Annotated in this window: 50 protein-coding genes (2 of these 50 running past the window's edge); 19 read left to right on the top strand and 31 right to left on the bottom strand. The window is 71.7% G+C overall.

Annotation, left to right across the window (positions count from 1 at the left end; genetic code table 11):
- The 8 genes from ABD999_RS21650 to ABD999_RS21615 form a co-directional block, all read left to right on the top strand.
- Window positions 1-246 carry the 3' portion of a sugar-binding transcriptional regulator gene (locus tag ABD999_RS21650; RefSeq protein WP_271275405.1) on the top strand. It extends 705 nt beyond the left edge of the window, so 246 of the gene's 951 nt are visible here — the last part of the coding sequence; the start codon falls outside the window, past its left edge; its stop codon occupies window positions 244-246.
- A 193-nt stretch (window positions 247-439) separates the two neighbouring features.
- Window positions 440-1,528, top strand: coding sequence for an ABC transporter substrate-binding protein (locus ABD999_RS21645; protein WP_271275406.1), 1,089 nt, complete (start codon window positions 440-442; stop codon window positions 1,526-1,528).
- A 9-nt stretch (window positions 1,529-1,537) separates the two neighbouring features.
- Window positions 1,538-2,329 (top strand): ATP-binding cassette domain-containing protein, encoded by a 792-nt coding sequence (locus ABD999_RS21640; protein ID WP_271275407.1) that lies wholly within the window; start codon window positions 1,538-1,540, stop codon window positions 2,327-2,329.
- Between the two features lie 8 nt (window positions 2,330-2,337).
- A complete protein-coding gene (locus tag ABD999_RS21635) occupies window positions 2,338-3,597 on the top strand; it encodes a sugar ABC transporter permease (RefSeq protein ID WP_345482852.1) in 1,260 nt (419 codons plus the stop codon).
- A complete protein-coding gene (locus ABD999_RS21630) occupies window positions 3,594-5,069 on the top strand; it encodes an FGGY-family carbohydrate kinase (RefSeq protein WP_271275409.1) in 1,476 nt (491 codons plus the stop codon). Before ABD999_RS21635 ends, ABD999_RS21630 begins: the two co-directional genes overlap by 4 nt.
- Entirely contained in the window at window positions 5,066-6,802 is a 1,737-nt protein-coding gene (locus ABD999_RS21625) for an FGGY-family carbohydrate kinase (protein WP_271275410.1), read from the top strand. The genes ABD999_RS21630 and ABD999_RS21625 overlap by 4 nt, the downstream gene beginning before the upstream one ends.
- Window positions 6,803-7,202: 400 nt before the next feature.
- Entirely contained in the window at window positions 7,203-7,838 is a 636-nt protein-coding gene (locus tag ABD999_RS21620) for a histidine phosphatase family protein (protein ID WP_219543739.1), read from the top strand.
- Complete coding sequence (locus ABD999_RS21615; RefSeq protein WP_148029549.1) at window positions 7,835-8,878, top strand: 2-hydroxyacid dehydrogenase; 1,044 nt, start codon at window positions 7,835-7,837, stop codon at window positions 8,876-8,878. The genes ABD999_RS21620 and ABD999_RS21615 overlap by 4 nt, the downstream gene beginning before the upstream one ends.
- On the opposite strand, the gene ABD999_RS21610 is transcribed toward ABD999_RS21615, so the two are convergent.
- The 3 genes from ABD999_RS21610 to ABD999_RS21600 are packed head-to-tail and all read right to left on the bottom strand — an operon-like array spanning window position 8,841 to window position 11,935.
- A complete protein-coding gene (locus ABD999_RS21610) occupies window positions 8,841-9,707 on the bottom strand; it encodes a carbohydrate ABC transporter permease (RefSeq protein WP_219543737.1) in 867 nt (288 codons plus the stop codon). The two genes, ABD999_RS21615 and ABD999_RS21610, sit on opposite strands and share 38 nt — an antisense overlap.
- Window positions 9,704-10,585 carry a carbohydrate ABC transporter permease gene (locus ABD999_RS21605; protein WP_148029547.1) on the bottom strand — a complete coding sequence of 294 codons (882 nt, stop codon included), beginning with the start codon at window positions 10,583-10,585 and terminating at the stop codon, window positions 9,704-9,706. The genes ABD999_RS21610 and ABD999_RS21605 overlap by 4 nt, the downstream gene beginning before the upstream one ends.
- A 60-nt stretch (window positions 10,586-10,645) precedes the next feature.
- Window positions 10,646-11,935, bottom strand: coding sequence for an ABC transporter substrate-binding protein (locus tag ABD999_RS21600; protein ID WP_271275411.1), 1,290 nt, complete (start codon window positions 11,933-11,935; stop codon window positions 10,646-10,648).
- Between the two features lie 185 nt (window positions 11,936-12,120).
- On the opposite strand from ABD999_RS21600, the gene ABD999_RS21595 reads away from it, so the two are divergent.
- A complete protein-coding gene (locus ABD999_RS21595) occupies window positions 12,121-13,983 on the top strand; it encodes an ABC transporter ATP-binding protein (protein WP_271275412.1) in 1,863 nt (620 codons plus the stop codon).
- A gap of 9 nt (window positions 13,984-13,992) precedes the next feature.
- On the opposite strand, the gene ABD999_RS21590 is transcribed toward ABD999_RS21595, so the two are convergent.
- Both ABD999_RS21590 and ABD999_RS21585 read right to left on the bottom strand, forming a co-directional pair.
- Window positions 13,993-14,154 carry a hypothetical protein gene (locus tag ABD999_RS21590; protein WP_271275413.1) on the bottom strand — a complete coding sequence of 54 codons (162 nt, stop codon included), beginning with the start codon at window positions 14,152-14,154 and terminating at the stop codon, window positions 13,993-13,995.
- A 115-nt stretch (window positions 14,155-14,269) separates the two neighbouring features.
- On the bottom strand, window positions 14,270-14,629 hold the full coding sequence (locus tag ABD999_RS21585) for a MerR family transcriptional regulator (RefSeq protein WP_261808334.1): 360 nt from the start codon (window positions 14,627-14,629) through the stop codon (window positions 14,270-14,272).
- Between the two features lie 129 nt (window positions 14,630-14,758).
- On the opposite strand from ABD999_RS21585, the gene ABD999_RS21580 reads away from it, so the two are divergent.
- A complete protein-coding gene (locus tag ABD999_RS21580; RefSeq protein WP_271275414.1) occupies window positions 14,759-15,679 on the top strand; it encodes an aldo/keto reductase in 921 nt (306 codons plus the stop codon).
- Between the two features lie 37 nt (window positions 15,680-15,716).
- On the top strand, window positions 15,717-16,478 hold the full coding sequence (locus ABD999_RS21575) for an alpha/beta hydrolase (RefSeq protein WP_271275415.1): 762 nt from the start codon (window positions 15,717-15,719) through the stop codon (window positions 16,476-16,478).
- Window positions 16,479-16,699: 221 nt separating this feature from the next.
- Here ABD999_RS21575 and ABD999_RS21570 read toward each other — a convergent pair whose 3' ends face one another.
- Together ABD999_RS21570 and ABD999_RS21565 are read right to left on the bottom strand one after the other, a co-directional pair.
- The gene (locus ABD999_RS21570) at window positions 16,700-18,133 is read right to left on the bottom strand and encodes an aldehyde dehydrogenase (protein WP_271275416.1); all 1,434 of its coding nucleotides are present in this window, start codon (window positions 18,131-18,133) and stop codon (window positions 16,700-16,702) included.
- A gap of 113 nt (window positions 18,134-18,246) precedes the next feature.
- Window positions 18,247-21,231 (bottom strand): M14 family metallopeptidase, encoded by a 2,985-nt coding sequence (locus ABD999_RS21565; protein WP_271275417.1) that lies wholly within the window; start codon window positions 21,229-21,231, stop codon window positions 18,247-18,249.
- Window positions 21,232-21,462: 231 nt separating this feature from the next.
- Between ABD999_RS21565 and ABD999_RS21560 the strand changes: the two genes are divergently transcribed.
- Window positions 21,463-22,353: a VldE C-terminal domain-containing protein gene (locus ABD999_RS21560; RefSeq protein ID WP_219543733.1), complete on the top strand. Its 891-nt coding sequence runs from the start codon at window positions 21,463-21,465 to the stop codon at window positions 22,351-22,353.
- Here the strand turns inward: ABD999_RS21560 and ABD999_RS21555 are convergent.
- Entirely contained in the window at window positions 22,342-23,649 is a 1,308-nt protein-coding gene (locus tag ABD999_RS21555; RefSeq protein ID WP_271275418.1) for a GH1 family beta-glucosidase, read from the bottom strand. The genes ABD999_RS21560 and ABD999_RS21555 overlap by 12 nt on opposite strands.
- A gap of 79 nt (window positions 23,650-23,728) precedes the next feature.
- Between ABD999_RS21555 and ABD999_RS21550 the strand changes: the two genes are divergently transcribed.
- Window positions 23,729-24,379 carry a TetR/AcrR family transcriptional regulator gene (locus tag ABD999_RS21550; RefSeq protein WP_148029539.1) on the top strand — a complete coding sequence of 217 codons (651 nt, stop codon included), beginning with the start codon at window positions 23,729-23,731 and terminating at the stop codon, window positions 24,377-24,379.
- 231 nt (window positions 24,380-24,610) lie between these two features.
- Here ABD999_RS21550 and ABD999_RS21545 read toward each other — a convergent pair whose 3' ends face one another.
- On the bottom strand, window positions 24,611-25,816 hold the full coding sequence (locus ABD999_RS21545) for a hypothetical protein (protein WP_271275419.1): 1,206 nt from the start codon (window positions 25,814-25,816) through the stop codon (window positions 24,611-24,613).
- Between the two features lie 178 nt (window positions 25,817-25,994).
- Between ABD999_RS21545 and typA the strand changes: the two genes are divergently transcribed.
- Window positions 25,995-27,845, top strand: coding sequence for a translational GTPase TypA (gene typA / locus ABD999_RS21540; protein WP_219543729.1), 1,851 nt, complete (start codon window positions 25,995-25,997; stop codon window positions 27,843-27,845).
- A gap of 320 nt (window positions 27,846-28,165) precedes the next feature.
- The gene (locus tag ABD999_RS21535) at window positions 28,166-30,691 is read left to right on the top strand and encodes a hypothetical protein (protein WP_271275420.1); all 2,526 of its coding nucleotides are present in this window, start codon (window positions 28,166-28,168) and stop codon (window positions 30,689-30,691) included.
- On the opposite strand, the gene ABD999_RS21530 is transcribed toward ABD999_RS21535, so the two are convergent.
- The 4 genes from ABD999_RS21530 to ABD999_RS21515 all read right to left on the bottom strand — a co-directional run bounded on the left by ABD999_RS21530 (window position 30,692) and on the right by ABD999_RS21515 (window position 33,172).
- On the bottom strand, window positions 30,692-31,345 hold the full coding sequence (locus tag ABD999_RS21530; RefSeq protein ID WP_271275421.1) for a DUF2461 domain-containing protein: 654 nt from the start codon (window positions 31,343-31,345) through the stop codon (window positions 30,692-30,694).
- 30 nt (window positions 31,346-31,375) lie between these two features.
- On the bottom strand, window positions 31,376-32,167 hold the full coding sequence (locus ABD999_RS21525) for a polysaccharide deacetylase family protein (protein WP_271275422.1): 792 nt from the start codon (window positions 32,165-32,167) through the stop codon (window positions 31,376-31,378).
- Window positions 32,168-32,197: 30 nt separating this feature from the next.
- A complete protein-coding gene (locus tag ABD999_RS21520; protein WP_148029533.1) occupies window positions 32,198-32,503 on the bottom strand; it encodes a hypothetical protein in 306 nt (101 codons plus the stop codon).
- Window positions 32,504-32,596: 93 nt separating this feature from the next.
- On the bottom strand, window positions 32,597-33,172 hold the full coding sequence (locus ABD999_RS21515; protein ID WP_219543725.1) for a helix-turn-helix domain-containing protein: 576 nt from the start codon (window positions 33,170-33,172) through the stop codon (window positions 32,597-32,599).
- Between the two features lie 92 nt (window positions 33,173-33,264).
- On the opposite strand from ABD999_RS21515, the gene ABD999_RS21510 reads away from it, so the two are divergent.
- Window positions 33,265-34,098: a DMT family transporter gene (locus ABD999_RS21510; protein ID WP_219543724.1), complete on the top strand. Its 834-nt coding sequence runs from the start codon at window positions 33,265-33,267 to the stop codon at window positions 34,096-34,098.
- A 21-nt stretch (window positions 34,099-34,119) separates the two neighbouring features.
- Here ABD999_RS21510 and ABD999_RS21505 read toward each other — a convergent pair whose 3' ends face one another.
- Complete coding sequence (locus ABD999_RS21505; RefSeq protein WP_187280970.1) at window positions 34,120-34,704, bottom strand: sigma-70 family RNA polymerase sigma factor; 585 nt, start codon at window positions 34,702-34,704, stop codon at window positions 34,120-34,122.
- 245 nt (window positions 34,705-34,949) lie between these two features.
- Here ABD999_RS21505 and ABD999_RS21500 point away from each other — a divergent pair, with 245 nt between their 5' ends.
- Window positions 34,950-36,023 carry a PLP-dependent cysteine synthase family protein gene (locus ABD999_RS21500; protein ID WP_271275423.1) on the top strand — a complete coding sequence of 358 codons (1,074 nt, stop codon included), beginning with the start codon at window positions 34,950-34,952 and terminating at the stop codon, window positions 36,021-36,023.
- Here the strand turns inward: ABD999_RS21500 and ABD999_RS21495 are convergent.
- The 6 genes from ABD999_RS21495 to ABD999_RS21470 all read right to left on the bottom strand — a co-directional run bounded on the left by ABD999_RS21495 (window position 36,020) and on the right by ABD999_RS21470 (window position 44,828).
- The gene (locus ABD999_RS21495) at window positions 36,020-37,612 is read right to left on the bottom strand and encodes a tetratricopeptide repeat protein (protein WP_271275424.1); all 1,593 of its coding nucleotides are present in this window, start codon (window positions 37,610-37,612) and stop codon (window positions 36,020-36,022) included. The genes ABD999_RS21500 and ABD999_RS21495 overlap by 4 nt on opposite strands.
- A gap of 368 nt (window positions 37,613-37,980) precedes the next feature.
- On the bottom strand, window positions 37,981-39,150 hold the full coding sequence (gene ftsY / locus ABD999_RS21490; RefSeq protein WP_271275425.1) for a signal recognition particle-docking protein FtsY: 1,170 nt from the start codon (window positions 39,148-39,150) through the stop codon (window positions 37,981-37,983).
- Window positions 39,151-39,203: 53 nt separating this feature from the next.
- Window positions 39,204-42,995 carry an AAA family ATPase gene (locus ABD999_RS21485; RefSeq protein WP_271275426.1) on the bottom strand — a complete coding sequence of 1,264 codons (3,792 nt, stop codon included), beginning with the start codon at window positions 42,993-42,995 and terminating at the stop codon, window positions 39,204-39,206.
- A 201-nt stretch (window positions 42,996-43,196) separates the two neighbouring features.
- Complete coding sequence (locus ABD999_RS21480; RefSeq protein ID WP_055505123.1) at window positions 43,197-43,391, bottom strand: hypothetical protein; 195 nt, start codon at window positions 43,389-43,391, stop codon at window positions 43,197-43,199.
- A 192-nt stretch (window positions 43,392-43,583) separates the two neighbouring features.
- Window positions 43,584-43,859 carry an acylphosphatase gene (locus ABD999_RS21475; RefSeq protein WP_148029525.1) on the bottom strand — a complete coding sequence of 92 codons (276 nt, stop codon included), beginning with the start codon at window positions 43,857-43,859 and terminating at the stop codon, window positions 43,584-43,586.
- 66 nt (window positions 43,860-43,925) lie between these two features.
- On the bottom strand, window positions 43,926-44,828 hold the full coding sequence (locus ABD999_RS21470; RefSeq protein ID WP_271275427.1) for a LysR family transcriptional regulator: 903 nt from the start codon (window positions 44,826-44,828) through the stop codon (window positions 43,926-43,928).
- Window positions 44,829-44,919: 91 nt separating this feature from the next.
- Between ABD999_RS21470 and ABD999_RS21465 the strand changes: the two genes are divergently transcribed.
- The gene (locus tag ABD999_RS21465) at window positions 44,920-46,110 is read left to right on the top strand and encodes an MFS transporter (RefSeq protein ID WP_271275428.1); all 1,191 of its coding nucleotides are present in this window, start codon (window positions 44,920-44,922) and stop codon (window positions 46,108-46,110) included.
- Here the strand turns inward: ABD999_RS21465 and mutM are convergent.
- From mutM to ABD999_RS21425, 8 genes are all read right to left on the bottom strand, one after another.
- Window positions 46,058-46,903 (bottom strand): bifunctional DNA-formamidopyrimidine glycosylase/DNA-(apurinic or apyrimidinic site) lyase, encoded by an 846-nt coding sequence (gene mutM / locus ABD999_RS21460; RefSeq protein WP_271275429.1) that lies wholly within the window; start codon window positions 46,901-46,903, stop codon window positions 46,058-46,060. The genes ABD999_RS21465 and mutM overlap by 53 nt on opposite strands.
- A gap of 1 nt (window position 46,904) precedes the next feature.
- The gene (gene rnc, locus ABD999_RS21455) at window positions 46,905-47,624 is read right to left on the bottom strand and encodes a ribonuclease III (protein ID WP_148034313.1); all 720 of its coding nucleotides are present in this window, start codon (window positions 47,622-47,624) and stop codon (window positions 46,905-46,907) included.
- 213 nt (window positions 47,625-47,837) lie between these two features.
- Window positions 47,838-48,017: a 50S ribosomal protein L32 gene (gene rpmF, locus ABD999_RS21450; protein ID WP_082535183.1), complete on the bottom strand. Its 180-nt coding sequence runs from the start codon at window positions 48,015-48,017 to the stop codon at window positions 47,838-47,840.
- 1 nt (window position 48,018) lies between these two features.
- Entirely contained in the window at window positions 48,019-48,570 is a 552-nt protein-coding gene (locus tag ABD999_RS21445; RefSeq protein ID WP_271275430.1) for a YceD family protein, read from the bottom strand.
- Between the two features lie 68 nt (window positions 48,571-48,638).
- On the bottom strand, window positions 48,639-49,115 hold the full coding sequence (gene coaD / locus ABD999_RS21440) for a pantetheine-phosphate adenylyltransferase (RefSeq protein WP_148029520.1): 477 nt from the start codon (window positions 49,113-49,115) through the stop codon (window positions 48,639-48,641).
- 28 nt (window positions 49,116-49,143) lie between these two features.
- Entirely contained in the window at window positions 49,144-49,707 is a 564-nt protein-coding gene (gene rsmD / locus ABD999_RS21435; protein ID WP_271275431.1) for a 16S rRNA (guanine(966)-N(2))-methyltransferase RsmD, read from the bottom strand.
- Window positions 49,708-50,004: 297 nt separating this feature from the next.
- Window positions 50,005-52,191: an ATP-dependent DNA helicase RecG gene (gene recG / locus ABD999_RS21430; protein WP_271275432.1), complete on the bottom strand. Its 2,187-nt coding sequence runs from the start codon at window positions 52,189-52,191 to the stop codon at window positions 50,005-50,007.
- 34 nt (window positions 52,192-52,225) lie between these two features.
- Window positions 52,226-53,773, bottom strand: a complete 1,548-nt coding sequence (locus ABD999_RS21425; RefSeq protein WP_345482851.1) for a DAK2 domain-containing protein — start codon at window positions 53,771-53,773, stop codon at window positions 52,226-52,228.
- Window positions 53,774-53,972: 199 nt separating this feature from the next.
- Here ABD999_RS21425 and rpmB point away from each other — a divergent pair, with 199 nt between their 5' ends.
- Complete coding sequence (rpmB, locus tag ABD999_RS21420) at window positions 53,973-54,158, top strand: 50S ribosomal protein L28 (protein ID WP_043618345.1); 186 nt, start codon at window positions 53,973-53,975, stop codon at window positions 54,156-54,158.
- 110 nt (window positions 54,159-54,268) lie between these two features.
- Here the strand turns inward: rpmB and thiD are convergent, their stop codons facing one another.
- From thiD to ABD999_RS21405, 3 genes are all read right to left on the bottom strand, one after another.
- Window positions 54,269-55,054 (bottom strand): bifunctional hydroxymethylpyrimidine kinase/phosphomethylpyrimidine kinase, encoded by a 786-nt coding sequence (gene thiD, locus ABD999_RS21415; RefSeq protein WP_148029516.1) that lies wholly within the window; start codon window positions 55,052-55,054, stop codon window positions 54,269-54,271.
- Between the two features lie 68 nt (window positions 55,055-55,122).
- Window positions 55,123-56,823 (bottom strand): hypothetical protein, encoded by a 1,701-nt coding sequence (locus tag ABD999_RS21410; RefSeq protein WP_271280231.1) that lies wholly within the window; start codon window positions 56,821-56,823, stop codon window positions 55,123-55,125.
- Between the two features lie 300 nt (window positions 56,824-57,123).
- Window positions 57,124-57,671, bottom strand: partial view of a thiamine-monophosphate kinase gene (locus tag ABD999_RS21405; RefSeq protein WP_271280230.1) — the 3' end only. 571 nt of this gene lie beyond the right edge of the window; only the last 548 of its 1,119 coding nucleotides appear in the window; the start codon falls outside the window, past its right edge; it ends in the stop codon at window positions 57,124-57,126.

Raw genomic sequence — 57,671 nt, 5'->3', positions numbered from 1 at the left:
CGCAGGGCCGTGGGCGACGTCTGCTCGCGCTTCTACGACCGCGACGGCGAGCCGGTCGGCTATCCGGGCAGCGAACGCCTGGTCGCGGCCGGCCTGGAGGAGCTGCGGCGCATCCCGCACTCGATCGCCGTCGCCGTGGGCGGGGAGAAGGTGGCCTCGATCATCGCGGGTGCCAGGGGCGGCTACTTCAACCGGCTCGTGACCGACGCGCTGACCGCCGAGAGCATCCTCGCCGCCACGCGTTGAGCACCACGCCGGGGTGAACCCGGCGTCGTCCGCATGCCTAGAGTGTGAACACTCGTGCTGGACAAATGTTCTGGCCCCGGCTAGCGTGATGCCCACCACAGGACGTGGCCCGACAGGCGCGTCATTGGTCGCATTCGGGGGACGCGACGCATACGAGATCGTCCGCTGGACGTAGCGAGTGAGGAAAGAACCCGTGAAGAGAATCAAGATGCGGACGTCCGCCTTCGCCGCCGTGGCGGTCCTCGCGACTTCGGCGCTGGCCGCGTGCGGCTCGACCGGCGGCGACGGTGCGGCGACCAGCGGCGCCGAGGGCGGCGCGGAGAACGCCAAGGTGGCGTTCCTCATGCCCGACCTCGCCTCCACCCGGTACGAGCAGCAGGACAAGCCGCTGTTCGAGGCCAAGATGAAGGAGCTCTGCCCCAGCTGCTCCGTCATCTACCAGAACGCCGACTCCGACGCCGCCAAGCAGCAGCAGCAGGCGAACTCCGCGCTGGCCCAGGGCGTCAAGGCGATCGTGATCGACCCCGTCGACTCCACCGCGGCGGCCACCATCGTGCGCGCCGCGCAGGCGCAGCAGGTGCCGATCATCGCCTACGACCGGCCGATCCCGTCCACTCCGGCCGACTACTACATCTCGTTCGACAACGAGAAGATCGGCTCGCTGATCGCCCAGTCGCTGGTCGACCACCTCAAGGCGGAGAACGCCGAGGGCGGCATCCTCCAGGTGAACGGCTCCCCGACGGACGCCGCGGCCGGCCTGATCAAGAAGGGCATCCACAGCGCCGTCGACCCCAGCGGCTTCAAGCTGCTGGCCGAGTACGACACGCCCGAGTGGAGCCCGGAGAAGGCGCAGACCTGGGTCAGCGGCCAGATCACCCAGTTCGGCGACGACATCGTCGGCGTGGTCGCGGCCAACGACGGCACCGCCAGCGGCACCATCGCCGCCTTCAAGGCTGCGGGCAAGGACGTGCCGCCGGTCACCGGCAACGACGCGGAGATCGCCGCCGCCCAGCGCATCATCAAGGGCGACCAGTACAACACGATCTCGAAGCCGATCAAGATCGTCGCCGAGGCCGCCGCGGACGTCGCGTACAAGTTCATGCAGGGCCAGAAGCCCGAGGGCAAGGACTCCCTGTACGACACGCCCTCCGAGCTCTTCGTCCCGACGGTCGTGACGAAGGAGAACGTCAAGGAGGTGCTGTTCGACAGCGGCATCATGAAGGCCTCCGAGGTGTGCACCGGCGAGTACGCCGAGGGCTGCGCCGCGCTCGACATCAAGTAAGGGGTCCCCGTGTCGCCCACTCAGCAGCCGGACGCAGTCCTGTCCCTGCGCGGCATCAGCAAGACCTTCGGGGCCGTCGCCGCGCTCACCGACATCGAGCTCGACGTGGCCCCGCACCAGGTCGTCGCGGTGGTCGGCGACAACGGCGCCGGGAAGTCCACGCTGGTCAAGATCCTCTCAGGGGTGCATCCGCCGGACTCGGGGACGATCACGTTCGCCGGCCGTGAGGTCGACATCCCCAACCCGGCGGCGGCGCACAAGCTCGGCATCGCCACCGTCTTCCAGGACCTGGCGCTCTGCGAGAACCTCAACGTGATCCAGAACCTGTTCCTGGGCCAGGAGATCCGCCCGCTGCGCCTGAACGACGTGGCGATGGAGACGCGTTCGTGGGAGCTGCTCCGGCAGCTCTCCGCGAAGATCCCGAGCGTGCGGGTCCCGGTGGCGGCGCTGTCCGGGGGCCAGCGCCAGACGGTGGCGATCGCCAGGTCGCTGCTCGGCGACCCGGAGATCATCATCCTGGACGAGCCGACGGCCGCGCTGGGCGTCGCCCAGACGGCCGAGGTGCTCAACCTGGTCGAGCGGCTGCGCGAGAACGGCCTGGGCGTGATCATGATCAGCCACAACATGGCCGACGTGAAGGCCGTGGCCGACAAGGTCGCGGTGCTCAGGCTCGGCCGCAACAACGGCGTCTTCGACGTCGGCGACGTCTCCGCCGAAGACATCATCGCCGCGATCACCGGGGCCACCGACAACGCGGTGGCCCGGCGGGCGTCCCGGCGTCAGGAAGGGCTCCCGTCATGAAGGACACGGTGAACAGCACGACGGACGGCACGACGGGCGGCACGGTCGCCACCGACCACCAGGACGAGCGGCTGCAGCGGCGCGAGGGCCTGCGCGGCGCGTTCACCGACGTGGTCGAGCGGGCGCGCGGCGGCGACCTCGGCGTGATCCCGGTCGTGGTCGGGCTGATCGTCATCTGGAGCGTGCTGCAGATCCTCAACCCGATCTTCCTGTCCAGCCAGAACCTGGTGAACCTGACGATGGAGTCGGCCGCGGTCGGCGTCATCGCGCTGGGCATCGTCTGCGTCCTGCTGGTCGGCCAGATCGACCTGTCCGTCGGCTCGGTCAGCGGCCTGTCGGGCGCGGTGCTGGCGGTGCTCTTCGTGGACCAGGGGCTGCCGGCCTGGGTGGCGATCTCGGCCGCGGTCATCATCGGCGCCGCCGTCGGCTGGGTGTACGCGCAGCTGTTCAACAGGTTCGGCGTGCCCAGCTTCGTCATCACGCTCGCGGGCCTGCTCGGCTTCCTCGGCCTGCAGCTGTACGTGCTCGGCACCAAGGGCGCGATCAACCTGCCGTTCGACTCGGGGCTGGTGAACTTCGCCCAGCTCGCCTTCGTGCCCGCCTGGCTTTCGTACACGCTCGCGGTGGTCGCGGCCGGGTGGCTGTTCGCGAGCGGCTACCTGCACGCCAGGGAGCGCCGCAAGGCCGGGCTGTCGTCGAAGAGCACCTCGGCGCTGGTCGTGCGGAGCGCCGCGCTGCTGGTGGCGCTGCTGTTCATGGTCTGGTACCTGGGACAGACGCGCGGCGTCGGCTGGATGTTCGTGTTCTTCGTCGCGCTGGTGCTGGTCATGCACTACCTGCTCTCGCGTACGCGGTGGGGCAGGTCGGTGTACGCGGTCGGCGGCAACGTCGAGGCCGCCAGGCGCGCCGGCATCAACGTCAGGACCATCTACACCTCGGTGTTCGTGCTCTGTTCCTCCTTCGCGGCGGTCGGCGGCATCCTCGCCGCGGCCCGGCTCGCGGCGGCCAACCAGAGCAGCGGCGGCGGCGACGTGAACCTCAACGCCATCGCCGCGGCGGTCATCGGCGGCACGAGCCTGTTCGGCGGGCGCGGCACCGCGTTCGGCGCGCTGCTCGGCATCATCGTCATCCAGTCGATCTCCAGTGGCCTGACGCTGCTTAACCTCGACTCCTCCATCCGCTTCATGGTCACCGGGGCCGTCCTGCTCCTGGCGGTGGTCGTCGACTCCGTCTCGCGCCGGTCGAGGACCTCGCACGGCAGGGCATGATGGCGGCCATCTGCGTCGACGCGGGCACCACGGTGATCAAAGCCGTCGGCTACGACGCCCGGGGCGCCGAGTCCGCGGTGTCCAGGCGGCCCACGACCGTCTCCAGACCCGTCCCCGGACACGCCGAGCAGGACATGGCCGCGGTCTGGGACGCCGTCGAGGCGACCGTGCGCGAGGTGGCCGCCGCGCTCGGCGAGCCGGTGGACTTCGTGGCCGTGACCGCGCAGGGCGACGGCTGCTGGCTGGTCGACTCCGCCGGCGAGCCCACCGGCCCGGCCATCCTGTGGAACGACGGCCGCGCGGCCGGGATCGTCGACGGCTGGACCCGGTCCGGGCTGGCCGCGCGGGCCTTCCGGGTCAACGGCTCGTCGGCGGCCTCCGGGCTGCCGCACGCGGTCCTCGCCTGGCTGAAGGAGCACGACCCCGCACGACTGGCCCGCTCCGCCGCCGCACTCACCTGCGGCGGCTGGATCTTCGCGCGGCTGACCGGCGAGCTCGCCGCCGACGAGTCCGACGCCTCCGCCCCGTTCATGGACCTGCGCGCCCGCCGCTACGCGCCCGAGTTGCTTGAGCTGTTCGGGCTGGAATGGGCGGAGCGGCTGCTGCCCGGGATCCGCGACGACGACCGGCGCACGGCCGGGCTGTCGAAGCGGGCGGCGGAGCGGCTCGGGCTGGCCGAGGGCACGCCCGTGGTGCTGGCCCCGTACGACATCGTCACGACCGCGCTCGGCGCGGGCGCGGTCAGCCCGGGACAGGCGTGCGGCATCCTCGGCACCACGCTCTGCGTGGAGACCCTGGTCGAACGGCCGGACCTGGACGGCGACCCGGTCGGCATCACGATCGCGGCGCCGGGCGGCTACCTGCGCGCCTTCCCCACGTTCGCCGGCACCGAGGTGATCCAGTGGGCCTGCCGGATGCTCGGCCTGGACCGGCCCGCCGAGCTGAGCGAGCTGGCCGCGCGGAGCGAACCGGGGGCGCGCGGGCTGGCGTTCCTGCCCTACTTCTCCCCCGCCGGTGAGCGGGCGCCGTTCTCCGACCCGTACGCCAGGGGCGCGTTCCTCGGCATGTCCGTCGAGCACGGCCGCGAGCACCTCGCCCGCGCCGTGCTGGAAGGGCTCACGCTCGTCGTCCAGGACTGCCTGGCCGCCACCGGCGCCGCCCCGCGCGAGCTGCGGGTCTGCGGCGGCGGCTCGGCGAGCGGGCTGTGGCTGCGGCTCATCGCCGCCGTCACCGGGCTGCCGGTGCTGCGCCCGGCCGACGCCGAGGTCGGCGCGAGGGGCGCCTTCCTCGTCGGGCTCGCCGCCACCGGCGCCGCGACGATCCAGGACGCCGCCGCCCGGCACGTGCGGCTCGGTGACGTCGTGGAGCCCGAGCCCGGCCCGTACGCGAGCGCGTACCGGGACTTCCTGACCCTGCGCGAGCACGCGGCCCGGTCCTGGCCGCTGCTCGCCGAGATGCGGAGCAGGTCATGAGCGCGTGGATCGGGATCGACCTCGGCACCCAGAGCGTGCGCGCGATGGTCGTGGACGCCGGCGGGCGGGTGCTCGGCGCGGCCGTCCGCCCGCTGACCAGCCGCCGCGACGGCGTCCGGCACGAGCAGGACCCCGAGGAGTGGTGGCAGGCGCTGGCCGCGGCCACCCGCGAGGCGCTGCGCGACGTGCCCGCCGGGCGGATCGAGGGGGTCGCGGTCGACGCCACGTCCGGCACGATCCTGCTCACCGCGCCGGACGGGACGCCGCTGACGCCCGCGCTCATGTACGACGACAGGCGCGCCGCCGGGTTCGTGGACCGGGTGAACGAGGTGGGCGCGCCGGTCTGGGAGCGGCTGGGTTACCGGCGCATGCAGGCCAACTGGGCGCTGCCCAAGCTGCTGTGGCTGCTCGGCGACGCCCCGGCGGGGGCCCGCCTGGCCCACCAGAGCGACTTCGTCAACCGCCGGCTAGCCGGGCGCGAGGTGGCGACCGATCTGGGCAACGCGCTCAAGACCGGGGTGGACCTGATCGACGAACGCTGGCCGTCCGACGTCCTGTCCGCGCTCGGGGTGCCCGCCGGCGTGCTGCCCGCCGTGGTACGTCCCGGCACCCGCGTCGGCGAGGTCTGCGCGGAGGCGGCCAGGGCCACCGGCATCCCCCGGGGCACCCCGGTGATCGCGGGGACCACCGACGGGTGCGCCGCCCAGCTCGGCGCGGGCGCGCTGACCCCCGGGAGCTGGAACTCCGTCCTGGGCACCACCCTCGTGCTCAAGGGCGTCACCCGCGAGCCGGTGCGCGACCCGCTCGGCGTCGTCTACTCACACCGCGCCCCGGACGGGTCCTGGCTCCCGGGCGGCGCGTCGAGCACCGGCGCCGGCGTCCTCTCCCGCGACCTCCCGGGCCGCGACCTCGACGCCCTGTCCCTGGAAGCCGCCACCCGCTACGCCCCCGCAACCTCCACAGGTCTCACGCACGGCCGCTCGGGCTCCTCAGGTGCCACGTACGGTCGCGTGGACTCCCCGGGTGGCACGTACGGTCGCCGGGACTCCGCAGCCGTGGACGGCGCGTACGGTCGCCGGGACTCCGCAGCCGTGGATGGCGCGTACGGCCGCAGGAGCTCCTCGGACGTGGACAGTCCTTACGGTCGCGGGACCACCGTGGGCGCGTACCCTGCGGGCCGGGGTGGAGGCGGCGGCCCGCTGGATCCGGCGGGGCTGCCGATCACGTATCCGCTGGTCTCGCGGGGTGAGCGGTTCCCGTTCGCGGCGCCGGACGCCGAGGGTTTCACGCTCGGGGACCCCGCCGACGACGTGGAGCGGTATGTCGCGATCCTGCTCGGCGCGGCGTTCGTCGAGCGGCTCTGCTTCGACTACCTCGACCTGCTCGGCGCCCCCGTGGACGGCGAGATCATCCTCACCGGCGGCGCCACCCGCAGCGCGTACTGGACCCAGCTCCGCGCCGACGTCCTCGGCCGTCCGGTGACCCTCCGGGAGAACGCCGAACCGGCACTCGGCATGGCCGTCCTGGCAGCCGGGGCCACAGGCACGTCCGGAACCGCGGGCACGACCGGCGCCGCAGACGCCGCCGCCCGCATGATCCGCACCCGCGAGGTCGTCCAACCCTCCGGCGCCGACCTGCGCGACCCGTACCTGCGCTTCGTCACCGCCCTGGAAGAGCGCGGCTGGCTCCCCACCCCCGCCGCCGCCCACGCCCGCCAAAGGAGCGAGCGATGATTCCGCCCGCACACACAACGCGGCCCACCCAGGGCGCGCGGCCAACGCATGCGGCGCAGCCCGCAAGGGTGCGGCCCGTGGCCGAGCCTCAGCCGTCGCAGGCGGCACAACCCCCGCGAGCGGCGCGGCCCGCGGCCGAGCCTCAGCCCTCACAGGCGGCACAACCCCCGCGAGCGGCGCGCCCCGTGGACAAGCCGCAGCCCACACATGGCGCGCAGCCAACCGCAGGGGCGCAGCCCGCCAGGGTGCGGCCCGTAAGGGTGCGGCCCGTGGCCGAGCCTCAGCCGTCGCAGGCGGCACGACCCTCGCGAGCGGAACCGCCGCGAGTGGAGCCGGACGAGGGCGGGGCGCGGTTTGCGGGGCTGGTGGGGATCGTTGGAAACGGGATGAGGGGGACGTGGTGACCGACGCAAGGGCCGCGACGCTGGTGCTGGTGCGGCATGGTGAGACCGTCTGGCACGCCGAGAACCGCTACGCGGGGATCAGCGACGTGGAGCTGACCCCGCGCGGTCACGAGCAGGCGCGGCAGCTGGCCGGATGGGCCGCCGGGGCGGGACTGAGCGCGGTGTGGGCGTCCACGCTGAGCCGGGCCCAGATCACCGCCGGTGCCAGCGCCGAGGCGGCCGGGGTGCGGCTGCGGGTGGACGAGCGGCTGCGGGAGCTGGACTTCGGCCAGGCCGAAGGGCTGACCGCGCGGGAGATGCGCGAGCGTTTCCCCGAGGCCCGCGCCGCCTTCGAGGCCGACCCCGGCGCGAACCCGCTGCCCGGCGGCGAGGACCCGGCCGCCGCCGCGGACCGGTTCACGGCCGCGCTGCGCGACATCGCCGCCGCCGACCCGGACGGGCGGGTGCTCGTCGTCGCGCACACCACCGCCATCAGGATCGCCCTGTGCCGCCTCGTCGGCGTGCCGCTCGGCGAGTACCGGCGGCTGTTCCCGCGCCTGGACAACTGCGCCCTCACCGAGCTGCGCCTGCGCGACGACGCGCCCCGGGCCGCGATCCTGCAGTACAACACCCCGATTGGAGCCGTTCGTTGACCATCCGAGTGCTTGCCGCCGGCGACCACTTCGTCCGGAACGACCTGCTGGCCGGCGCGCTGCGCCGCGAGGTCGCCGGTGGCCTGGCGATCAGCGAGCTCACCCTGCCGTGGCCGGTCGTCCCGTTCGGCCCCGTGGGCGAGGTCGACGAGGCGTCGGACGTGGAGGACGAGCTGATCGCCGCGCTGCGGGGCGTGGAGGTGTGCGTGACCCAGATGGCCCCGCTCACCAGGCGCGTCCTCGACGCCTGCCCCGACCTGCGGCTGTTCTGCGTCAGCCGGGGCGGCCCGGTGAACGCCAACCTGGAGGCCGCCACCGAGGCCGGCGTGGCGGTCACCTTCGCCCCCGGGCGCAACGCGGTGGCCACCGCGGAGCACACGATGGCGCTGCTGCTCGCCGCCACCCGCCGGATCCCGCAGACGCACGGCGACCTGGCCGGGGGCGTCTGGCGCGGCGACTACTACACCTACGACAGGGTGGGCCCGGAGCTGGAGGGCAGCACGGTCGGCCTGGTCGGCTACGGCGCGATCGGCCGCCGGGTGGCCCGCATGGTGGAGGGCTTCGGGGCCGAGGTGCTCGTGTACGACCCGTACGTGGACGTGCCGGGACAGGTGGAGCTGGACGAGCTGCTGCGCCGCTCCCGGTTCGTGTCGCTGCACGCGCGGGCCACGCCCGAGACCACCGGCATGATCGGCGCCGAGCAGCTCGCGCTGATGCCGCGCGGCTCGGTGCTGGTCAACTGCGCGCGCGGCGCGCTGCTCGACTACGACGCGCTCTGCGACGCGCTGGAGTCGGGCCACCTGTTCGGCGCCGGCGTGGACGTCTTCCCCGAGGAGCCGATCCCGGCCGGCTCGCGGCTGCTCGCCGCGCCGAACCTGGTGATGACCCCGCACCTGGCCGGCGCCAGCAAGGAGACGGCCATGAAGGCCGCCTCCATCGTGGCCGCCGACGTGGCCAGGTACGCCCGCGGTGAGCCGCCGGCGCACTGCGCCAACCCCGCCGTCACCCTTTCAGCGCGCCGGCCATCAGGCCGCGCATGAAGAACCGGCCGAGCAGCACATAGATGAGCATGGTCGGGATCGACGCCAGGATGGCCGCGGCCATCTGCTGGCTGTAGGGGGTGGCCTGGGCGCCGGCGATGTTGTTCAGCATCACCGTGGCCGGCCAGCTCTGCGGGCCGGTGAGGAAGACGGCGAACAGGAAGTCGTTCCACAGCGAGGTGAACTGCCAGATGATCACCACCGCGATGGCCGGCCCCGACACCGGCAGGACGACCGACCAGTACGTGCGCAGCATCCCCGCCCCGTCCACCCGCGACGCCTCGATCAGCTCGTCCGGGATCGTCACGTAGTAGTTGCGGAAGATCAGCGTGGAGATCGGGATCCCGTACACCACGTGGGCCAGCACCAGCCCGGGGATGCCGCCGTACCAGACGCCCTGCATCCCGGTCAGCTCGTTCAGCCCGACGAGCAGCTGCACCAGCGGGATCATCACGCCCTGGTACGGGATGAACATGCCGAACAGGAACAGCGTGAACAGCACGTCCGCGCCGGGGAAGCGCCACTTGGAGAGCACGTACCCGTTCATCGAGCCGAGCGCGCACGACAGGATCGAGCCGGGCACGGCCAGCAGCACGCTGTTCCACAGGCCGGGCGCGAGCTTCTCCCACGCCACCCGCCACGCCTCGAACGTCCACGTCTGCGGCAGGTTCCACGCCTGGCCGGGGTCCGCTTCGGTGAGCGGCTTGAAGCTGGTGACCAGCAGCACGTAGATGGGGATCAGGAAGATCACCACGAACGCGATCAGGACCGCCAGCTTCGCGAGCGAGAAGGCCCGGCGCCTGCGCCCCGCCACCGCGACCGCCGTCATGGCCGCCTCTCCTTACGTACGGACCAGATCAGGTACGGGATCACGAAGACGGCCACGCTGAGCACGATGTAGGAGGCGATGGTCGCCCCCTTGGCCGGATCGTGGGAGTCGAAGACCGCCACCCACATGAACACCGCCGGCACGTCGGTGATGACCTGCTTGCCGGAGACCGCCACGATCAGGTCGAACACCTTGAGCGAGATGTGCCCGAGGATGATCAGCGCCGACAGGGTGACCGGGCGCAGCAGGGGCAGCACCACGTGCCGGTAGACGCCCCACTCGGTGCAGCCGTCCACCCGCGCCGCCTCCCGCAGCTCCTCGGGGACGCCGCGGAACCCCGCCAGGAATAACGCCATGACATATCCGGACATCTGCCAGATAGCAGGGATGGCCATGGCCGCCATCCCCCAGTCCGGGTCCCGGAACCACTGCCACTGCGGCAGCCCGAGCCAGTCGAACATCCGGTTCAGCCCGACCGCCCGCTCGTCCTGGCCCGAGTTCATCAGCCACCGCCACACGATGCCGGTGGCGACGAACGACACGGCCATCGGGAACAGGTAGATCGCCCGGAACGTGCCCTCGCCGCGGACGCCCTTCTCCATCAGGAACGCCAGGAACCACCCGAGCACCAGCGCCCCGGCCACGAACACGACCGTGAACATGATCGCGTGGTTGACCGACAGATGCCATCGGGCCTCGTCCCAGATGCCGATGAAGTTCGTCAGCCCGACGAACTCCCCCTCGGACACCTCGTCGTGCTTGTCCGTCATGGCCAGCTGGAAGTTCCACCCCAGCATGCCGTACACGAACACGCCGATCGCCACGATCGACGGCGCGACGAGGAGCAGCCCCGGGAGCCAGGCGCGCACTCGTCTCACCGACCACTCCCTCCGTGAAAAGGCACGGCAGGCGCGTGCCGCGCCTGCCGTGCCGTCGTCCTACTGGGCGTTCGCCGCCGCGGCGTCCGCCAGGCCCTTCTGCAGCGCGGCCACGTCCTGCGTGCCGAGGAACAGGCCGACCTGCGTGTTGATCTCGGCCAGCCACGGCTGGTTGACCGCGACGCCGTGCTGGATGGAGCCGGCGAGCTTGTCGGCCGACCAGTCCTTCAGCGCGTCCGCCAGATAGTCGGTGTAGAGCGCCTGGTCGGCGTCCTTGCGGGCGGGGATGGAGCCCTTCTTCGGGTTGAACGCGTCCTGGCCCTCCTTGCTGGCGGCGACCTTCAGCCACGCGACGGCGCCGTCACGGTTCTTGGCGCCCTTGGGGAGCGTGAAGCTGTCCGACAGCCACAGGTACGTGCCCTCGGTGCCGGGAGAGGGCGCCCAGTCGAAGTCGGTCTTCGACGTCTTGCCGAGGCCGCCCTCCGGCGGGTTGTGGAAGTAGCCGTACGCCCAGTCGCCCATGACGTTGAACGCGGCCTCGCCGTCGGCCACCTGCTTGGCTGCGGGCTGCCAGTCGTCCTGCGGGTCTCCCGCGTACGACATGATCTTCTTGAAGTCCTCCAGCGCCTTGGTCACCCCGGCGCCGTTCCAGTCGGCGCCCGGCAGGAACAGGGCGTTGTAGGCGTCGGTGCCGAGCGAGCCGAGCAGCACGCTCTCCAGCAGGTGGACCGCGGTCCACTCGGAGCCGATCGACAGGGGGATCTTGCCGGTTGCCTTGACCTTCTCCAGGGCCGTGAGGAACTCCTCGATGCTCTTCGGCGCGCCGGCCACGCCGGCCTCCTTGAGCACGGCCGGGTTGAACCACAGGACGTTCGACCTGTGGATGTTGACCGGCACCGAGTAGATCTTGCCGTCCACGCTGATCTGCTCGATGAGCTGGGAGGGGAAGACGTCCTGCAGCTTCAGCTCGTCGTAGAGGAAGTTCAGCTCCTCCAGGTCGCCCGCCTTGATGTAGCCCTGCAGCTCGGCGCCCGCGTGTCCCTGGAACGTGTCCGGCGGGGTGTCGGCCTGCAGCTTGGAGGCGAGCAGCGCCTTGGCCTTGTCGCCCGAGCCGCCCGCCACGGCGGCGTCGAAGAACGTCTGGCCGGGATTCTGCTGCTCGAAGATCTGCCGCATGGCCTGCAGGCCGTCGGCCTCGCCGGGGCCGGTCCACCACGAGAAGACCTCGACCTGCTGCTTCCCGCTGCTCGGCTGGCCGCCGGCCGTGTCACCACCGCCGCCGCCGCAGGCGGAAAGGCCCAGCACGCTCGCAAAAGTGATCGCGGCGGCTGCCATCCACCGTCGTCTCATCGCACACCATCCCTTCGAGAAGCCCCCGAACTTCGGTGAGTTGACAACGTTGTCAGTAGGGCCATCAACCCATCTCGCCCGCTGATGCGTCAAGGACGTGCGGATAACAGGTCGGCATACTCCCCCGGCAACGCGAAGGAACATCGCATGCGGATTCGCCGGTGCGGGCGGGAACAACACCAGGTATGGCCGACGAGCCCCTCGAACTGGGCGAGATATCCCTCTCCGACTGGCACGCGCACACCGACAAGATGGCCGAGGTGGGGTTCCTGACCATCGCCCGGCGCCTCCCCTCCCTCATCCGCCAGGCGATGGGCATGGCCTGGCGGGCCAGCCCCCGCGACACCCTGGCCACCGTCTCGCTCAACCTGCTGGGCGGCGTCTTCACCGCGTTCGGGCTGCTGGCGACCACGGGCGTGCTCAACGCCCTGTTCAGCGAGGGGCCCACGCCCGACCGGGTGCGGGCGGCGCTGCCCAGCCTGATCCTGGTCGCCACCGCCGCCGCGCTGCGCACCGCCGTCACGGCGGGCGCCGGCTGGGCGCAGGCCCGGCTCACCCCCCAGGTCGCCCGGCTGACGGAGGAGCGGCTCTACGGCCTGACCAGCCGCGTGGAGCTGGTCTCCTACGACGACCCGGCGTTCCACGACTCGCTCCAGCGGGCCAGGCTGCGCGGCGTGTCGGTGGCCGACACGGTGGTGACCTCGGCCATCGACGTGGTGACCGCCGCCGTGGGCATCGCCGCCGTGGCCGGCGTGCTCGGTGTCCTCCACCCGGTGCTGCTGCCGCTGCTGCTGCTCGCGGTGCTGCCCGACGCGTGGGCCGCGGTGCGCAGCGCCAGGATGCGCTACACGACCATGTTCGCGCTGATCCCGGTCATCCGCCGCAAGTGGATCACCGCCGACCTGCTGGCCGAGCGCGACCCCGCCGCCGAGGTCCGCTCGTTCACCATGCGCGGTTTCCTGCTGCGCATGTACGACGCGGTCGCCAGGGCGGAGCAGGAGGTGATGCTCCGGCTGGCCAGGCGGCAGACCGTCGCCAAGCTGGTCGGCGAGGCGCTCGGCGGGCTCGGCAGCGGCCTGGTCTACGTCGCGCTCGGCATCCTGCTGGCCCTCGGCGCCATCCCGCTCGCCGTCGCCGGCACCGCCGTGCTCGCCATCCGCTCCGGCTCCCAGTCGCTGGCCAACCTCATGTACGCCACCAACCGGCTCTACGAGGAGGGCCTCTACTTCACCGACTTCGTGGAGTTCTGCGCCGACGCCGAGCGGCGCCAGCCCGACCCGAGCCGCTCCCCCGCCCCCGAGCGCTTCGAACGGATCAGCGCCCGCGACCTGACCTTCACCTACCCCGGCTCCGACGAGCCCGCGCTGCGCGGCGTCAGCGTGGAGATCAAGCGGGGCGAGGTCATCGCCTTCGTCGGCGAGAACGGCTCCGGCAAGACCACCCTCGCCAAGATCCTCTCAGGCCTGTACGAGCCCGACACGGGCAGCGTCCTGTGGGACGACGTCGACCTGCGCCTCGTCAGCCCGGAGGACCTGCGCCTGCGCACCGCCGTCATCGCCCAGGACCACACCCGCTGGCCGCTCAACGCCCGCTACAACATCACCATGGGCACCGGCAAGGGCGAGCCGGCCCTGCACGCGGCGGCCGCGGTGGCCGGGGCCGACGAGGTGATCGCGGAGCTGCCCCACGGCTACCGCACCCTCCTCGACCGCCGCTTCAAGGACGGCCACGAGCTGTCGGGCGGCCAGTGGCAGCGCATCGCGGTCGCCCGCGGCTTCCACCGCGACGCCCAGCTGCTCATCTGCGACGAGCCGACCGCCGCCCTGGACGCCCGCGCCGAACACGCGCTCTTCGAGCGCATCCGCCACCACTCCGACGGCCGCACGGTCCTGCTCATCACCCACCGCCTGGCCAGCGTCCGCTACGCCGACCGCATCTACGTCCTCCGCCACGGCGAGGTCACCGAACAGGGCGACCACGAGACCCTCATGACCCTCGACGGCCTCTACGCCGAGCTCTACACCCTCCAGGCCTCGGCCTACCGCTGACCCGCCGGTTCAGTCGCCGAACATGCCCCGGAGCGTCTGGGCGGTGGCCGCGAAGAGCAGCACCGACTTGGCAGCCTCTTCAGCCTTCCCTTCGGCCACACCCTCCTGGAGGCCGCGGCCGTAGTGTTCGCGGGCCCACGGCGTGTAGACCGGCCAGTCGGTGGACGTCATGATCTCCTCCATGAGGCGGCGAATCGCGGGGGCGGCCATGAACTTACCGTTACATCATGAGCACGGAAAGTGATGGCAGTTCGCGTGCTCTACCCCGACGGCTGAAGCCGCTCGGTCAGAGGACGCTGCGGTAGTAGGAGATCTTGTTTCTGATGTAGCGCTTGCGTTCCTGGAGGTTGTCGATCTGGCCCTCGACGCGGCGGTCGTGCTCTTCGAGGAGTTTGATGCGGTCCGGGATGGTGTGGTCGCCGGCGCGGGTCAGTTCCGCGAAGCGGAGCATCTGGGCGATCGGCATGCCGGTGTCGCGCAGGCAGCGGAGCATGCCCAGCCAGCCGATGTCCTGTTCGGTGAAGCGGCGCTGGCCGGCGGCGTTGCGTTCGACGCGTTCGAGCAGGCCGATCTTCTCGTAGTAGCGCAGCGTGTCGAGGGTGAAGCCGGTCTCCTCGACGACCTCGGCGGGGGTGTAGACGCTCACGCGAAAGAGCATGCCACCTGGAGCGGACTCCAGGTCAAGCTCCAGGTCGAAATGCCCGAAATAAGCCCATAAATCCGATAAAAGTGGGCGGTTGACATGGAGTGCGCTCCAGCTTCCATCGTCATAGCCATGAGAATCGCACTCGGCACCATCCCCTTCGGCACGACCGTCAGCGAGAAGGACACCTTCGCCATCCTCGACCGCTTCGTCGAAGCCGGCGGCCGGATGCTCGACACGGCCGACAACTATCCGTTCTGGGAGCCCGGCCGCACCGGCGACGAGAGCGAGCTGGCCATCGGCGCCTGGCTCGCCGCCCGGGGCAACCGGGACCAGGTGTACCTGAGCACCAAGGTGGGCGCGCGCCCCACGGTGCCCGGCGACGTCACCCTCGACTCCGCCGAGGGCCTGTCCGCCGCGGCGATCCGTACCGCGATAGAGGGCAGCCTGCGCAGGCTGGGCACCGACCGCGTGGACCTGTACTGGGCGCACATCGAGGACAGGTCGGTGCCGCTGGAGGAGACGCTGGGCACGTTCGAGGAGCTGGTCCAGGCGGGGCGGGCGCTGGCCATCGGGGCCAGCAACCTGCCGGCCTGGCGGCTGGAGCGGGCCAGGAACGTCTCGGCGGCCCACGGCTGGACCCCGTACACGCACCTGCAGCTCCGGCACACCTACCTGCGCCCGCGCCCGTACACGAAGCTCGTCGAGAGCGGTCACACGCTCACCACGGACGAGCACCTGGGCTACCTGGAGGACACCGGGGTGACGCTGTGGGCGTACAACACGCTGATGTTCGGCGCCTACACCCGCGAGGACCGGCCGATCCCCGACATCTACCACCACCCCGGTACGACCCGCCGCCTGGAGGTCCTGCACCAGGTGGCGCGGGAGCTCGGCGCGACCCCCAACCAGGTGGTGCTGGCCTGGCTCCTGGCGGACGGCCACGTGCCCATCGTCGGCGTCAGCTCGATGGCCCAGCTGGAGGAGGCCATCGCCGCGACGGAGCTCAAGCTGGACGACGACCTGAAGTCCCGCCTCGACACCCCCAGCTGAACGCGGGCGGCCCGGGGAGGGAAATTAAGCTCGGAGCATGCAGTTCGCGCCCAGCTTCCCCGTCATGCTCAGGACCGACGACGGCGTGCGCATCGACGCCGCGCACACCCCTCCCACCGGGAGCGCGGCGCGGGACGTCGGCATCGTGGTGGCGCACGGGTTCACCGGCTCGTGGCGGGAGCGGCCCGCCCGGCGGATCGTGCACGTGCTCAGCGCGTACGGCGGGGTGATCGCCTTCGACTTCCGCGGCCACGGCAGGTCCGGCGGCGAGAGCACGGTGGGCGACAAGGAGATCCTCGACGTGGCCGCGGCCGTCCGCCACGCGCGGGCGACCGGCTACCGCAGGGTCGCCGTGGTCGGCTTCTCCATGGGGGCCGCCGTGGCGGTGCGGCACGCGGGGCTGTGCGAGGGCGCGGACGCGGTGGTCGCGGTCAGCGGCCCGGCCCGGTGGTACTACCGCGGCACCAAGCCGATGCGCCAGGTCCACTGGATCATCGAGCAGCCCCTGGGCCGCTGGGCGGCCAGGATGGCGAAGCGGACCAGGATCGCCGTCGGCCGCTGGGACCCGATCCCGATGCCGCCGCACGAGGCCGCCGCGCTGATCTCGCCGACGCCGCTGCTGATCGTGCACGGTGACGCGGACGCGTTCTTCCCGCTCGATCACGCCCGGCAGCTGTACGAGGGCGCGCGGGAGCCGAAGGAGCTGTGGATCGAGCCCGGGTACGGCCACGCGGAGTCCGCGGCGACCCCCGAACTGGTCCGCAGGATCGGAAAGTGGATCTCCTCGAACTTTTCCTGAATAAAACACGTCTACCTAGGGCGGACAGCAGCAAACCGCCGGGAGAAGTCTCAGGGGTAAGCGATCCGCCCAGGCGATGGGCGTGGTTCATACTTCTCGTAGTCGGCTGATTGCCCAAAGTGGTCCACCGCAGGGTGGGCACCTAGCGTCGCGGGGGCGCGCTGGGTGCCATCCGCGGCACGACGAGGGCCTCGGCGCGTTGCCGGGCCCTCGTCGTGACGTCAGCCCAGCCGGGCGATCGTCTTGTACTCCAGGTAGCCGGCCAGCCCTTCGGGGCCCAGCTCGCGGCCGAGCCCGCTGGCCTTGTAGCCGCCGAACGGCGCGCCCGTCTCGATCATGTAGCAGTTGACGCCGTACGTGCCGGCGCGCACCTGGCGGGCCACGTCCATGCCGTGCTCGGTGTCGGCCGTCCAGACGGTGCCGGCCAGGCCGTAGTCGCTGTCGTTGGCGATCCGCACCGCGTCCGCCTCGTCCTCGTACGGGATCACCGCGAGGACCGGGCCGAAGATCTCCTCGCGGGCGATGCGCATGTCGTTGGTCACGTTCGCGAACACCGTCGGGGCAACGTACCAGCCGCGGTCGTGCGGGCGCTCCAGCCCGCCGACGACGACCTTGGCGCCCTCGTCCATGCCGATCTTGATGTAGCCCTCGACCCGCTCCTGCTGCCGCCGGGCCACCAGGGGCCCGATGCCGGTGGCCGGGTCGGCGGGGTCGCCGACGGGCTGGGAGTTGACCATGTTCACGACGGCCTCGACGACCTCGTCGTAGCGGTTGCGCGAGGCCAGGATGCGGGTCTGCGCCACGCACGCCTGGCCGTTGTTCATCAGCGAGGCGATGGCCAGCATGCCCATCGAGGAGGCCAGGTCGGCGTCGTCGAGCACGATCGCGGCCGACTTGCCGCCCAGCTCCAGGCTGACCCGCTTGAGCTGCTCGCCGCAGATGGAGGCGATGCGCCGGCCGGCCGCGGTCGAGCCGGTGAACGCCACCTTGTCGACGCCCGGGTGCGACACCAGGTGCTCGCTCACCTCGCGGCCCGCGGGCACGATGTTGAGCACGCCCGCCGGCACCCCGGCCTCGCGCGCCATGTCGGCCAGGACGTACGCGTCGAGCGGCGTCTCGGGGGCCGGCTTGAGCACGATCGCGCAGCCGGCCAGCAGCGCGGGCGCGACCTTGGTCATCGTGACGAACTGCGGGACGTTCCACGGCACCACGGCCGCCACCACGCCCACCGGCTCGCGCCGGACGGTCACCGGGCCGAACACGCCGGGCCGCTGCTCCTCCTGCTCGAACGTGGCGCCGTACTGGGCGTAGTACTGCAGCATGCCCAGCGGCTGCGGCGCCTGGGCGAGGTTGGAGAAGGTGATCGGCGAACCCATCTCCTCGGTGATGAGCGCGGCCATCTCGCCCTGCCGCTCGGCGTAGATCTCGGCCAGCCTGCCGATGACGGCCGCCCGCTCGGCGAACGTCATGCGCGGCCACGGCCCGTGGTCGAACGCCTCGCGGGCGGCGGCCACCGCCCGGTCCACGTCCTCGGCGGTGCCGTCGGGGACCCGGCCGACGACCTCCTCGGTGTGCGGGCTGATCACGTCGATCGTGCCGCTGCCCGCCGGGGTCACCCACTCGCCCCCGATGAACAGCTTGTCGTGCTGGCGCATGTCGTGAGCCTCCTGCCGGAACCGAATGCTTTCTTCGCAAGAGGACCGAATCATGTTCTGTCCGGGCACGCAAGAGGGGCACGGCACCCGGTGCCGTGCCCCTCTTCAGACCGTCAGCGCCGGCCGTTGAGCAGGTGCGCCATCGACCGCTTCACCAGGTCGGTCCTGGCGGCCTGGTCGAGCAGGCTCTCAGCGCCGAAGCCCAGGTAGACGGTGTCGCGGGTGGTGATGCCCGCGCCCTCCTCGAACACCTGGTCCGTGCGGGTCCAGTTGTTCACCGAGGCGGACGTGCCCTCGGGCGGGTCCGCCACCGTCCAGCCGCCCAGGTCGGACTCGAACGAGGTCTCCTCCGCCGTCGCGCCGTCCAGCGTGACGACCGCGTCGTCGACGAAGATGCCGGCGCCCTGGGTGGCCCAGTCGCTGACGTACGAGATCGAGACCTCGACCTGCTTGCCCGCGTACGGGGTCAGGTCGATCCGCCACTGCTGCCAGCCGCCGGAGTTGCCCGAGGCCGCGTTCCAGGAGCCGGAGGTGCCGGTCGGCTCGCAGTCCGGGCCCTGGTACCGCTGGGTGAACGGGTGGATGCTGCTCCACCCGGACTGGCAGCTGCTGCCGGTCGCCTGGGAGGTGTGGCCGTTGGCGTCGGGCAGCGTCGTCCAGTCGTCGCCGCCCGCCGTGCGCGCCTCCACCATGAAGAAGTCCCAGTCGGCCTCGGTGTCGAGCGACGCCCAGAACGTCAGCTCGCCGCTCGACCGGCCGGTCAGGTCGATCGTCTTGCTCAGCCGCTTCCATGAGACGTCGGCGATGCCGCTGTAGACGTCCCAGGACCCGGTGTGCGGGTCGAACGGGGCGCCGGGCCGCTCCCACTTGATCGGCGCCGAGCTGGCGAACAGCGGGAACTTGTCCGCGGGCAGGATCGCCGAGGTGGCCACGAAGGCGTTGGTGTGCACGTCCGGCTCCAGCGTGCCCGCGAAGCCGTCGAACCCGCCGTTCACGCCCTTCACCGGGTACGGCTGGCCGGTGGCCGGGTCGCTGCCCGAGTTGTCGAAGTAGACGTACGCCCCCAGCCAGTACTGCTGGAAGTCGTTGAACACCGGGATGCAGGGCGGGTCGCTCGGCGCCGAGCACTCCGGCTGACCCGGCTGGTCGGGCTCGTAGTAGTAGGCGCCGTTGGCGTTGGCCGCGTACGACGGGTACTTGCCCGCGTGCATGACCTTGCCGCCCTCGTTCAGGTAGTCGCGGACGGCCAGCTCGGTGTCCACGCCCGCCAGGGAGGTGGTGCCGGGCACCTGGCCCGCGCTGCGGGGGATGATGTCGTCACCGGTCTCCCAGATGACGGCCTTGTAGTGGCTGAGCACGCCCAGCGGGTGCGGCGCCTTGCGCCCCATCTTGTCCATGTCGTACACGTCGGAGCTGTAACCGGCCACCTGGAGCGCCTGGGCGTAGGCGCCGGCGTACTTCGCCTCCGTGACGCCCTGCGCCGGGCTCAGGCCGGTGACGTCCTCGGCGGCCAGCACGAGCACCTTGCCGCCGATGTCGTCGTGCACCTTGTACGTGAACGACTGGCTCTTCTTGCCCAGGGAGCTGAACCACACCTTGACCGTGTCGCCCGGCTTGGTGCCGGTGATCTCGCCGCGCAACCGGTGGTAGTAGCGGTCGTAGCCCTTGCCGTACCGCTCGCCGCCCTTCCACTCCTTGGTCAGCTTCACCTGCGTGCGGCCGTTGTCGACCTGGTAGTTCAGGAACACCGGGCCGAGCTTGCGCTTGGCGTTGACCTGGACCGTCTGGTTCTTGCCGTAGCTGACGTCGAACGGGTCCAGGACGAAGTCCGGCGTGGTGTTGCCCAGGTGGCTCACCGGCTCGACCGGGTTGACCGCCGACTTGGCCACGTCGAGCGCGAACGGCAGGTTCCTCTCGAACTCGGCCTGCACCAGCGCCTCGTCGTCGGGGAAGACGAAGCCGCAGCCGTCGCAGCCCTCGTTCAGCTCGGGCGTCCACGCCAGCGTGCCGTAGGTGGAGTGGGCGTGGTCGGTGGTCTCGCCGTTCGTGGTGTAGAGCTCGGCGCCCAGGTCCGGGTCGAAGCCGGGCACCGCCGGGTTCTCGTCGTCACCGGTCAGCGCCTGGTAGATCGGGTGGTCGGCGGTCTCCGTGGCGATCTGGAAACCCGACGGGTAGAGCAGCAGCGGGCCGTACGAGTGGTAGTTGAGCTGCATCTCGAACTTCACCCGCTTGAGCAGGCCGTCCATGGCCTTCGTCTCCGGCTCGCTGGCCGGGCCGGCGCCGCGGTAGGTCTCGCTGCTCGGGATCGAGGAGGAGCCCTCCTCGTCGTAGTGGAAGTTCGTGGGGAAGTTCCGGTTCAGGTCGACGCCGTCGCCGGTGGTGATCTGGCCGTCCCCGTTCACGTCACGCAGGTTCTTGCGCCACAGGCGGTTGCCCTCGGTGAAGGTGAAGTCGTAGCCGTCGGGGTTGGCGACCGGCACGAACCACAGCTCGGTCCGGTCCAGCAGGCTCCTGAGCTGCCTCTTGTTGGCCACCACGTGCTTGAGCAGCCGCATGTCCACCTCGGTGGCGATCCACTCGCGGGCGTGCTGGGTGGCGGAGTACAGGGTGGCGGGCTTGATGCCGTCGGGCAGCACCCTGGCCAGCGAGGTCACCTTGGCGGCGAGGATGTCCTGGCCGCGGAGCGTCTTGCCGATGGACTGGAGCTTGACGACGTCCTTGTTCTCGTCGGCGATCTTCCTGAGCTGGTCGGCGATGCCGCCGCTCTCGGAGTAGGACTTGTAGACGGTGTATCCGCTCGCCGCCTGGGCCTTGGCCGCCTGGAGCTGGGTCTGGCCCTGCGGGTTGCGTACGGGCGCGGGTTCGTGGCCGAGCTTCTCCAGCCCTTCGAGATCCTTCTGGGCGGCGGTGAGCTCGATGTGCTCCTTGCCGTTCCGGATCTCCTGCTGGACGACGTCGAAGCCCTTCTCCCTGAGGGCCTGGGCGGTGCCGAGCGGGCTGTCGAGCTGGTAGAGCTCGATCCGGTCGCCGGGCGGTAGCGGGTCCACGGCCGCCTGGGCTTGCAGCGCGACCATGGACGTGCCTAAGCCGAGGATCACGGCCGTGACAAGGGTGAGTGAACGAGACACAGGTTCCTGCCCCTTCGCAGAGACGCGTACGATCGCCATCTCAATGGGACTTGACGATCCCGGCAAGACCCAATCTTTATTCCTGTCTTATTCCGGACAGCCAGGACAATCCTCACTAAACGGTCGCGAGTTGAGCCGTTAAGATGACAGCTTTCAAGATCATCTTCTATAGTTTCGGTCGTCTACGAGGGGAGGACGGGCGTGAAAGCCGGGCGCGTGGCCGTGTTCGCCATCGTCCTCGCCGGGCTGCTCGCGCTCCCCTCCGGGCGGCCGGCCGCCGCCGACCCCAGCCCGGCGGAGCTGCGCAAGCTCACCAAGCAGGCCTCCCAGCTCAACGAGCGCTACCGCGGCTCGATCCAGAGCCTGGAGGAGATCCGCATCCAGGCCAAGAAGGCCGTCGACACCTCCGGCTCACTGCAGAGGCGCCTGGCGGAGGCCCAGTCCGACCTGGCCGCGCTGGCCGAGACCTCCTACATCCTCGGCCCGCTCGACACCACCCGGCTCTTCGGCACGGAGATCGACCCCTACAAGGCGCTCGGCCAGGCGGCCAACATGACCCACATGATCGAGGAGCGGGCCAACCGGGTCGCGGGCGTCGAGAGGCTCATCAAGGACGCCCAGAAGGCCAAGCTGCGGGCCAACACCACGATCAAGAAGCTCCAGAAGGAGATCAAGACCCTCCAGAGCAAGCGCCGCGACCTCGACAAGCTCCTCGCCAAGTACGGTTTCCAGCAGCCCGGCAGCGCCGGCGGCCTGACCCAGCGCATGGTCAACGTGCGCGCCGAGGTCATGCAGAACTTCCCGATGCCGTACGGGGTCGGCTGCCTGCGCCCCGGTGACCCCGGCGAACACGGCAAGGGCCGGGCCTGCGACTTCATGATCTCCCGCGGCATGGCCAGCGGCGGCGAGGCCGACCGCGGCGACGCCCTGGCGGAGTGGCTCATCCGCAACGGCGACCGGCTGGGCGTGATGTACATCATCTGGAAGCAGCGCTACTACGACATCAGGTCGGGCGGCGGCTGGGACCCCATGTCCGACCGCGGCGGGGCCACCGCCAACCACTACGACCACGTGCACGTCTCAGTGTTCTGACGACAGGAAGTCCCTCAGCCAGGCGTAGGACGCCTTCGGGGTGCGTCTCTGGGTGGGGAAGTCGACGTGCACCAGGCCGAACCGCTGGTGGTAGCCCTCCGCCCACTCGAAGTTGTCCAGCAGCGACCAGACGAAGTATCCCCGCACGTCCGCCCCCTCCCGTCCGGCCCGGCGCATCGCCTCGATGTGCTGCTCCAGGAACGCGATCCGGCCCCGGTCGTCGACCACGCCGTCGGGCCCCGGCACGTCCTCCTGGGAGCAGCCGTTCTCGGTGACGTACACGGGCGGCAACCGATCGCCGTACCGGTCCTTCAGCCGTACGAGCAGCTCCCGCAGCCCGTCCGGCACCACCGGCCAGCCGAACGCGGTGGTCGGGTAGCCGGAGATCCCGGCGTCCTCCCACGGCAGCCCTTCGGAGGAGGGTGCGGCGATCCGGGTGGGGTTGTAGTAGTTGATCCCGATGCCGTCCAGCGGGGTCGCGATGAGGTCGAGGTCCCCGTCGTGCACGAAGTCCAGGTTTGTCATCCCGTACGCCGACAAATCTGGGTATTTGCCGAGAAGCACCGGGTCGTTGAAGAGGCGGTTGTGCAGGACGTCGTACGCCTCCGCCGCCGCCAGGTCCGCCTCCGAGTCCGACGCGGGCCAGACCGGCGTGCAGTTGTTGGTGATCAGCACCTGCTCGGCCCCCGCCGCCCGCAGCGCGCCCGCCGCCAGCCCGTGGCCCAGCAGCTGGTGGTGCGCGACGGGCAGCGCGTCCAGCATCAGGGCGCGGCCAGGGGCGTGGATCCCCATCGCGTACCCGTACGCCATGTGCACGAACGGCTCGTTGAGCGTGATCCACATCCGCACCCGGTCGCCCAGCCGCCCGGCGGCCAGCGCGGCGTACTCGGCGAAGCGGTGCGCCGTGTCGCGGGCGAGCCAGCCGCCGCCGTCCTCCAGCGCCTGCGGCAGGTCCCAGTGGAACAGCGTCGGCACCGGGGTGATGCCCTCCGCCAGCAGCGCGTCCACCAGCCGGTCGTAGAAGTCCAGGCCCTCGGGGTTGACCGGCCCGCTCCCGGACGGCTGGATCCGGGACCAGGAGAGCGAGAAGCGGTAGGCGTTCACCCCGAGCCCCGCCATCAGCGCGACGTCCTCCGGCCAGCGGTGGTAGTGGTCGCAGGCGACGTCGCCGGTGTGGCCGCTCCTGGTGCGGCCGGGCTCGCGGGAGAACGTGTCCCAGACGGACGGCCCCCGGCCGCCCTCGTCCGCGGCGCCTTCGATCTGGTAAGCGGCCGTCGCCGTACCCCACAGGAACATGCCCGGCTCCCTCTGCTTGAGTCCGGCTCATGTTAACCGAGACGCCCGCTACCTGCGGGTAATGCGCCAGGATGGGGACATGACGAGTACCTTGCGTCGCAGGCCGGCCCAGCGCCGCAGCCTGGAACGGGTGGAGCGGATGCTCGACGAGTGCGCGTTCCTGCTCGACGAGATCGGCTACGAGTCGCTGACCACCAAGGAGGTCGCCCGCCGCGCCGAGGTGCCCATCGGCACCTTCTACCAGTTCTTCCCCGACAAGCAGGGGCTGGTGCGGGCGCTGGCCCTGCGCAACCTCGAAGCGTTCCTCGGCCGCGTCACCGAGCGCATCAAGGAGCGCATCACCGCCGCCGACCTCGGCCACTGGACCGACCTGGTCGACCTGGCGATCGACGAGTTCGTGGCCATGAAGCGGACCACCCCGGGGTTCGCGGTGGTCGACTTCGGCGAGATCCTGCGCGCCCCCGGCGGCCCCGCCATCGAGGGCACCAACCGGATGCTCGACACCGCCCTGGAGAACAACGCGATCGTGGCCGACCGCCTGCGCGCCATCACCGTCGACCTGCTCGACGCCCCGGCCGGGCCGGCGTTCGACCGCGCGGTCCTGGTCACGGTCGAGGCCGCCGACGCCGTGCTCAAGCTGGCCTTCCGGGTCGACCCCGACGGCGACCCCGACCTGATCGCCGAGTGCAAGCGGCTGGCCCACGGATACCTCGCCGCCCACCTCCCCTGAGGCGTTTCCTCCGCATCTGACGGATCGTCCCGTCGAAGACAAGATCAAAGGCTTTTCGGGAACCCCTCGGGCCGGCCGCCGTCATGCGTGCCTCCGGCCCGCTGCACTCGCCGACCAGGGCGAGAACCGGACCGTCGGCACCGGCGCGTGCCAACGCGCGACTTCCCGATCAGGCCCACGTGAGGCTGTCGCCGCGGCCCTTCAGGCCGCGCGAGAAGCTGTCGCGCCCGCTCAAGCCTGGGACAGGATGTTGTGCGGCGGTTCCTCCCCTATGGCGTGCAGGATCGGCAGGGTGCCCGCGCGCTGGCGGGCCGCCTCGTCGTGGTCGCCCACCGTGTCGGCGACGGCCGCGAGGCGGCGGAGCGCGGCGACGATCGCGCGCGGGTCACCGGCCTCCCGCGCCAGCGTCAACGCGGCACCCGCGTGGCGGCGCGCCTCGTGCACCTCACCGGCCAGCAGCGCCAGGTCGCCCCGCGCCATCCGCGCCCCCGCCAGCGCCACCAGGTCGTCGTCGGCCGCCGCCGCGGCCTCCAGCTCGCCCAGGTAGCGCCGGCCGAGCCCGCACCGCCCGTTCGCGAAGCAGACCCGCACGGCCGCGTTGTAACCCACCCCCAGCCAGTACGAGTAGCCCCGCACCCGCAGCCCGTCCACCCCCGCCACGACAGGCTCCACCGCGCCGCGCGCGCACCCCAGCAGCACCTTCGCGCAGTCGGCCAGCTCCCCCGGCGCCCCGAGCGCCGGCAGCCGCTCCAGCGCGTCGTCCGGGCAGGACACCCCCATCGCCATCGCCGCCCTGGCCAGCCGCAGCCCGGACGCCGCCTCCCCGCGCTCCACCGCACGCCCCAGGGCGGCACGGCACTCCGCCCCGAGTGCCCGCGCCCTGCGCAGGTGGCGCACCCGCTCCGGCCACGGCTGCCGCCGCGCCAGTGACGCCCCCTCATGACACTCCTCGTACGCCTCGCGGACCGCCCTCAGGTGCCGGTCGCGCAGCAGGTCGTGCTCGCCCGCCTCCCGCAGGCGCTCGGCCGCGTACTCCTTGACCACCCCGCGCAGCGCGTACGACCCCGTCACCAATCGGGCGGCCACCAGCCGGTCGAGCAGCCGGGGCACCTCGGCCCGCCGCAGGATCCCGCCGTCGCCGCACACGGCTCCCGCCAGCGGCGCGTCGAACGCCCCGGCGAACACCGCCAGCCTGCGCAGCAGCACCCGCTCACGGGGCGCCAGCAGCTCGTGCCCGAGCCGCACCACGGCCAGCACCTTGCCGGCCCCGTCGGCGGAGGCGGGCAGGAGACCGTGGCGCCCGCCGAGCCGGTCGGCGATCCGCCCGGGGGCCAGCGCGCACCCGGCGGCCAGCTCCAGCGCGAGCGGGATCCCGTCGAGCAGCCGGCACAGCCGCTCGACGTCGTCCGTCGGCGCGCCGGCGAAGAACTGCGGCATGTGGTCACCATCTGTGGCGGGAGGATCACTCTGACGTCACAGTGTGGCACTTTCCCTAGGTCAGCACCTCAGGGAAGCGGCCTCTCCAGTCCGCGCGTGTCACCAGAGGGGATCAACTAGACTTATAAGGTCGCGAGATCGCGCGGCCGGCCCCATCAATACAGAGCGAGAACTCATCATGCCTTTGAACAGCCGCGACGACCTGAGGAACATCGCGATCATCGCGCACGTCGACCATGGCAAGACCACGCTCGTCGACGCCATGCTCTGGCAGTCCGGGGCGTTCCGCGCCAACCAGGACGTCGATGACCGGGTCATGGACTCCAACGACCTCGAGCGCGAGAAGGGCATCACCATTCTCGCCAAGAACACCGCGGTGCGCCACGGCGGCATGACCATCAACATCATCGACACCCCCGGACACGCCGACTTCGGCGGCGAGGTCGAGCGCGGCCTGTCCATGGTCGACGGCGTGGTGCTCCTGGTCGACGCCTCCGAGGGCCCGCTGCCGCAGACCCGCTTCGTGCTGCGCAAGGCGCTGTCGGCCAAGATGCCCGTCATCCTGTGCATCAACAAGGTCGACCGGCCCGACTCGCGCATCGCCGAGGTGGTCGACGAGGTCTACGAGCTGTTCATGGACCTCGACGCGACCGACGACCAGATCGACTTCCCGATCGTCTACGCCTCGGCGAAGGCGGGCCGCGCCTCGCTGGAGCGTCCCGGCGACGGCACCATGCCCGCGTCGGCCGACCTGGAGCCGCTGTTCGACATCATCAAGTCGACGATCCCGGCCCCGACCTACGACCCCAGCGCGCCGCTGCAGGCGCACGTCACCAACCTCGACGCCTCGTCCTACCTCGGCCGCATCGCGCTGTGCCGGATCCACCAGGGCCGGCTGACCAAAGGCCAGCAGGTCGCCTGGTGCCGCACCGACGGCAGCATCCAGCGGGTGAAGATCACCGAGCTGCTGATGACCGACGCGCTGGAGCGCAAGCCCGCCGAGGAGGCCGGCCCCGGCGACATCATCGCCATCTCCGGCATCCCCGACATCATGATCGGCGAGACGCTGGCCGACCCCGACGACCCGCGCCCGCTGCCGCTCATCACCGTCGACGAGCCCGCCATCTCGATGACGATCGGCACCAACACCTCGCCGCTGGTCGGCAAGGTCAAGGGCGCCAAGGTCACCGCCCGCATGGTGAAGGACCGCCTCGACAGGGAGCTGGTCGGCAACGTGTCGCTGCGCGTGCTGCCCACCGAGCGGCCCGACTCGTGGGAGGTGCAGGGCCGCGGCGAGCTGGCGCTGGCCATCCTGGTGGAGCAGATGCGCCGCGAGGGCTACGAGCTGACGGTCGGCAAGCCCCAGGTGGTCACCAAGGAGATCGACGGCAAGGTGCACGAGCCGGTGGAGCGGCTCACGGTCGACTGCCCTGAGGACTACCTCGGCGCCGTCACCCAGCTCCTGGCCGTGCGCAAGGGCCGCATGGAACACATGACCAACCACGGCACCGGCTGGATCCGGATGGAGTTCGTGGTGCCGGCCCGCGGGCTGATCGGCTTCCGCACCGAGTTCCTCACCGAGACCCGCGGCACCGGCCTGGTGCACCACGTGTTCGAGGCGTACGAGCCCTGGTTCGGGGAGCTGCGCACGCGCGGCAGCGGCTCGCTGGTGGCCGACCGCTCCGGGCCCGTCACCGCGTTCGCGATGCTCAACCTCCAGGAGCGCGGCGCCCTGTTCGTCTCGCCCGGCACCGAGGTCTACGAGGGCATGGTCGTCGGCGAGAACTCCCGTTCCGACGACATGGACGTCAACATCACCAAGGAGAAGAAGCTCACCAACATGCGCTCCTCCACCGCGGAGGAGACGGAGAAGGTGATCCCGCCGCGTGTGCTCTCGCTGGAGCAGGCGCTGGAATTCATCCGCGAGGACGAGTGCGTGGAGATCACTCCCGACGCGGTGCGCATCCGCAAGGTGATTCTCGACGCCGCCACGCGGGGCCGCGCCGCGGCCCGCGCCAAGCGCGCCTGACCGTCCTTACTCCGGGTCACCCCACCGTGTGGAGATTGTTTCTCCGGTACGGCGGAGTGGCCCGTAGTCACTTCTCCGGGCGGCGATTCGGGAATCCGGGAGCGGAGCACAGGTTCCCTGGTCGGAGGCTACGATGCGGAATCACGCATTTCCGCTTACCTCTCTAGTGAGGTGTGCCGTACCTGGAGAAGGGGAATTCAAGGGATTGGCGGGCTTTTACGCTCCGAAAATAGACAGAAGTTGTCAAGACCGGAGCAATGTAATCACACCGTTACCCCATCAGCGAGAACAATCGGCCGGGCGAGTGAATCATCCAGACTGTGGAGAGGCTCCGAGCTGTTGCCGGGTTCGGGCTGGCCGTCATATCGATGGGCGCCATCATCTGGTGCACCATGGCGGCGGAGCCCGTGCCTCCGGCTGCGGTCCCGCCCTCGATGCTGGAGGCCGACTCGTGGAACCTCCCCGCCACCCGCGCCGAGCCCGGCGTCGAGCGTGACCGCGAGGCGTTCACCGAGGTGACCATCGCCCCGGCGAGCGCCGCCGACCTGGCCGGCGTGCCCGAGGGTCGGCTGGACGAGCGCCGGCGTCAGGTGAAGGTGACGATCGTGCACCGGATGCTGATGGACTCCACCGACAGCCTGGCCGGCACGCTCCGGCAGGGGGCCGAGTTCCCGCGCGGCATGCGGCGCTTCACCGACGACGGGTTCGGCGCCGTCAAGGTCAACGGCACCGTGCTGGCCCCGGCCGCCCGGCTGCCGCCCCTGCTCACCACCGAGGACGGCCGCACCACCGTGCGCTTCACCGTGACGCTGCTGCGGCAGGTGCGTCCTGAAGAGCTCATGCGCGTCGACTTCAACGCCCCCACCGCCCGGCCGCTGCTGGTCGTCCACCGCAAGGTGACCCTGCGGCCCGGCGAGTGGACCGTGCTGCGGGCGGCCTCGATCGAGCCCGACCGGGAGGAGCGGCAGCGGCTGGAGTTCACCGTCGGCGTCTACCCCGTGAGCGTCACGCTCGCGCAGGGCTCCTACGGCTTCCCCGACGTGCGGGAGGAGGACGACTTCTCCTGGGCGACCGCGCTCGGCGCGCTCACCGCGGTCGTGCTGGCGGCGCTGCTGCTGCGCGCGCTCGGCGGCGAGTGGTGGCAGCGGACGGCCAACCGGGAGCTGGCCGCCGGGCTGGCCCTGGCCGTGCCGGTGGTGCTGCTGCCGGCCGTGGCGGAGGAGTTCACGCTGCCCGCGTACGTGATGCTGTTCGGCGGGCTGCCGCTGCTCGCGCTGCGCCACGCGGTCCAGGTGCTGCCGACCGGGCCGCAGTGGACGCCCCGTGACGCGCTCGGCGCGACCGGGGTGGGCGTCCTGCTGGCGGTCGGCATGCTGTCGTGGTCCTACCGCTACGGGCAGCTCCCCGGCGACACGCTGCTCACCGGGTCGGGTGTCGCCGCGGTCGCGGCCGCCGGGTCCGCGGTGGTGCTCAGCGCCGACCTCGGGGTGCGGATCGTGGTCGTGCGGCTGGCCGCCTTCGCGGCCGGCTCCGCGGTCGCGCTGCTGGCCCTGGCCCTGTGGGGCAAGGCGCTGGCCACCCAGGTCTACCCGCCCGACAGCGTCCGGCTGCTGCTGGCGTTCTGCTGGGCGCTGATCCCGGTGGCCGCCGTCGCCGTGGCCATCAAGCAGTGGACGCGCGGCGCGGCCGTGGTCGCCGTCGTGGTGAGCCTGATGGTGCAGGGCTGGCCGAGCGAGTGGCTCGACGCGGGCTCGTGGAGCCGCGAGGTGCCGGGCCAGGTCGTGCCCCACATCGGCGAGCTGGAGCTGACCCCGGCGGTGCGCGGGGTGATGGGACTGCTGCTGCTCGGGTTCCTGCTGCTGGTGCTCCGGCTCAGGCGGCTCGGCTCGGCCCTGGACGCGACGCGGAGCTCCGCCGCCGAGGCCACGATGATCATCTGCCTGATGGTCGCCTACCTGGCCCCGCAGGGCAGCGCCACGCTGGGCGACATCAACGTGCCGCTGCCGATGCTCTCGATCACCGCGCTCATCGCCTGGGTGACGGCACGCTGGCTGCTGACCCATCCGCACCCGTCGGTCGTCGAGCCGGGCGACCAGGAGGAGCACCGCGAGCTGATCAGGTCCGCGCTGCACCGGCGGCTGCTGCTGGCCTCCGAGCAGGAGCTCTACCGCGCCGGCCGGGGCCGCATCGGCACCGGCGAGCTGTCCATGGAGGAGTTCGGCAGGCAGCGCGACGGCCTCGACGCGGCGCTGCGCCGGCACGGCGGCCACCCCGAGACCGCCTTCGCCACCGCCGCGGGCTGCTCCCCCTGGCACAACGGCGTCTGCGGGTTCGTCGTCAGCCTGCTGCTGAGCCTGCCGTTCCTCATCGTGTTCGGGGTGCCCGCCGGGGCCGACCTGAGCAGCTTCGTGTTCGAGGCCCGCTCGGTGATCGCGCTGCCCGCGTTCGGCTTCCTGTTCGGCTACTTCTACCCGCGCGTCCGCGGCACCCAGCCGATGACGAAGGCGCTCCACCTGATGGCCGCCGCGCTGGCCACCGAGCTGTCCGGCTACCTGTCGGCCCTCGCGGAGCCCGACCTGGGCGCGATGGACAAGGTGCAGGTGGTGGCCATCATCGTGGGCAAGGTGGCGCTGGTCTCGATCGGGCTCGGCCTCTACTGGGAGTGGCGGATCATGCACCTGGCCGGCGAGCCGTGGGCCAGGGTGCGCAACGTCCGCAGCCTGCGCAGCCTCGCGACGCCGCTGCTGGCCATCGTGATCGCGGCGGTCACCACCGCCGCCACCTCGGCCGCGGGCCAGACCGTCGACCGCATCCTCAGGGGAGACGAGACCTCCCAGCAGCCCTGATCAGGGCCTGCGCGGCAGCTCGCTCCCCCGTACGTGCGCGCAGAGCCATTCGATGAGCGGCCGGAAGTCGCGCCAGCAGGCGCGCACCCGGTCGGCGGCCCGCGCGGTGTGCACCCACGGCTCCGGCTCGAACCGGCGGCTCGCGTAGAGCGACCTGTGGCGCAGCAGGTCGAGACGCGGATGGTCCTCCGGCACGCCGCGCGGCCGGGTCTTGAGCCGCTCGCCGCCGCGCTCGTAGCCGGCGGCATCGAGCGCGGCCACCACGGTCTCCAGCGGCTTGCCGGTCTCGTCGTGGTCGACGGCCGCGCGGAAGCGGGCCACCTGGTCGGGCGCCTGCGAGAACAGGCCGCCCGCGGCCTGGACGCCGGCCGCGCTGACCTCGGCGTAGAACCCGATGCCGGGCATCAGGTCGATGAAGACGCCCTGATGGGTCTTGTACGGCGACTTGTCCTTGGCGTAGCGGACGTCACGGTACGGGCGGAACAGCTTGGCGTCGCCGAACTCCTCGGCCAGCTCGTCGGCCAGGGCCAGCATCGGAGCCCGCACCGCGTCCTCGTACAGGTGCTTGTGGCGGGAGAAATAGGTCTTGGAGTTGTCCGCCTCAAGTCCCTCGTAGAACAGGAACGCCTCGTCCGGGATGCCGGTGAAACCCATGGCGCCCAGCCTGCCATGCCGGGCCCGCGGTCACGGCTTCGGCTCCGCCGCCAGGTAGCGCCGCCCCGGCTCCGGCGGCGTCTCGTAGAGCTCGCTCACCGTCACCAGCCGGTAGCCCTTGCGGGTGAGCGTCTCGATGATCCGCGGGACCGCGTCGACGGTGGTGCGGTGGATGTCGTGCAGCAGCACCACCGAGCCGGGCCTGGCCCGGACCGCGCGCTTGGCCACGACGGCGGGCACCCGGTCGCGCCAGTCGTGGGTGTCGACGTTCCACAGGATCTGCGCCAGCCCGCGCCGCCGGGACTCCTCGGCGACCGTGCGGTCGGTGGACCCGTACGGCGGCCGCATCAGGTGCATGCGCACCCCGGTCACCGAGCGCACCAGATCACCGGTGCGCTGGAGCTCCTGGGCGATCAGCCGGCGCGGCAGGGTGGTGAGCTCGGTGTGGGTCCAGGAGTGGTTGCCGAGCTCGTGCCCCTCGCCGGTGATACGGCGCAGGAGGGCGGCCCCGCCGGGAGCGGCCACCATCTGACCGACCACGAAGAACGTGGCCCGCGCGTCGTGCTCGCGCAGCACCTGGAGCAGCCGGGCGGTGTCGGCACCAGGCCCGTCGTCGAAGGTGAGTGCCACGCACCGGCCGCACTCCGTGGGGCGGGCGGGCCAGTCGCGCTGCATCGAGGTCAGCCGCCTGGCCAGCGCCTCCGGGTCGGCGGAGGCGGCGGGGCGCTCCGGCGCGGCAAGGGGCACCCGTGCGGGTGGCTGGGCCGCGCATCCCGTCACCGCCGCCAGCACCAAGACCGGCGCCACCCCCCACGCGCGCATGTTCCCCCCGGTGGCACGCCAACGGGGGCATCACGGATAGTCGCCGGCAGGCCGCCCCCGCGAGTCCCTGACCAGCTCTTCCCACCATGATGGGATATCAGCCTGCAACTCCTTGTAGCGACGCGCCACTCTTAGGGCACATCCGGCCGGATCGGTACCGAGATGGCGGCGTTTCACCGGGCCTTCCCGCCAACGGTAGAACCCGTCCCGGTAGCGCACGACGAGCCCGATCCAGACGGAGAGGGTCACACCGTCGCCGATCTCGTACGAGGTGGTCACGCCCAGGCCGTGCAGCTCCGCTCGGAGCTTCTCCGTCACCGCGCGGGACTCACTCACCCATTACCCCCTGCCGACGGTCCGTCGCACACGAAGAGGTGTACCCACCCACAGCTCACAGTCGTCAAGAAGTTTCACAGCCGGGAGTCGGCGTCAGTGGTCGGCCACCTCGCGCGGCTCCGCCACGACCATGATGAACCGCAGCTCGCCGTCGCCTTCGTTGGCGTAGCGATGCGCCCTGTCGGCGGTGAAGAGCACCGCGTCGTCGGTGCCGATCACGTGGCTCTTGCCGTAGACGGTCAGGGTCAGCTCGCCCCGCAGCACGGTCAGCATCTCCCTGGTGCCCGCCGGGTGCGGGTCGCCGTCGTGGTGTTCGCCGGGCGCCAGCCGCCAGTCCCACAGCTCCAGGATCATCGGCGAGTCCGCGCCGACCAGCAGCCTGGCCCGCACGTCGCCCTGGTCGAAGGTGACCGCGTCGGCCTTGCCGACGATGCGGACCACCGGGACGTCGCCGACCTCGACCAGCCGGGCGACGGTCACGCCCAGGGCGGAGGCGATCCGGGTGAGGGTCGACACGCTCGGGTTGGTCCTCCCCTGCTCGACCTGGACGAGCATGCCCCGGCTGACGCCTGACCGGGCGGCCAGCGCGTCCAGGGTGAGCCCGCGATGGGCCCGCTGGGCGCGCACGTTGCTGGCGATGGCCTGGGTGATCAGCTCGGTGTTCTCCACCCTTGTGCAGTGTAGTGGAAAGAGTTTGCACCACAGTGCACTCTGTGTGGTGTACTAGGAGTGCAATATATTGAACCAAGGGATGGTGAGACGTGATCGCGGTGATCCTCGCGACCGCCAGCGCGGTGGTCTACGGCACGGCCGACTTCTTCGGCGGCCTGGCCACCCGACGATCGCGGGTGCTCGCCGTGGTCGCGCTCTCCCAGCTGGCCGGGCTCGCGCTGATCCTGGCCCTGCTGCCCGCGCTGCCCGGCGCCTTCGACGGCCGGGCCGTGCTCTGGGGGCTCGGCGCCGGGCTGTCGGGCGCCGCCGGCCTGGTGCTGTTCTACCGGTCGCTGGCCACCGGCGTGATGTCCGTGGTGGCGCCGACCACCGCCGTGACCTCCGCGGCGCTGCCCGTCGGGTTCGGGCTCCTCCAGGGTGAGCGTCCCGAGGCCACGGCGCTGCTCGGGGTGGCGCTGGGGCTGGGCGCGGTGCTTCTCATCAGCCAGGACCGGTCCGGGAGCGCGAGCGGGTCGGCGAGTTCGGTGCTCACGGCGCTGGCCGCCGGCGCGGGGTTCGGCGGCTTCTTCATCCTGCTCGCCATGGCCTCGGCGGAGTCCGGGCTCTGGCCGCTGGCCGGCGCCCGGGTCTCGTCCATCAGTCTGGTGCTCCTGCTCGCGCTGGCCACCCGGCGGGCGCTGAAGCCGGCGTCCGGCTCGCTGGGCGTCATCGTCGCCGCGGGGGTCCTCGACATGGCCGCCAACGTGCTCTACCTGCTGGCCCAGCGGCAGGGCATGCTGAGCCTCGTGGCGGTGCTGGTCTCTCTCTACCCGGCCAGCACGCTGCTGCTGGCCAGGCGGGTGCTCGGCGAGCGGCTGCACGCGATCCAGCTCGCCGGCGTGGCATGCGCGCTGGGCGCGGTGGCGCTCATAGCCGTCGCGTAGCACGCGGGCGGCTCCGCGACCTCAGGCCGCGCTCGGCGCGGCCTCGCGGACCGCGCCCTCCTCCCGGGCGTACTCCTCCAGCATGCCGCGCAGCTGCCTGCGCCCCCGGTGCAGGCGGGACATCACGGTGCCGATGGGCGTGCCCATCCGCTCGGCGATCTCCTTGTAGGCGAACCCCTCGACGTCGGCGAGGTAGACCGCCACCCGGAAGTCCTCGGGTAGCGAGCGCAGCGCGTTCATCACCACGCTGTCGGGCAGCCGGTCGAGCGCCTCGGTCTCGGCCGAGCGCAGCCCGGTCGAGGTGTGGGACTCGGCGGCGTGCAGCTGCCAGTCCTCGATGTCCTCGGCGGCCGACAGCTTGGGCGAACGCTGCTTCTTGCGGTAGTCGTTGATGAAGTTGTTGGTGAGGATCCGGTGCAGCCAGGCCTTGAGGTTGGTGCCCTCGCGGAACTGGTGGTAGGACGTGAAGGCCTTGGCCACGGTCTCCTGCACCAGGTCCTCGGCATCGGCGGTGTTACGGGTCAGACGCATGGCGGACGCGAACAGCTGCGACGTCACGGGCACGACATCGCGCTCGAACCAGTCTTGACGCTGCTCTTCGGTCATCGTGATCAAATCATTCCCCCTTGCGCTATCCCCCGTTCGGCACCAGCCGACTGACAGCGGTTCCATCGTCGCAGGCCCCGCGTAAGGGCCGCGTTAGGGGTTCCGCGCTGGTCAGAGAGGTGAACAGTCCCTGCGCTCGCGGCGTGCGACATCACGTCCACGGCTGGACAAGTTTCATAATCATAACATCATCCGCTCAATTTCGTGGAAAATGTGGCGGGAATCACATGGGATAGCGTATGGGCATGGATTTCGTGGACCGCCACGCTCCGGCGACACGCCAATGGGTGGCCGAGGCCGTCCGCAAGGTGGAGGCCGACGCCAACCGGAGTTGTGATACGCACCTGCACGTGTTCCCGCTTCCCTCGGAGTGGGAGGTAAACCTCTACCTGAAAGACGAGTCGGTGCACCCCACCGGTTCACTCAAACACCGGCTCGCCCGGTCTCTTTTCCTGTACGGCCTGGCCAACGGGTGGATCGGCCCCACGACCACGATCGTGGAGGCGTCCAGCGGTTCGACCGCGGTGAGCGAGGCCTACTTCGCCCGGCTGCTCGGGCTGCCGTTCATCGCGGTCATGCCGGCCGCCACCTCGCCCGAGAAGATCCACCTGATCGAGTTCTACGGCGGCAAGTGCCACCTGGTCGGCGATCCGGGCGCGATCTACGAGGAGTCCCGCCGGCTCGCGGCCGAGACCGGCGGCCACTTCATGGACCAGTTCACCTACGCCGAACGGGCGACCGACTGGCGGGGCAACAACAACATCGCCGAGTCGATCTTCGACCAGATGCTCATGGAGCCGCACCCCGAACCCACCTGGATCGTGGTCGGCGCCGGCACCGGCGGCACCAGCGCGACGATCGGCCGCTTCATCCGCTACCGCCGCTACGCGACCCGCCTGGCCGTCGCCGACGTGGAGGGCTCGGCCTTCTACCCCGGCTGGGTCTCCGGCGATCCCGAGGTCACTGCCCCGGGGTCACGGATCGAGGGCATCGGCCGGCCGCGCGTCGAGCCGTCGTTCCTGCCGACGGTGATCGACCGCATGATCGCGGTGCCCGACGCCCGCTCGATCGCCGCCATGCACTGGGTGCGCGAGGTCACCGGCCGCGACGTGGGCGGCTCGACCGGCACCAACGTCGCCGCCTGCGTGGAGCTGATCAAGGAGATGCGCGGCGCCGGGGAGCGCGGCAGCATCGTCACGCTGATCTGCGACAGCGGCGACCGCTACCGCGGCACCTACGGCAACCCCGCCTGGCTGGCCGGCCAGGGCCTCGACATCGAGCCCCACCTCGCCGACCTGCGCGCCTTCCTGCCGTCCTAGGCGAGCTCGGCCAGGGCCTCGCCGATCTGGTCGTCCTCCGGAGCCAGAGCGGCGGCGTGCCGGAGGTCGGCGCGCGCCGCCTCCACGTCGCCGAGCGAGCGCAGCGCGTAGGCCCGGTTGAACCGCACCTCGGCCCCGTCCTCCAGTTCGACCGCCCTGGTCAGGTCGGCCACCGCCGCGTGCGCGTCGCCCTCCTCGAACGCCAGCGCCCCGCGCCCGGCCCAGGCCGCGGCCAGCTCCGGCGCCCGTTCCAGCGCCGAGTCGAACGCCTTGCGCGCGCCCACCAGGTTGCCCTGCGCCGTCTCGATCTGCCCCAGCACGCTGAGCAGGAACGGGTTGCCCGGATCCCGCTCGACGTCCGCCTTGGCCCGGTCGAACTCGTCCATGGCCACCAGCAGCCCGGCCCGGTTGACGTACGCGTCGGTGAAGCCGGGATCCAGCTCGACCGCGTGGTCCAGGTCGGCCAGCGCGCCCGCCAGGTCGCCGCGCCCGTACCGCACCTCCGAGCGGTTGTAGTACGGCTCGGGGAAGGGCGGCCCGGCCCGCATGGCGCTCTCGTAGTCGGCCTCCGCCTCGTCCAGCCGCCCCAGCCTGTATCGCAGGTTGCCCCGGTCCACGTAGTAGTCGGGATAGCCGGGATCGGCCGCGACGGCGGCGTCCAGATCGGCCAGCGCCGCCTCCGGGTCGCCGAGCACGGCCAGCAGCTGCGCCCGGTTGGCCCGCAGCACCAGCCGGTGGATCGGATGGCCCGGCGCGAGGTCGCGCTCGCCCAGGTCGATGGCCTCCTGGACGAGCCGCATCGCCTCGCCGGCGCGGCCCAGGCGGACCTGCACGAGCGCCTTGCCGTTCAGGTCGAAGCCCAGGTGGAACGCCCGCTCGCGCCGGTCGGGCAGCAACGAGGTGAGCGCGACGGCCTGGTTGATCCAGGCCAGCGCCTCCTCAGGGTCCCGCCTGCCGGGGTCGTGGTGCCTGACCAGCAGCATCGCGGTCGCGTACGCGGCGGTCGCGAGGTTCTTGGGGTCGGTGCTCGCCCGCCGGCCGCGGTCGAGCAGCTCGCGCGCCTCGTCCTCGCGGTCGAGCGCGGCCAGCGCGGTGGCGGCCCGGTGCGCGAGCGTCCACCACTGCGCGCCGCCTTCAGGCAGCGTGGGCAGCAGCGCCGCCCCGGCCTCGGCCATCGCGTGGTGGAAGCCCTCGTTGCGGTATCGGTCCAGCTCGGGCCCGAGCGCGTACGAGGGAGCCGGGTGCGAAGGCCCCGACGGCTCGCGGACGATCGCCAGGCCGGGCACCCGCCGTTCGAGCACGTCCAGCAGCTGGAGGTCGGTGGGGTCGGCATGCGCGGTGTTGGCGACCCGCAGCTCCATCGGCCCCGCGGCCGTCAGATGACCGCGGACGAACTCCGCCAGCCCGTTCGCCAGCCGCAGCGTGCGCAGCGGCGCGGGCACCAGGATGCGCTCACCCTGGGGCAGCCGGTCGGCCAGCGTCACCCGCCGGGCGGGCACCCGGTCGCGCAGCGCGGGCGCCACCGTCCTGATCTCGATGTCGTAGGCGGCGATCAGCTCGTCCCCCGCCTCGGGGACGAGCGCGTGCATGAGCGCGGCTCCGAAGGTGTAAGGGCCCCGGAGACCACGATGGGCGTCGAAAAAGATCCTTTTCAGAATCGTCGCTCCCCTGGCGAGCAGAAAACACCGCAATCACGGTCCGAAAAACCGGATCGCGAGAAAAAGCGGGAGCGGCGCCCCCGTCCGCTGGCGCCGCGCCCTCTGCCATGGAGGAGGTCAGGCGGCGTGCTTCGGCGTCGCCGCCCCGGCCAATTTGACGGTCCCCGGCTTATGGACCACGACCTTCTTCATGTTCGGCCTTTCCCGATCAATGACAGACAGATCGTCCAATATCAACACGGCTTCCGTCGGACGACAAGAGCTAACGTGAAAAGGATTATTTCCTAATTAGTGACCTTTTAGTCGCCAAGGATGGCCTCCACGAACACCTCGGGGTCGAACGGCGCCAGATCGTCCGGCCCCTCGCCCAGACCCACCAGCTTGACCGGGACGCCCAGCTCCCGCTGGACGGAGATCACGATGCCGCCCTTGGCCGTGCCGTCGAGCTTGGTCAGCGCGATGCCGGTGATGTTGACCACCTCGGCGAACACCTGGGCCTGGCGCATGCCGTTCTGGCCCGTGGTCGCGTCGAGGACGAGCAGCACCTCGTCGACGGTCGCCTTCTTCTCGATGACCCGCTTGACCTTGCCCAGCTCGTCCATCAGGCCGGTCTTGGTGTGGAGGCGGCCGGCCGTGTCGACGATCACCACGTCGGCCTTCTCCTCCATGCCCCTGGCGGTCGCGTCGAACGCCACCGAGGCCGGGTCGCCGCCCTCGGGGCCGCGCACCACGTCGGCCCCCACCCGGTCGCCCCAGGTCTGCAGCTGGTCGGCGGCCGCGGCGCGGAAGGTGTCGGCCGCGCCGAGCACGACCTTCTTGCCGTCGCCGACCAGCGAGCGGGCCAGCTTGCCGGTGGTCGTGGTCTTGCCGGTGCCGTTGACGCCCACGACCAGCACCACCGCCGGCCGCTCGCCGTGCTTGGCGATGTGGAGGCTACGGTCGAGGTCGGGGTTGATCTGGATGAGCAGCTGCTCGCGCAGCAGCTCGCGGACCTCCTGAGGGCTGCGGCTGCCGAGCACCTTGACCTTGGTGCGCAGCTCCTCGACCATGGCCTGGGTCGGCGCGACGCCGACGTCGGCCGTGATCAGCCGCTCCTCGATCTCGTCCCACACCTCGTCGTCGAGGCGGTCGCGGGACAGCAGCTCCAGCAGGCCGCGGCCGAGCGCGCTCTGCGACTTGGCCAGCCGGGAGCGCAGCCGCACCATCCGGCCGGCCGACGGCGGCGGCACCTCCAGCTCGGGCGCCTTGACCATCGGCTCGGCGGGCTTGGCCGGCGGCGGAATGGTCGTGGTCGCGCCTTCGGCCTCCTCCGCCGGGGGCCGCTTCTCCTCCTCCTCGGGAAGAGGCGGTGCCTCCGGGGGCGGCGGCGGGGCCGCCTTGCCTCCCGGCCGGAAGAGCAGGAACAGGCCACCTGCCGCGATGAGGGCGACAAGGACCACGATCACGATCACGCCGAGGTAACCATCCACAAGATGTCAGTTTTCCAGATGGACCGGCATGGTCAGGACCAAGGGCGCGCCGATCAGGCGGGCTCTCGCTCCCGCAGGCGCTGGCTGACCACCTGCGTCACACCGTCACCGCGCATCGACACGCCGTAGAGCGCGTCGGCTATCTCCATCGTGCGCTTGTTGTGGGTGATGACGATCAGCTGCGAGCTCTGCCGCAGCTCCTCGAAGAGCTTCAGCAGCCGCTGGGTGTTGGTGTCGTCGAGCGCGGCCTCGACCTCGTCCATCACGTAGAACGGCGACGGCCGCGCCTTGAAGATCGAGATCAGGAACGCCACCGCCGTCAGCGACCGCTCGCCGCCCGACAGCAGCGACAGCCGCTTGACCTTCTTGCCCGGCGGCCTGGCCTCGACCTCGATGCCGGTGGTGAGCATGTCGCCGGGCTCGGTGAGCACCAGCCGGCCCTCGCCGCCGGGGAAGACCCGGGTGAAGATCTGCTCGAACTCGCGCGCGACGTCCTCGTAGGCGGAGGCGAACATCAGCTCCACCCGCTCGTCGACCTCCTTGACCACGGTCAGCAGGTCGCGCCGGGTCTTCTTCAGGTCCTCCAGCTGGGAGTTGAGGAAGGCGTGGCGCTCCTCCAGCGCCGCGAACTCCTCCAGGGCCAGCGGGTTGACCTTGCCGAGCTGGTTCATCTGCCGCTCGGCGGTGCGGGCCCGCTTCTCCTGCTCCTCGCGCACGTACGGGACGGGCGGGTCGCCCGGCACCGGAGCGGCGGGGCCGTACTCGGCGACCAGGGCCTCCGACTCCACCCCGAACTCGTCCATCGCCCGCCGCTCCAGCTGCTCCAGGCGCATGCGCTGCTCGGTGCGGGCCACCTCGTTGCCGTGGACGCGGTTGACCAGCTTGTCGAGCTCCTGGCCCAGCTCGCGGACACGCAGGCGGACCTGCTTCAGCTCGGCGTCGACGGCCACCCTGGCCAGCTCGGCCTCGTCGCGCTCGCGGGCGGCCAGCCCGACGGAGCCGGCCAGGGCTGTCAGGACCCTCTTGGCGCCCGTGCTGACGGCCTGGGCGACCGCCGCCTGCTCACGCCTCCTGGCGCGCTGAGCGGCCGCCTGGGCGCGTTCCTGGCGTTCGCGCTGCGCTGCCCGCAGCAGGCCGTCGGCGCGGCCCTCCATGCCCTTGACGCGTTCCTCGGCGGTGCGGACCTGCAGGCGGCTCTCCATCTCGCGCCGGCGGGCGGTCTCGGACACCGTGGCGAGCTCGTCGCGCCGGTCGGTGGTCGGCTCGCTCTCCAGCTCCTGCGCGTATTCGGCCTCCGCGAGCCGGATCTCCAGCTCGGACAGCTCCTCCAGGCCCTCGGCACGGGCCTCCTGCGCGGCGGCGACGCTCCGGCCGAGGCGCTCGGCCTCGTCACGGGCGGCCTGGGCGGCGGCCTCCAGCTGGGCCAGCCGCCTGGCGACCGCCGCGGTGGCCTGGTCGGCCTCCCGCTGGCGGGCCCTGACCTGGTCGAGCATGCCCTGGGCCGCGTTCGCCTGCCCCTGGGCGGCGCCGGCGGCGGACTGCGCCTCGCTCACCGCGGCCTGCGCGGCCTCCAGAGCCGCCTGGGCGGCGTGCTCGGCCGCGACCGCCTCCTCCAGCCCCGCGGCCGTCTCGCCCGCGCGTGTCCCGGCGTCCTCCAGATCGGCGACGGCGTCGTCGAGTGCCGCCCTGACCTGCAGCACGGACGTGCCGCCCTCGGACCCGCCGGCGGCGACGTGCGCCCCCACCAGGTCGCCGCCCGTCGTGACGGCCCGCAGCCCCGGATGCTCCTCGGCCACCCGGCGCGCGGTCTCGAGGTCGGCCACCACCACGACCCCCGCCAGCACCCGGTCCAGCGCCGCCCGCAGATGCGCGGGCACGGTGACGAGCTGAGCCGCCCACCGCCCCCCACCCGGCGCCTCCCCCGCTCCACCGTCACTCACGCCTTCGCCGCTCTCCGGATACGCGGAAAGCACCTCGGAACCGCCTGGCCCGGCACCGCCGTTCTCCCCGGTCGCGGAGAGCGCCACGGCGCTCCCACGGACGGAGGGCGTGTCGTCGGGGGCCGCCACCAGGAGGGTGGCCTGGCCGGCGTCCTTGACGCGCAGCAGCTCCAGGGCGTTCACCGCGGTGGCGACCGACTTGACGGCGATGGACTCGGCGACCGGCCCGAGCGCCGCCGCGACGGCCGGCTCCGCACCGGGGGTGACCTGCATGACCGCCGCCAGCGGGCCGAGCACGCCCGCCAGGTCGGTCTCCAGCAGGGCCGCGCCCCCGTCGCCCTTGGCCAGGCCCAGCTCCAGGGCGTCGCGCCGGGCGCGCAGCGCCGCCACGGCCTGCTGGGCCTCCTGGTCGGCGGACCTCGCCGTGCCGACGGCCGCTCGCGCGGCCCTGAGCGCCGCTCGCGGGCCCTCCAGCGCGGCCTCGGCGCCCATGACGGCGGCCCGCGCCTCCTCGGCGGCCGCCCTGGCCTGCTCGACCCGCTCCTGGGCGGTGGCGAGCTCCTCGGCCAGCGCCGGATCGATCTCGGGCTGCTCCAGGCGCTGCGCCTCCAGCTCCTCGCGGGCCAGCCGCTCGCGCTCGACGGCCCCGGCCACCGACCGCTCCAGCCGCCCGATCTCCTCCTCGGCGGCCCGTGTCCGGCTCCGTACGGAGTCGACCTGGCCGCGCAGCTTGGCCAGGCCCTCGCGGCGGTCGGCGGCGGCCCTGGCCGCCATCGCCAGCCGGCGCTCCTCGGCGGCCAGCTCGGCCTCGGCGTCGGACCGCTGCTGAACCGCCTCCTCCAGCAGCTCCTGGGCCTGCTCCAGCTCGGCGCGCAGGATCAGCTCGCGCTCGCGGACCTCGGCCGCCTCGCGTTCGAGGTCTTCGGGGTCGCGGCCGCGGCGCTCGATGGCGGCGGCGTCGAGCGCGTGGCGGTGGCGTTCGGCGGCGAGCTGCTCCAGGCCGGAGATGCGCTCGCGCAGGGAGGACAGCCGGAAAAAGGTCTCCTGGGCGGCGGCCAGGCGCGGCTGGGTCTCGGCCTCGGCCGCGTCGAGCGCGGTCTCGCGCTCCTGGGCCTCGGCCAGCGCGGTCTCCACCTGGGAGCGCCTGGTCAGCACCGCGGCCTCGTCGGCGGCCTCGCGCTCCAGCCTGGCCCGCAGCGTGCAGACGTCGTCGGCGAGCAGCCGCAGCCGGGCGTCGCGCAGGTCGGCCTGGATGACGGCGGCCTTGCGGGCGATCTCGGCCTGGCGGCCCAGGGGCTTGAGCTGGCGGCGCAGCTCGGTGGCGAGGTCCTGGACGCGGGTCAGGTTGGCCTGCATCGCGTCGAGCTTGCGCAGCGCCTTCTCCTTGCGCTTGCGGTGCTTCAGCACGCCCGCGGCCTCTTCGATGAACGCCCGCCGGTCTTCGGGCCCGGCGTGCAGCACGGCGTCGAGCTGGCCCTGGCCGACGATGACGTGCATCTCACGGCCGATGCCGGAGTCGGACAGCAACTCCTGGATGTCGAGCAGCCGGCAGGTGTCGCCGTTGATCGCGTACTCGCTCTGCCCGGACCGGAACATCAGCCGGCTGATCGTCACCTCGGTGTAGTCGATGGGCAGCGCGCCGTCGGTGTTGTCGATGGTGAGCGTGACCTCGGCGCGGCCGAGCGGCGGCCTGGACGAGGTGCCGGCGAAGATGACGTCCTCCATCTTGCCGCCGCGCAGCGACTTGGCGCTGTGCTCGCCCATCACCCAGGCGAGGGCGTCGACGACGTTGGACTTGCCGGAGCCGTTGGGACCGACCACACAGGTGATGCCGGGCTCGAAACGCAGGGCGGTCGCGGAGGCGAAGGACTTGAATCCGCGCAGCGTGAGGGTCTTCAAATACAAGCGCGGGCCCCCTTCTCCCTGGACGGACTCCGGGAAAGACTACTGGTCCCGACTGCCCGTCGCTCGCGGGTGCAGTCGAGACCAGCCGGATCCCTGTCGAGAAGGTACGAAACTGTCTCGAATCAGAACTTGTGTCGAATTAGACCAAATAACGAGGGACGCCTCTCCGAGACGTCCCTGGATCTTGCGCTCCGATCACTCTCAGGTGAGTGCCGGCTCGCGCTCCTGCATGCGACTGAGCGCCTCATCGCGGGTTTGCGCCGCAAGAGCGTCATTCTGGGCCTGAAGTCGGATGAGTTCTGCCTCCAGGTCACGGATGCGCTGCTGCAGGCGGCGCATCTCCGAGACCATACGAGGGTCAGGACCGCCGACGTGGCCGAGTAGAGCCTTCGCCATGGTAAAGGGTCCTCCACGCTGAGTGACCAGACTGGTTCGCGCACTTCTTTATTCCGCGGGAGGGGTGCGCGTGGTACCTAACAAGAGTCGCACCGGCAGTGTGGGCGGTCAAGTCGAAGCGACTGTTGGAACCCACCCGCAGGCACTCCCGACATATAACTATACCCTATTTGCGCGGTTTAACGAAACCGCCTACCTCTCCACAAAACCGCCCAAACTACCTCGGGGTTCGCTCCAACGTTCCACTACTCCATCGACTCTTCCCGGCGTGTCGCAACCTCGGAGCAGCTCCAGGAGCTTGACGCAGGCGTCGCGCGGCCCTTCGGCCACGACCTCCACCCGGCCGTCGTCGGTGTTCCTGGCCCATCCTGCCAGGCCGAGCTCCAGCGCCCTGGCTCTGGTCCACCAGCGGAACCCGACTCCCTGCACCCGCCCCCGCACCCAGGCCGTCAGCCGCACGTCGTCCATATCACCCGCTGTGTCTCCACCAGTGTCCTCAGCCGCGTCTCCTGCGGCTCCTCCCGCGCCGGGCCGTCAAGCCACCATCGGCCCGGCCACCGCCGCTTGCCCGGCCGCCGCGGCGCCGAACGCCCGGATCACCGCTGTTTCCGCCTCCTTGACCCAGGCCAGCCCGAGTATCGACGGAGGCAGCCCGGTGACGGGCACGAAGCTCACGTCGGGGCGCCGGTGGTGAGCGGCCGTCGGCGCGCAGAACAGCATGCCACCCCGGCCGAGCGCCACCTGGGTCAGCCCCTCCTGACCCGTGGACACCGTACCCGCCCTGGGGATCACCCGCCCGCGCGGGGTCAGGGAGGGCGTGATCCGCTCCAGCCAGGCGCGGGGCGCGGGGCCGTCGAGCCCGATCAGGCGGATGCCGGCCAGCTCCTCCGCGTCGATCCCGGCCCGCCCGGCCCACGGATGACGGACGGAGACGCCGAGCTCGTAGGAGACCCGGTTCAGGCCCTCACCCGTGGCCAGGTCAGGCTCGTCCACCGGCAGCAGCGTGAACGCGAGATCGATCCGCCCCTCCCGTAGCCTCCCGAACGGGTCGGAGAGCGGGATCTCCACCAACTCGACCTCGCACCCGGGATGGCGGCTCTCGAAAGCCCGCACGCTGCCCGTGACGACGTCTGTGGGACTGGCCAGGAACCCCACCCTGAGCACGCCGGTGACCTCCCGGGCGGCCGCCTTCGCCCGGCCCACCGCGCTCGCCAGACCGTCGTAGGCGGGCCGCAGATCGGACAGGAAACGCTCGCCGAGAGGCGTGAGGCGCACCCGCCTGCTGGTCCGGTGGAACAGCCTGGCGCCGATCCGGCTCTCAAGCGAGCGCATGAGCTGGCTCACCCGGCCCGGCGACAGGTAGAGACGCTCCGCCGTACGGGCGAAATGCAGCTCCTCGCTGAGCACGACGAAGCACTCCAGCTCTTTGAACTCCATCCCATCCTCCGCTGATCGCTTAATCTGACTCAACCAAGCCTTCGGCCTTCGTCATTGTTCCCGGGGCGGGCCGGCGGCGAGTCTGAGCGGCATGACGACGACCGTTGAGCCCGCCTCCGAATCCGCCGCCGACCGGGCGCGGTGGCTCGCCGTGACCTCCTTGGCGGCGGGCACCTTCATCCTCGTGACCAGCGAGATGCTGCCCGTCGGCCTGTTGACGTCGATCGGGTCGAGCCTGGGCGTGTCCGACGGCACCGCCGGCCTGATGATGACCGCGCCCGGCCTGGTCGCCGCCGTCGCGGCGCCCGTGCTGGCGATCACCACCCGGCGGCTGGACCGGCGCGTCACGCTGCTGGGGCTGATGGCCCTGCTGGGGGTCGCCAACCTGGCGGGCGCGCTGGCCCAGGACTATCCGTTCATGCTGGCCGCCCGGGTGCTGACGGGAGTGAGCATCGGCGGGTTCTGGGCCTTCGCGGCCGCTCTCGGGCCGCGGCTGGTGCCGGACCGGTTCGTCGGCCGGGCCACATCGATCATCCTGGCGGGCGTGTCCGTGGCGTCCGTGCTGGGCGTGCCGGCGGCGGCGTTCCTCTCCTCGTTCGCGGACTGGAGAGCGGCGTTCGCCGCCCTGGGGGTGGCCGCGCTTGCCCTGGTCGCCCTGCTGGCCGCGACGCTCCCGCCGCTGCCCGGCGAACCGCCCACCAAGCCCGGCCCGTCCGGGCCCGCGGCGGGTGGCCCAGGGAAGCTCTCACGGCCGCTCAAGGTGGTTCTCGTCCTGACCGTGCTGATCGTCTCCGGCCACTTCGCCGCCTACACCTACGTACGGCCGTTCCTGGAGCAGGTCGCGGGCGCGGGCCCCGCCTTCGTCGGCGCGGCGCTCCTCCTGTACGGCGCCGCGGGCGTGGCGGGAAACTTCGCAGCGGGCGCGCGGGCGGCGGGAAGGCCCAGGGCCGTGCTCGTCACGCTGGCCGCGCTCATGGCCGTCGCCACCGCGGCGCTGCCGCTGATCGACCTGCCCCTGGCCGCGCTGGTGGTGTGGGGCGTGGGTTACGGCGGCGTGGGCGTGACCCTGCAGCTGTGGATCATGCGGTCGGGCGGCGGCGAGCTCGGCACCGCGCTCTTCGTCTGCGCCTTCAACGTCTCCATCGCGCTCGGCGCGTTCGCCGGCGGCCGGGTGGCGGACGGGGTCTCCGTCGCCGCGGTGATGTGGCTGGGAGCGGCGCTCGCCGCCGTCAGCGTGGCCGTCGCTGGCATCGGGGGCAGAAGTAGGAGGAGCGGTTCATGAACGGCTCGCGCCTGATCGGGGTGCCGCAGCGCGAGCAGGGCTGGTCCTGCCTCCCGTAGACCTCCAGCGAGCGCTCGAAGTAGCCGCTCTCGCCGTTGACGTTGACGTAGAGGCTGTCGAAGGACGTGCCGCCCTGCAGCAGCGCGGCGCCCATGACCTGGCGGACCGCCGCCAGCAGCTCAGTGATCTTGGGGCGCGTCAGTGTGTTGGTGGGCCGTGCCCAGTGGAGGCGGGCCAGCCAGAGCGCCTCGTCGGCGTAGATGTTGCCGACGCCGCTGATCAGCGACTGGTCGAGCAGCGCCCTCTTGATCTCGGTCCGCTTCCCGCGCAGGCCGGCGGCGAAGCGGGCGTCGTCGAACGACTCCTCAAATGGATCGGGCGCGATGTGCGTGATCGGCTCAGGCACGCCGGCGACCAGCGGGCTGACCATGATGTGGCCGAACGTCCGCTGGTCGACGAAGCGCAGGTCGGGGCCGCCGTCACGGAAGCGGATCCGCACCCGCAGATGCTTCTCCGGCGGCGCGTCCCGCTCCACCACGAGCAACTGGCCGCTCATCCCGAGATGGGCCATCAACGCGTCCTCGTCGCCCGACAGCGGCAGCCAGAGATACTTGCCGCGCCGCTCGGCCGAGACCAGCGTGCGGCCCCGCAGCCGCGCGGCCAGCTCCAGGGCCCCGGGCAGGTGGCGCCTGATCGCGCGGGGATGGAGCACCTCGGTCGAGTCGATCTCCCGCCCGATCACCCACTGTCGCAGGCCGCGGCGGACGACCTCGACCTCGGGCAGCTCCGGCAACCTAGCCCGCCGGCTGGCTCTCGCGCTGCTCGCGGCCGGCCCTGATGCGGGTCCAGGCGGCCTCGGCGGCCTGCTGCTCGGCCTCCTTCTTGCTGCGGCCGGTGCCGGAACCGTAGGACTCGCCGCCCACCCGCACCTCGGCGGTGAACGACTTGGCGTGGTCGGGGCCGCTCTCCTCGACGTGGTATTCGGGCACGCCGAGCGCCTCCGAGGCGGTCAGCTCCTGCAGCGAGGTCTTCCAGTCGAGCCCCGCGCCGAGCGAGGCCGAGCGCACGATCAGCGGGTCGAAGAGGTGGTGGACGACCCGGAACGCCTCGTCGAGCCCCTTGTCGACGTAGACGGCGCCGATGAGCGCCTCCAGGGTGTCGGCCAGTATGGAGGACTTGTCGCGCCCGCCGGTGCCCTCCTCGCCCCGGCCCAGCCGCAGGAACCGGCCGACGCCGAGCCCTCTGGCCACGTCGGCCAGGGCACGCATGTTGACCACCGCGGCCCGCAGCTTGGCCAGCTGGCCCTCGGGCAGGTCGGGGTGGTTGTGGTAGAGGGTGTCGGTGACCACGAGGCCGAGCACGGAGTCGCCCAGGAATTCCAGGCGCTCGTTGGTCGGCAGGCCGCCGTTCTCGTACGCGTAGGAGCGGTGCGTGAGCGCCCGCTCCAGGATGTCGGGGCCGAGAGCCACCGACAGGACTCGCTCGAGCTCGTCTTTGGCGACCTCCACGGCCACCGGCTTAGGACCTGCGCCCACGTGCTTTCCTCCTCGGACATCTCCACATGGCGCGACGGCCGCGGATGATGCCCGAAAACGTGGTGGGCGTCGGGGGATCGGATCCCCGGCGTCCACCACGGCCGCGGGCGAGACCGCCACCGCACACGTCTGAGACGGTAACGCCGACCGGGGCACAATGGCACCCGGCCGGAATCACGTCAACTCGGTGGATCAGGCAGACGGCTCGACGACCTGACGACGGTTGTAGGTGCCGCAGGTGGGGCACGCGATGTGCGGCTGCTTCGGAGACCGGCACTGCGGGCAGCTCACCAGGGCGACAGCAGTCGTCTTCCACTGGGAGCGACGGGCGCGGGTGTTGCTCCGCGACATCTTTCGCTTCGGGACGGCCACGTCACTTCTCCTGATCGTTATCGTTCTCGGTCATCAGACCCTGCAACGACGCCCAGCGGGCGTCGACCTTCTCGTGACGGTGATCGTCACCGGCCTCGGCCAGCTTGATCCCGCACTCCGTGCACAGCCCCTGGCAGTCGTCCTGACAGACGGGGCTCAGCGGAAGCGAGAGCACCACCGCGTCGCGGAACGTCGGCTCCAGGTCGAACAACTCGCCGTCGAGCAGCGAGTCGTCCTCGGAGGCGTCCTCGTCGGAGTAGAAGAACAGCTCCTGCAGCTCGACCTCGATGTCGGAGGACACCGGGTCCAGGCACCGCGCGCACTCCCCGGACAACGGGGCGTGCGCCGTGCCCGAGACGAGCACGCCTTCCATCACTGCTTCGAGCCGGAGAGCCAGCTCGACCTCGGCGTCCTTGGGGACGCCGATCATGTCGACGCCGAGATCCGCCGGCGTAGGGAGGACCAGGGAGAGCTCGCGCATCGTGCCCGGCCGCTTTCCCAGGTCATGGGTGGAGATCACCCAAGGGGAGCGGGGGTCGAGGTGCTGAGTCATCCTGCTCTCGCTAGGCATGGCGAAATCGCTGTCGTACAGGGCCGAAAAGAAAGGATACCAGGTCGCCGTCAGCCCTTGAGCCGCTCGACGAGCAGCTTGTGGACCAGGTCGGGGACCAGGCCCGACACGTCTCCACCGTACCGGGCGATCTCCTTCACCCGGCTCGACGACAGGAACGAGTATTCGGGATTGGTCGGCATGAACAGCGTCTCCACGCCCGACAACCGGTAGTTGAGCTGCGCCATCTGGAGCTCGTAGTCGAAGTCGCTGACCACCCGGATGCCCTTGACGATGGCCGGGATGTCGTTCTGCTTGCAGAAGTCGACCAGCAGGCCGTGGAACTTGAGCACCTTGACGTTGGAGTACTCCTTGGTCACCGTCTGCAGGATCTCGATCCGCTCGTCGACGGTGAACAGGCTGCTCTTCTCGATATTGATGAGCACGGCGACGACGACCTCGTCGTACAACCGGGCGGCTCTGGCGATGATGTCGAGGTGGCCGTTGGTGATGGGGTCGAACGACCCCGGGCAGACTACGCGGCGCAAGACGCCTCCTCTGGTCTACGGACGGTCATCATTCCCCGGCGGCGCGACCGTACCAAACGGACGCTTCGCCGTAACGACGGACCCTCTCCTCAATGAAACCATCCGGCCACACCAGGGCTTTTCCTCTGCTTTCCCGCTCAAAAGCCACCAAAGCGCTAGGCAGCAACCACCCGTTGTCCCGCAGCGACTCCAGCACCCGGGTCGCCTCCTCGCCGCCCACCGCGTACGGAGGATCGGCGAACACGATGTCGTACGGCTCCGCGCACGGCTTGGCCAGCACCCGCTCCACCCGGTCGGCCACGACCCCGGCGCCGTCGAGCCGGAGCGCCACCATGTTGGCCCGGATCGTGCGCACCGCCTTCGGGTCGGACTCCACCATCAGCGCATGCGCCGCGCCCCGCGACAGCGCCTCCAGCCCGACCGCCCCCGAACCCGCGTACAGGTCCAGCACCCGGGAGCCCGCGAGCCCGTACAGCGAGTCGAGCGTCAAGAAGATGCCTTCGCGCGCCCTGTCACTGGTCGGCCTCGTGCCGCGGCCCGGCGGCACCTCCAGCCGCCGTCCACCTGCGGCGCCCGCGATGATACGAGTCATGTGGGCCATTGTTCCCCATGTTCACGCAGGTCAAGAGTGGACAAGTGTCGGCCTCGACTGCGCAAGGGTGATTCACACCGGTGCGCTCAGTGAGCAAGATGAGTTCTGCGGCCTTCGAGGTGACCCAGAGGAGGCCGACCGGCGTGATCGTGAGCCCTTCCGCACGTCGGTACCCTCGGCACCTGACCCGAGGGATGGGCCCAGCCGGGGACGGCATTCGGGGGGAGGCCGTCCCCGCGGCTGGGTCCTTTTCTTACTTCGTCCTTCTCCGGCGCGCGGCGCCTCGACGCCGCCCGGTCAGGTTTTCTCCAGGTATTCGGCCTTCTCGTCTTCCAGGAGCCTGTCGATCTCGGCCCTCAGCGCGGGGTGGGAGGCCAGCTCCGGGTCCTCGGCGAGGAGGGCGGCGGACTCCTCGCGGGCCGCGGCGATGACGTCCTCGTCCCTCAGGAGCTGGAGCAGCTTCAGGGACGAGCGCTTGCCCGACTGGGCGGCGCCCAGGACGTCGCCTTCACGGCGCTGCTCCAGGTCGACCCGGGAGAGCTCGAACCCGTCGAGTGTCGAGGCGACCGCGTCGAGGCGGGCGCGGGCGGGGGTGCCGTCGGCGAAGTCGGTGACCAGCAGGCAGAGGCCCGGCAGGCCGCCCCGGCCGACGCGGCCGCGGAGCTGGTGGAGCTGGGAGACGCCGAACCGGTCGGCGTCCATGATGATCATGACGGAGGAGTTGGGCACGTCCACGCCGACCTCGATGACCGTGGTCGCGACCAGGATGTCGAGCTCGCCGCGGGTGAAGGCGCGCATGACCGCGTCCTTCTCCTCCGGCGGGAGCTTGCCGTGCAGGACGCCCAGCCGCAGGTCGTGGAACGGCCCCTGGCCGAGCAGCTCGGCCACGTCGAGCACCGCGAGCGGCGGGCGGCGCTCGTCGTCGGCCGCCGGGGTCTCCTGGGCCGCCAGGTCGCCCTCGTCGCCTTCGAGGTCGCCGATGCGCGGGCAGACGATGTAGGCCTGCCTGCCGAGCGCGACCTCCTCGCGGACCCGCTCCCATGTGCGCTCCAGGTAGTGGGGCTTCTGCGCGGCGGGCACCACGTGGGTGGTGATCGGCGCGCGGCCCGAGGGGAGCTGCGAGAGCGTGGACACCTCCAGGTCGCCGAAGACCGTCATGGCGACCGTGCGAGGGATCGGGGTGGCGGTCATCACCAGCACGTGCGGGCGCGCCTCGCCCGCCTTCTCGCGCAGCGCGTCGCGCTGCTCGACGCCGAAGCGGTGTTGCTCGTCGACCACCACGAGGCCCAGGTCGGCGAACTGGACGTGCTCCTGCAGCAGGGCGTGGGTGCCGACGATCACGCCTGCCGTGCCGGAGGCCGCGTCGAGCAGGGCCGCACGGCGGGCCTGGGCGCCCATGGAGCCGGTCAGCAGGGTGACGGCGGTGCCGCCGAACACGCCGCCCTGCGCCAGGTCGCCCAGCATCGAGGTGATCGAGCGGTGGTGCTGCTGGGCGAGCACCTCGGTGGGGGCGAGCAGCACCGCCTGGCCGCCCGCGTCGACCACCTGCAGCATGGCCCGCAGCGCCACCACGGTCTTGCCCGCGCCGACCTCGCCCTGCAGCAGCCGGTGCATCGGGTGCGCGGCGGCCAGGTCGTCGGCGATCTCCTCGCCGACCTGGGCCTGGCCCTCCGTGAGCGCGAACGGCAGCCGCCCGTCGAAGGCGGCCAGCATGCCGTCGTCGCGGCGCGGCCGCGGCCTGGCCGGCCAGGCGACGGCCGCCTGCCGGCGCTGCAGCAGCACGGACTGCAGCACGAACGCCTCGTCGAACTTCAGCCGATTGCGCGCCCGCTGCACGTCGGCGAGGTCCTTCGGCCGGTGGATCGCCTCCAGCGCGTCGGCCAGGCCGGTGAGGCGGTGGCGGGCGCGCAGCTCGCCGGGCAGCGGATCGTCCAGCGGGCCCAGCGTGTCGAGGACCACGCCGACGGCCCGCCTGATCGCCCAGGGCGTGATGTCCTTGCCCGCCGGATAGATCGGCACGGGTGCGGCGGCGAACTCCTCGGCGCTCGCCTCACCCTCCTCGAACAGCTCGAACTCCGGGTGGGCGAGCTGCCAGCGCGGTTTCGCGCGGGCGCCGAACAGGCCGACCTTGCCGGCGAACATGCCGCGCCGCCCCGCCTTGAGCCGCGACTCCGCGGCGTGGGAGCCCTTGCCGAAGAACGACAGGTAGATCTTGTTGCCGGTGCCGTCGACGACCTCGACCTCCAGCCACGTGCCGCCGCGGTTGCGCATCGGCTTGCGCATCAGCCGGGTCACCTCACCGACCACGGTGACGTGCTCGTCGACCGACAGCGCGTCGAGCGAGGTCAGCTCGCCGCGCTCGGCGTAGCGGCGAGGATAGTGGCGCAGCAGGTCGCCCACGGTCTCCAGGCCGAGCACGCCGCCCAGCAGCTTGGCGGTCTTCGGGTCGAGCGCCTTCGTCAGAGGCTCGTCGAAACGGCTCACGGCACCTAGTTCTACCGCGTACGGCCGACAGGAATCACTCGACACCGATGAGAAGCGGGTAACCGCCCTGCTCACCGCCGTAGACGACGAGGTCCGCGTCGGGCCTGGCGCGCCGCAGGTGAGCGGCCACGCCGTCGGCGAGCCCGGCCGGCGCGCCGGCCCCGGTCACCAGCGTCACCAGCTCGCCGCCGCCCGCCAGCATCCGGTCGACCACCAGCGCGGCGACCTCCTCCAGCGTCCGCCCGATCACCGCCACGTCGCCGTCGATCAGCCCCAGGACGTCGCCGGGGTGGCACAGGCCCGCGCTGGTGACCCCCTCGCGGTCGGCGACAGCGAGATGGCCGTAGCGGGTGTGGCCGGCCGCGCCCGTCATGGCCACCACGTCGTCGTCGTAGCGCCGCAGCGGGTCGTGCACGGCCAGCGCCGCCAGCCCCTGCACGGTCGCCCTGGTGGGCAGCACGGTCACCACCACGCCGTCCTCGCGGGCGATCTCCGCCGCCGCCACGGCCACCGCGCCGGCGTCCTCGTCGTTGGGCAGCACCACGACCTCGCGGCCCGCCTGCCGGATCGCGGCGAGCATCGCGGGCAGCGCGGGCCGGCCGCCCGGCTCGCGGCGCACCACGACCGCGCCGCACTCCTCGAACAGCTTCGCGATGCCCTCGCCCGCCGCCACGGCCACCACTCCCCTGCCGTCGCCCACGCCCCTGGCGACGCGCTCGGCGAGGTAGGTGACCCTGATGCGGTGCGGCCTGCCCACCCGCAGCGCCGCCTCGATGGCGGGCCCGGCCTCCCCGACGTGGACGTGCACGTTCCACAGGCCGTCGCCGCCGACCACGACCAGCGAGTCGCCCATCGCGTCGAGCTCCTCGCGCAGCTTGCCGACCGCGCCGTCGTCGGCGTCGAGGAGGTACATCACCTCGTAGCCGGCGCCCACCTCGGTCATCGGCGTGACCCTCGCCGTCGGCGCGGGCACGTCGTAGCGCTCGCGGTGGCTGCCGGTGATCGCCGCGGCCAGCGACTCCAGCACGATGGCCAGCCCCGCGCCGCCCGCGTCGACCACGCCGCTGCGGGCCAGCACGTCGAGCTGGTCGGGCGTACGGCGCAGCGCGGCGCGGGCCTCCTCGGCGGCCCGCCGCGCCACCTCCGCCGGCCCGCTCTCCACCTCCTGCACGGCCGCGGCCGCCGCGGTCAGGACGCTCAGCACGGTGCCCTCGACGGGCCTGGCCACGCACCCGCGCGCCAGGTCGGCGGCCCTGGACAGCGCCGCGCGCAGGTCGGCGCCGTCCTTCAGGACCTCGGCCAGCCCGCGCAGCGCCTGGCTGACGATCACCCCGGAGTTGCCGCGCGCGCCCACGAGCGCCCCGTACGAGAGCGTCTGCCACACCACGCCGGCGTCCACGTCGTCGGGCAGCGACTCCACCGCCTCGGCGGCCGAGAGCATCGTGAGGTGCAGGTTGGTGCCGGTGTCGCCGTCGGCCACCGGGAACACGTTCAGCGCGTCGATGTCGGCCCTGGCCCTGCCCAGCGCGTCGGCCGCCAGCCGCGCCCACCGCCGCACCGAGGGCGGATCGAGAACGTCCATGGGCACGCCCCGACCTCCCGGTGCTACAGTTTCGACACAGAGGAGAATATCGTCGCGTCACGCCCGGTCCCAGTGATCGGTTCGCACGCACTGGTGGCGATCCGATATTCTTGCCTGGCTAGCCGGTTGTCCCGGCATGCCCTCCGCCCTCACAGCATCAGCGGACAGGGCTACATCGACTGTTTTAAGGAGCGATACCGTGGCTTCCGTCTGCGATGTCTGCCGCAAGGGACCGACTTTCGGCAACAACGTGTCCCACTCCCACCGCCGCACCCGCCGCCGCTGGAACCCCAACATCCAGACGGTCCGCGCCGTCGTCGGCGGGACGCCGAAGAAGCTCAACGTGTGCACCTCCTGCATCAAAGCCGGCAAGGTCACCCGCTGAGCCACACCTGACGAAGAAGCCCGCACTCCGCGAGGGGTAGCGGGCTTCTCGCTTTCACCGCGCCCGCCTCTCCACGAGTGGCGGGCTTTCGCGCGTACGGGCCCGGCGGGTCAGCGCCAGCGCCAGGCGTGGTCCACGGGGCCGATGCCGGCGCCGAGCGGGAAGCCGTGGGCGATCGCGCCCGTGACGTACTCCTTGGCCTTGCCGACCGCGCCCGGCACGTCCTCGCCCAGAGCCAGGTACGAGGCGATCGCCGAGGCCAGCGTGCAGCCGGTGCCGTGCGTGTGACGGTTGTCGTGACGCTCGGCGGTGAACCGGTGCTCGGTGACGCCGTCCGTCAGCAGGTCCACCGGGGCGCCCGGCAGGTGGCCGCCCTTGATCAGCGCCCACCTGGGCCCGAGTGCGAGCACGGCGTCGGCGGCGCGGCGCAGGTCGTCCTCGTCCTCGACCTTGACGGAGGTGAGCTGCTCCACCTCCCACAGGTTCGGGGTTACGACGGTCGCCACCGGCATCAGCCGCGCCCGTACCGTCTGCACGGCCTCAGGCGCCAGCAGCGCGTCGCCGTGCTTCGACACCCCCACGGGGTCCACCACGACCGGGGCCGCGTACGCGCCGAGCGCCTCGGCCACGGTCTCCACCAGGGCCGGCGAGGCGAGCATGCCCGTCTTGACCGCCTGGGCGCCGATGTCGCCCAGCACCGAGTCGAGCTGTGCCCGCACCGCCTCGGGCGGCAGCTCCCAGTAACCCTGGACGCCGATCGAGTTCTGCGCGGTCACGGCCGCGATCACGCTCATGCCGTGCACGCCGAGGGCCAGCATGGTCTTCAGGTCGGCCTGGATGCCCGCGCCGCCGCCGGAGTCGGATCCGGCGACGGTGAGGACGCGTGCGGGACTCATGGGGGAAGCTGAATCCGTCATGTCCCCCATCCAACCACTTGACCAGCGACGCAGCGGCCGCGCTCCGATCAGGCGACGGCGCACTCCCCGCCGACGAGGCCGCAGCTCTTCGGCGCGCCCGCCTTGCCGGTGGCCGAGATCGTCAGGTCGGCGGTGGCGCCGGTGGCGATCGGCGTGGTCATGTCCAGGATCAGCAAGTTGCCGTCCTGCGTCCAGTCAGCGCCCTCCACGTCCAGGACCTTGCCCTTGACCGGCATGGACAGGGTGAAGACGCTCAGCGTCTTCCGGGAGTCGTTCGTCACGCTCATCGTCGCCGTGTAGCCGGTCAGCCGCTGCCGGTCCACGTTGAACTGGACGTTGACCGAGCTCGCCCCGCCCGACAGCGGCCGGCGCGAGCTCCCCGTGTCGCTGGACGGCGGCGTGTCCTCCGGCTGGGGGACGCCCTGGGTCGGGATGGAGCCGTTGTCGACGTCGAGCGGCGTGTCGGTCGGCTCCTGGGTGACCTCTTCCTCGGAGATCTCCACCGCCGGCTCGTCGATCAGGTCCTCGGCGGGCGCCTTGGACTTGGTCCTGGTCGGCTTCGGCGTGGGCGTGGCGGTGCGGCGCGGGGCGGGCGCCTGGGTGTTCGCCCGCGTCGGCTCGGGCCGGGACTCCTCCTCCGTGGGGTCCTCCTCCGGCGTCGCCTCGTCCTCCTCCAGCGGCTCGGACTCCTCCTCCACCGCCGGCTCGGACGCCTGCGGGCCCGGCTGGCTGGAGCCCTGCACGGCGGCGCACTTGCCGCCGGGGCAGCTCGCCTCGGCCCCGGGAGAGCTCATCATCTTGACGCCCGCGACCGTGCCGCCCAGCACGACCACCACGGCGGCCACGGACAGCAGGGCCAGCTTCCCCCTGCCGCCGCCGGACGGGGCGTCGAGCCGGTCGGGGTCCTTCTGCTGCTTGCGCCGGCCGCGCCCGCGGCGGGACTCCTGGGCGGGCTCCTGGCCCGACCAGCCGGAGTCGAGGAAGCCGGTCTCCGCTTCCGCCCAGGCCGGGGTACGGGCGACCATGGTGGGCTCGCCGGCCACCTTGACGTCACCGGGCTCGGGCGGGAGGCTGGGCGGCTCGAACCGGCCCGTCGCCTCCTGCCCGAACGGATCGCCCTGCTCCCCGGCGGACTCCCGGCCGAACCGGTCGTCCTGGAAGTCGCCGCGCGGATTCCCGAACGGGTCGTCCTGCGCACGGAGCCCGCCCTGCGGATCGGCGCCGAACGGGTCACCCTGCGCGGAGCGGAACCCGCCCTGGGGATCGCCGGGGCCGAACGGGTCGTCCTGCGGGGACCGGAAGTCACCGCGCGGATTCCTGAACGGGTCGCCCTCCGCGGAACGGAACCCGCCCTGCGGATCGCCGGGGCCGAACGGGTCGTCCTGGGGAGACCGGAAATCACCGCGCGGATTCGCGAACGGGTCGTCCTGCGCGGAGCGGAACCCGCCCGGGGGGTCGGCGGGGGCGAACGGGTCGCTCTGGGGGGCGCGGTAGGCGCTGTGGGGGTCGGCGGGGGCGTGTCCGGACGCGTGGTCCTGGTCCGGCAGGCGGCCGAAGGTCTGGGTGCTCTCCGGGACGTCGTCCCAGGACGGCGGCGGGGCGAACGCGCCGGTGGTCTCGTACGGCTGCTCGTCCTGCGGGTGCCCCTGGTCACCGCCGGGGCGCGGGGGCACCGCGAAGGCGCCGGTGGTCTCGAAGGGCGCGGACTGGTAGCCCCCGGCCGGCGGCGGGGTGTCCTGCTTCGGCATCGGCGCCCACTGACCGGTCACTTCCGGCTGATCGGGCAGGGCAGGCCAGCCCGGAGGCTCCGGCTGCTCGCCTCTGCTCCAGAAGCTGTCGGACTGCTGGTTGTCAGGGCCCCAGAAGGCGCTGTCCCCCCGATCGTGCGCGTCTTCGGATCCACCTGTCCCGTGGCGGCCCATAACAGCCCTTTCTGCCGGTTACGGTTGGCCGCCAATCTTCATAACACCTCGGCTACGTCTTTGTCCCATCAATCTCCATAGTCACAGCCCAAATCCGGAAATTATTACTCAAATCGGGACAGTCGATCACCGAAAGTGATCCCAGCCGCCGCGGCCCGGCGCGCGTCCCCGCACGTGCACGCCCTCCCCCTCGGACACCCGGCCCACGACCCGCCACGACGCCGGCAACGACACCTCCGGAGGGAAGGTCGCGGCCAGCGCGTGGTCCTCCCCGCCCGTGAGCACCCAGTCGAGCGGATCGGCGCCCAGTTCCCCGGCCGCCGCCGCGATGGCCTCCGCCACGGCGAACGCCCCGGGGTCCAGGTCGATCCGCACTCCACCGGCCTCCGCGACGTGCCCCAGGTCCTGCAGCAACCCGTCACTCACGTCGATCATCGCGCTCGCCCCGAGCCGCGCCGCCTCCACCCCGCACGAGTACGGAGGCCGCGGCCGCAGATGCGCCCCCACAACTTCCCCCAGCAGATCCTCAAGCGCTTCCCCGGCGGCTCCCCCACCGGACCCCGGGGTGGGCGGACCGGGCGCGACAGAGGCCCCGTGCGGTGCACCCTCCGGCTCCGCGATCCCGCCGTACGCGCCGGGCGCGGAGGGCCCGGGCGGAGCGCCTCCCCCGGAGG

This window comes from Nonomuraea ferruginea (assembly GCF_039540635.1).
In the GTDB taxonomy this organism is placed as follows: domain Bacteria; phylum Actinomycetota; class Actinomycetes; order Streptosporangiales; family Streptosporangiaceae; genus Nonomuraea; species Nonomuraea ferruginea.
This window is presented reverse-complemented; position numbering and strand designations above follow the sequence as displayed.

Bases quoted from the DNA above. Each gene is read 5' to 3' on its own strand.
- ABD999_RS21630 (WP_271275409.1), top strand. From the start codon at position 3,594: ATGATGGCGGCCATCTGCGTCGACGCGGGCACCACGGTGATCAAAGCC.
- ABD999_RS21625 (WP_271275410.1), top strand. From the start codon at position 5,066: ATGAGCGCGTGGATCGGGATCGACCTCGGCACCCAGAGCGTGCGCGCG.
- ABD999_RS21610 (WP_219543737.1), bottom strand. From the start codon at position 9,707: ATGACGGCGGTCGCGGTGGCGGGGCGCAGGCGCCGGGCCTTCTCGCTC.
- ABD999_RS21600 (WP_271275411.1), bottom strand. From the start codon at position 11,935: ATGAGACGACGGTGGATGGCAGCCGCCGCGATCACTTTTGCGAGCGTG.
- ABD999_RS21595 (WP_271275412.1), top strand. From the start codon at position 12,121: ATGGCCGACGAGCCCCTCGAACTGGGCGAGATATCCCTCTCCGACTGG.
- ABD999_RS21590 (WP_271275413.1), bottom strand. From the start codon at position 14,154: ATGACGTCCACCGACTGGCCGGTCTACACGCCGTGGGCCCGCGAACAC.
- ABD999_RS21580 (WP_271275414.1), top strand. From the start codon at position 14,759: ATGAGAATCGCACTCGGCACCATCCCCTTCGGCACGACCGTCAGCGAG.
- ABD999_RS21575 (WP_271275415.1), top strand. From the start codon at position 15,717: ATGCAGTTCGCGCCCAGCTTCCCCGTCATGCTCAGGACCGACGACGGC.
- ABD999_RS21570 (WP_271275416.1), bottom strand. From the start codon at position 18,133: ATGCGCCAGCACGACAAGCTGTTCATCGGGGGCGAGTGGGTGACCCCG.
- ABD999_RS21555 (WP_271275418.1), bottom strand. From the start codon at position 23,649: ATGTTCCTGTGGGGTACGGCGACGGCCGCTTACCAGATCGAAGGCGCC.
- ABD999_RS21550 (WP_148029539.1), top strand. From the start codon at position 23,729: ATGACGAGTACCTTGCGTCGCAGGCCGGCCCAGCGCCGCAGCCTGGAA.
- ABD999_RS21545 (WP_271275419.1), bottom strand. From the start codon at position 25,816: ATGCCGCAGTTCTTCGCCGGCGCGCCGACGGACGACGTCGAGCGGCTG.
- typA (WP_219543729.1), top strand. From the start codon at position 25,995: ATGCCTTTGAACAGCCGCGACGACCTGAGGAACATCGCGATCATCGCG.
- ABD999_RS21530 (WP_271275421.1), bottom strand. From the start codon at position 31,345: ATGGGTTTCACCGGCATCCCGGACGAGGCGTTCCTGTTCTACGAGGGA.
- ABD999_RS21525 (WP_271275422.1), bottom strand. From the start codon at position 32,167: ATGCGCGCGTGGGGGGTGGCGCCGGTCTTGGTGCTGGCGGCGGTGACG.
- ABD999_RS21505 (WP_187280970.1), bottom strand. From the start codon at position 34,704: ATGACCGAAGAGCAGCGTCAAGACTGGTTCGAGCGCGATGTCGTGCCC.
- ABD999_RS21500 (WP_271275423.1), top strand. From the start codon at position 34,950: ATGGATTTCGTGGACCGCCACGCTCCGGCGACACGCCAATGGGTGGCC.
- ABD999_RS21495 (WP_271275424.1), bottom strand. From the start codon at position 37,612: ATGCACGCGCTCGTCCCCGAGGCGGGGGACGAGCTGATCGCCGCCTAC.
- ABD999_RS21480 (WP_055505123.1), bottom strand. From the start codon at position 43,391: ATGGCGAAGGCTCTACTCGGCCACGTCGGCGGTCCTGACCCTCGTATG.
- ABD999_RS21475 (WP_148029525.1), bottom strand. From the start codon at position 43,859: ATGGACGACGTGCGGCTGACGGCCTGGGTGCGGGGGCGGGTGCAGGGA.
- ABD999_RS21470 (WP_271275427.1), bottom strand. From the start codon at position 44,828: ATGGAGTTCAAAGAGCTGGAGTGCTTCGTCGTGCTCAGCGAGGAGCTG.
- ABD999_RS21465 (WP_271275428.1), top strand. From the start codon at position 44,920: ATGACGACGACCGTTGAGCCCGCCTCCGAATCCGCCGCCGACCGGGCG.
- ABD999_RS21445 (WP_271275430.1), bottom strand. From the start codon at position 48,570: ATGACTCAGCACCTCGACCCCCGCTCCCCTTGGGTGATCTCCACCCAT.
- rsmD (WP_271275431.1), bottom strand. From the start codon at position 49,707: ATGACTCGTATCATCGCGGGCGCCGCAGGTGGACGGCGGCTGGAGGTG.
- ABD999_RS21425 (WP_345482851.1), bottom strand. From the start codon at position 53,773: ATGGACGTTCTCGATCCGCCCTCGGTGCGGCGGTGGGCGCGGCTGGCG.
- thiD (WP_148029516.1), bottom strand. From the start codon at position 55,054: ATGAGTCCCGCACGCGTCCTCACCGTCGCCGGATCCGACTCCGGCGGC.
- ABD999_RS21410 (WP_271280231.1), bottom strand. From the start codon at position 56,823: ATGCCGAAGCAGGACACCCCGCCGCCGGCCGGGGGCTACCAGTCCGCG.